Origin of the sequence: Microbacterium sp. (assembly GCF_026393345.1) — a bacterium.
Classification (GTDB): domain Bacteria; phylum Actinomycetota; class Actinomycetes; order Actinomycetales; family Microbacteriaceae; genus Microbacterium.
In genome coordinates this window covers 1-57,671 of sequence record NZ_JAPLAI010000052.1, presented here as the reverse complement: position 1 = coordinate 57,671, position 57,671 = coordinate 1, and the positions used below count along the sequence as shown (strand labels likewise).

Genomic DNA, 57,671 nt, shown 5'->3' with positions numbered 1-57,671 from the left:
GGAGCGGGGCTGCGGGCGCCGTCACCGCGTGCCACGGTCGGCCCCCTCCGCCACCGCATCCGCCCACGCGTCCGCGATCGTCGTGCCGTCCGTCACGGCCTGCGCGCGCCAGCCGTGCGCCTGCGTGAGTGTGCCGGAAGCGCCCTCGACCGCCAGGAGCACCGGCAGGGTGGTGTGGGATGCGGCGGGGGCGAGCGCGACCGCATCCGCCTCGGTGAGGTGCCCCGTGACGATCACGACGGGGCCCCGCAGGTCGCCGCTGAGTCCCAGTGCGGACGGCGAGAGGGTGCCCGCCGCGTGGGCGCGGACGTCTGCGAGGGAGGTCTGCATGGCGTGCAGGCCGGCCTCGTCGCCCCCGTCGACCGGTTCGCACAGCAGCGCGCCGGTGGAATCCATGACCTCGACGGTGAATCCGTCACGTACCAGCCGGGTCACCACCGACACACATGCCGTCACCGCCGTCTCGAACGCGTCATCCGCCCCGGGGGTCGTCGCGGCGGCGGGGGAGAAGCGCTCCACCGCACGATCGAGCACCACGCGGGCATCGGGGGACGTCTCCCGCTCCTCCTGGCGCACCATCAGCTCGTCCCGGTGCGCGCTGGCCCGCCAGTGGATGCGGCGCATCGAATCCCCGGGCGCCCACGGGCGTGCGACGAGGTCGTCGTACCCCTGCCCGTATCGGTTGCTCGGCGTAGGCTGCGCGCCCCCGGACCGGCCCATCACCGCGCCAGTGGACACGAGCTCGTGCGGGGCGGGGGTGACCACGACCCGGGTCAGGTCGCCGAGCTCCACCGTCCGCCGCGCGATGCCGAACGGGTCGGCGACCGTCACGGTGAACGGGCCGAGCCAGCGCACGCCCCGGGTCGTCGCCCGCAGCCGGTACGACAGCAGGGTCGCCCGTTCGCCGCTCGACCAGGCCGCCGTTACCGCCGGGAACAGTCCCCCCGCGGTCCCTGCGAGCCCCGCCGGTATGCCGTCGTGCCACGTACCCGCCGGACTCCCCGCCGTCGACAGCATCCGCACCCGCACCTGTACCGTGACCTCGTCCCCCGTCGGCGGGGCCTCTGGCGCCACGATCCGCGCCACCTCGGCCCGCCGCCGTGCCCCGTGCACCCACACGAGACACCCGGCCACGAGCGCGAGCAGCAGCATCCCGAACCACTGCAGCTCGACGAGCCCCACCTGGTTCGCCGTGCCGAAGCACGCGAGCGCGAGGACGACCGCGCCGGTGCCGCGGAGCGTCAGCGGCCACCACCGTCTCATGGTCGCCCTCGCATCGTGTCAGCCGCGCGGCGCCAGCGGCACCCGGGTGGTGGCCACGACCCGTTCCAGCAGCGCGGCGATGTGCTGGGCGGGATCGGCGCCCCGGGCAGCGCTCACCCGGGAGGGGATCAGGCGGTGCGCGAACACCGGCACGACGAGCGCCGCGATGTCGTCGGGAATGACGAAGCCGCGGCCGTCGAGCGCTGCCTGCACCTTCGCCGCCCGCACCAGCTGCAGCGTCGCGCGGGGGCTCGCGCCCAGCCGCAGCTCGGGGTGAGACCGGGTCGCCTGCGCCAGCGCGACGGCGTACTCCTCGACCGCTGGGGCGACGTGGATGGCCCGCGCCCACGCCACGAGATCCAGCACGCCGGTGGCGTCGACCACCGGCTCCAGGCGCGCGAGCGGATTGTCGACCTCGCGCTGACGCAGCATGAGCACCTCGGCGGCCGCATCCGGGTATCCCATGGAGATGCGCATCATGAAGCGGTCCCGCTGCGCCTCCGGCAGCGCGTACGTGCCCTCCATGTCGAGCGGGTTCTGCGTCGCCACCACGAGGAACGGCTCGGCGAGGCGGTGGGAGTGGCCGTCGACCGTGACCTGCCTCTCCTCCATCGCCTCCAGCAGCGCCGACTGCGTCTTAGGGGAGGAACGGTTGATCTCGTCCGCGATGACGATGTGCGCGAACACCGCACCCGGCTTGAACTCGAACTCGCGCGCCACCGGGTCGAACACCGACACGCCGGTGACGTCGCCCGGCAGCAGGTCGGGCGTGAACTGGATGCGGCGCACCGTCGCGTCGACGGATGCCGCCAGCGCCCGCGCCAGCATGGTCTTGCCGACGCCCGGGACATCCTCGATCAGCAAATGCCCCTCGGCGAGGAGGGCGATCAGGGCGGCGCGGACCGCATCCGGCTTGCCGTCGATGACCTTCTCGACCGAGGCGGTGATGGCACCCGTGACCGCCGCGAACCGGTCGGCGGTCATGCCCGCCGGCGGCGCGGCCTTCTGCTCGGTGTCGGGCATCGGACCTCCGCGGGATCGAGGACAGGTGCTGTGATCGTAACCCCCGCGGGCGGGGCTGGGACGGGTCCGGCGGATCGGGGGCCCGCGGGGCTGCGTTAGACTTGTGGCGGCTCTCCGCGTGGCGACATCCAGGCCAACTCCCCCAGGACGGAAACGTAGCAAGGGTAACCAGGCTCTGTCGGGTGCGCGGAGGGTCTTTTCTTTGCCCGGAGGCCGATTGCGCGCAGGGTATTCCCGGCTCCGTGGCCTCGCTCGGATGCGGGGGCGCGCCTAGGGTGGAGGCGTGGCGCACAGCATCCTGATCACCTCCGCCGAAGGCCACTCCGGGAAGTCCACGGTTGCTCTCGGCGTGCTCGACGCCCTCAGTCACGCCACCGCGCGGGTCGGGGTGTTCCGCACGATCGCCCGGTCCACGCTCGAGCGCGACTACGTGCTCGAGATGCTCCTCGACCATGACGGCGTCGACCTGGATTACGAGGAGTGCATCGGCGTCGACTACGACGACATGCACGCCGACCCGGATGCGGCCATGGCGCGGATTGTGGAACGGTACAAGGCCGTAGAGGCGCAGTGCGACGCGGTCGTCGTCCTCGGCAGCGACTTCACCGATGTCGGAAGCCCGGCCGAGTTCGGCTTCAACGCCCGCATCGCCGCGAATCTCGGCGTCCCGGTACTGCTCGTCGTCGGCGGCCGGTCGCAGCAGGGGGAGAGCGACCAGCTCGGCATGAGCGACCCACGCACCTCCGACGAGGTCGCACAGGTCGCCGCGCTCGCCCTGGTGGAGCTGCGTGCCGAGCGGGCGGAGCTGTTCGCCGTCGTCGCCAACCGGGTCGAACCCGAGCTGCTGGACGAGACGATCGCGGCCGTCCGCGGCAGCGTCGGCGAGGACGTGCCGGTGTGGGCGCTCCCCGAGGATCGCTTCCTCGTCGCTCCGTCCGTCCGGGGCGTCATGCGCTCCGTCGCGGGGACGCTGCTCAAGGGCGACCCGGACCTGCTCACCCGCGAGGTGCTCGGCGTCGTCGTCGCCGGCATGTCGATGGTGAACGTGCTGCCGCGACTCACCGAGAGCGCCGTGGTCGTCATCCCCGCCGACCGCACCGAGGTGCTGCTTGCCGCTCTCCTCGCCCACGCCTCCGGCACGTTCCCGTCGCTCGCGGCGGTGGTGCTGAACGGTCCGTTCCCGCTCCCTGAGCCGATCGACCGGCTCATCGACGGCCTCGACTCGTCGCTGCCGATCGTCACGACCGAGCTCGGCACCTACGACACCGCGGTGCGGATCATCAACACGCGCGGGCGCCTGGCCGCCGACTCGCAGCGCCGCTACGACACCGCCCTGTCGCTGTTCGAGCAGCACATCGACGGCACCGAGCTCACCCGGCTCCTCGGCCTTGCCCGGCCGAGCGTCGTGACCCCGCTGATGTTCGAGTACGGCCTCATCGAGCGGGCTCGGTCGGAGCGCAAGCACATCGTGCTGCCGGAGGGAGATGACGACCGCATCCTCCGCGCCGCCGCGACCGTCCTCGCCCGCGGCATCGCCGACCTCACCATCCTCGGCGAGGAGATCGAGGTGCGTGCGCGGGCGATCGAACTCGGCATCGACATCCGCGCGGCGAAGGTCGTCAGCCCCTTCGACGCGCTGTGGGGCCACCGCTTCGCCGAGGAGTACGCCGAGCTGCGCAAGCACCGGGGCGTGACGCCGGCGCAGGCCGCCGACACGATCTCCGACGTCTCCTACTTCGGCACGATGATGGTGCACGCGGGACTCGCGGACGGCATGGTCTCGGGCGCCGCGCACACCACGGCGCACACGATCCGTCCCGCATTCGAGATCATCAAAACGAAGCCCGGGGTGTCGGTCGTCTCGAGCGTCTTCCTCATGGCGCTCGCCGACCGGGTGCTCGTCTACGGCGACTGCGCCGTGATCCCCGACCCCACCGCCACCCAGCTCGCTGACATCGCGATCTCCTCCGCGGCGACGGCGGCGCAGTTCGGCATCGAGCCGCGAGTTGCGATGCTGTCGTACTCCACCGGGGAGTCCGGATCCGGCGCCGACGTCGACAAGGTGCGGGAGGCGACCGCCCTGGTGCGGGAGCGCGCACCCGAGCTGCCGGTGGAAGGCCCCATCCAGTACGACGCGGCTGCCGACGCCGCCGTCGCGCGAGCGAAGATGCCGGGCTCCGACGTCGCCGGACGCGCCACCGTGTTCGTCTTCCCCGACCTCAATACCGGCAACAACACGTACAAGGCGGTGCAGCGCTCCGCCGGCGCGGTCGCGATCGGCCCGGTGCTGCAGGGACTCAACAAGCCCATCAACGACCTGTCCCGCGGCGCGCTCGTCGACGACATCGTCAACACCATCGCGATCACCGCCATCCAGGCGCAGGGGGAGACGTCGGCATGAGCGTCGTCCTGGTGATCAACAGCGGCTCCTCGTCGTTCAAGTACCGGCTGCTGGACATGGCGCACGAACAGGTGCTCGCCTCGGGCCTGGTGGAACGGATCGGCGAGGACCAGGGTCGCACCTCCCACACCGTGGCGGCGGCCGCGTTCGCGAGCCCGGATGCGGTCACCCCCACGGTCCTGGATGCCACCAGCACCCGCGACCTGCCGATCCCCGACCACGCGGCCGGGTTCCAGGGGATGCTCGACGCGTTCGAGCTGCACGGCCCGTCCCTCACCGACCACGCGCCGGTCGCCGTCGGCCACCGCGTCGTGCACGGCGGCGCCCGCTTCCTCGAGCCGACGGTCATCAACCGCCTGGTCGAGATCAACATCGACGAGCTGTCGGCGCTCGCGCCGCTGCACAACCCCGGCGCGCTGCAGGGCATCCGCGCGGCGCGGGAGGCCTTCCCCGGCGTCCCGCACGTGGCCGTGTTCGACACCGCGTTCCACCAGACCATGCCGGCCGGGGCCTACACCTACGCGATCGACCGCACCGTGACCGAGCCGCTCCGCATCCGGAAGTACGGCTTCCACGGCACCTCGCACAAGTACGTCAGCGAGGCCGCCGCCGCGTTCCTCGGCCGCCCGCTGACGGAGCTGAAGCAGATCGTGTTCCACCTCGGCAACGGCGCCTCCGTCGCGGCGATCGACGGCGGCCGCTCCGTGGACACCTCGATGGGACTCACGCCGCTCGAAGGGCTCGTGATGGGCACCCGCTCGGGCGACATCGACCCGGCCGTCGTGTTCCAGCTCGCCCGCCGGGCCGACATGTCCATCGGTGAGATCGACACGTTGCTGAACAAGAAGTCCGGCATCCTGGGGCTCGCCGGCGTCTCCGACATGCGCGATCTGTCCGCACGCGTCGACGCGGGCGACCCGTTCGCACAGCTGGCCATGGACGTGTACGTGCACCGGTTGCGCGCCTATGCCGGCTCCTACCTCGCTCAGCTCGACGGCGCCGACGTCATCTCGTTTACCGCCGGGGTGGGGGAGAACTCGCCGGAGGTGCGCGAAGCGGCTGTCGCGACGCTCGGCTTCGCGGGCGTGAGCATCGATCCCGACCGCAACGCCGCGCACGCCGGCGGCATCCGTGTCATCTCCACCGACTCGTCGAGGATCACCGTGCTGGTGGTGCCGACCGACGAGGAACTGGAGATCGCGCGCCAGACGCTGCAGGCCGCCGACGTCTGATCCGTCATCGGCGCGTAACCCGCGCCCGCTACGCTTTCCCGACCCGCCTCTGGAGGTTCTGTGACCGCCCTGCCCGACCTGACGACGTTCGATGCCGTGCTCTTCGACCTGGACGGTGTGCTGACGCCCACCGCCGAGGTCCATATGCACGCGTGGCAGACGATGTTCGAGGAGCTGTTCGAGGCGTGGGGGATCGAACCGCCCTACACCGAGGCCGACTACTTCGAGTACCTCGACGGCAAGAAGCGGTACGACGGCGTGGCGAGCCTACTGCGCAGCCGCGACGTCGAGGTGCCGTGGGGGAGCCCCGACGACGACCCCGCCGAGAACACGGTGTGCGGCATCGGCAACCGGAAGAACGAAGTGTTCGCCCGTGTGCTGCGAGCCGAGGGCATCGGCCCCTACGAGGGATCGCTGCGGCTCGTCGACCGGCTCGTCGCGGCCGGCGTGCCGGTCGCCGTCGTCTCCAGCTCGAAGAACGCCGAAGAGGTGCTGGACGCGGCCGGCATCCGCGATCGCTTCGCCGTCGTCATGGACGGCGTCATCGCCGAGCGCGACGGACTCGCCTCCAAGCCCGCGCCGGACGTCTTCGTGGAGGCCGCCAGGATGCTGGGCGTCGACCCCGCGCGCAGCGCCGCCGTCGAGGACGCGCTGAGCGGTGTGCGTTCCGCGGTCGCGGGCGGATTCGGGCTGGTCGTGGGGGTGGATCGCGGCGTCGGCGCGGACGCGTTGCGTGAGGCCGGTGCTCACGTTGTCGTCGACGACCTCTCCGCTTTCGTAGACTGATTCGTCGGCCTGCCCGAACACGGCCCACCTGGAAAAAGAAAGCACTGCTGATGATGGATCGCGACCGTTTCCCCGTCGACCCGTGGCGGCTGGTCGAGACGTCGTTCTCGTTGGAGGACGCGGGGGTCACCGAGACGATCTTCTCGGTGGGCAACGGCTACCTGGGCCTACGCGGCAACCACCCGGAAGGGCGGTTCGGTCACGAGCAGGGCACCTTCATCAACGGTTTCCACGAGACGTTCCCCATCCGTCATGCGGAGCAGGCGTACGGGTTCGCCGAGGTCGGCCAGACCATCGTGAACGCTCCCGATGCGAAGGTCATGCGGGTCTACGTCGACGACGAGCCGTTGTCGTTCGACGTGGCCGACATCCTCGAGTACGAGCGCGCCCTCGACATGCGCGAGGGCGTGCTGCGCCGTCACCTGCTGTGGCGCACCCCGTCGGGCAAGCGCGTGCGCATCGACTACGAGCGCATGGTGTCGTTTGAGGAGAAGCACCTGGCGGTCATGAGCGTCGAGGTGACGGTGCTCGACGCCGACGCCCCGGTGACCGTGAACTGCCAGCTGGTGAACCGGCAGGACGGCGAGGACGTCTACGGCGGGTCGCCGACCGCGCCGAAGAAGGGCGCGTTCGACCCGCGGAAGGCGGAGCGCATCGCCGAGCGCGTGCTGCAGCCGCAGGAATACTGGCAGGACGGGTACCGCTCGGTGCTCAGCTACCGGGTCACCCAGTCCGGCATGACGCTGGCGGTCGCCGCCGACCACACCATCGAGACCGAGAATGAGTACAACGCCCGGTCGCTGGTCGAGCCCGACATCGCCAAGAACGTGTTCCGGGTGCACGCCAAGGCGGGCGTCCCGGTCAAGGTGACCAAGACCGTCAGCTACCACACCTCCCGCGGCGTCCCCACGCGCGAGCTCATCGACCGGTGCCGGCGCACCCTCGACCGCGCCGCCGAGGTCGGCATCGACATGCTCCACGAGCGCCAGCATGCCTGGCTCGACGCGTTTTGGGACCGTTCGGATGTGCGCATCGGCGGCCACGACGACCTGCAGCAGGCGACCCGCTGGTGCCTGTTCCAGCTTGCGCAGGCCACGGCGCGCGCTGACGGGATGGGTGTGCCCGCGAAGGGGCTCAGCGGTTCCGGGTACAGCGGCCACTACTTCTGGGACACCGAGGTGTACGTGCTGCCGTTCCTGGCATACACGTCGCCGCTGTGGGCACGCAACGCCCTCCGGATGCGGGTGCTCATGCTCCCGGCCGCCCGCAAGCGCGCCTTCCAGCTGAACGAGGCTGGCGCCCTGTTCCCGTGGCGCACCATCAACGGCGAGGAGGCGTCGGCGTACTACGCCGCCGGCACCGCGCAGTACCACATCAACGCCGACGTCAGCTTCGCGCTGGCGAAGTATGTCCGCGCGACCGGCGACATCGACTTCCTCTACCGCGAGGCGGTGGACATCGCGGTCGAGACCGCACGCCTGTGGGCCACCCTCGGTTTCTGGCGCGAGGAGATCGACGGCGAGGACAGCTTCCACATCCACGGTGTGACCGGGCCTGACGAATACACCACCGTCGTCAACGACAACCTGTTCACGAATGTGATGGCCCGTTTCAACCTCCGTTTCGCGGCCCGCACGGTGCGCGAGATGGCGGAGACCGCGCCCGAGGCGTACCGGCAGATGTCGGACCGGTTGAACCTCGACCCCGGTGAGGCGGAGGGATGGGAGCGGGCAGCCGAAGCCATGCACATCCCGTTCAGCCCGGCGCTCGGCATCCACCCCCAGGACGAGGTGTTCCTCGAGCGGGAGATGTGGGACCTGGAGAACACGCCGGAAGAGCAGCGCCCGCTGCTGTTGCACTTCCACCCGCTGGTGATCTACCGGTACCAGGTACTGAAGCAGGCCGATGTGGTGCTCGCGCTGTTCCTGCAGGGCAACCACTTCACCGATGAGGAGAAACTGGCCGACTTCGAGTACTACGACCCGCTCACCACGGGCGATTCCACGCTGTCCGGGGTCGTGCAGTCGATCCTCGCGGCGGAGGTGGGGTACCAGGATCTGGCGCTGGAGTACTTCCTCGACGGCATCTTCGTCGACCTCGCCGACCTGCACCACAACGCCGCGGATGGCGTGCACGTGGCCTCTGCGGGCGGCGTGTGGACCTCGCTCGTCGGCGGCTTCGGCGGCATGCGGGACCACTACGGCGAGCTCACCTTCGACCCGCGCCTGCCTGCCGCGTGGCCCGAGCTGTCGTACCCGCTGGCCTGGCACGGCACGGTGCTGCGCATCACCCTGCGGCGCGACGAGATGATCGTCCGCGCCGACGAGGGCGGCGCCGAGGTGCCGTTCCTCGTTCGCGGGGTGCGGTACGCCGTCGCCGGCGGCGAAGAGGTCGTCATCCCGCTCGCGACGCAGGGTCCGGTGCGTCCGGGACGCCCGACGCTGCGGATGTTCGCGGACGCGCGGCGCGAGGACGGCACGCTGCTGTCCGCATCCGTCCCGATCATGACGACGACGATCCCGGTGGTCACCGGCTCCCTTCCGGCCCTCGACCCGGCGGCACCGCTCGACGTCTGACCCGTCTGCCTCGTCCCGCTGACCGCTCGGTGTGAGGAGGGGCGGGCGGGAGCGGCGGCCTGCCGGGATGTCGGCGGCACGCCGTAGGCTGGGTGCGTGACCACCGCTCTGTATCGCCGCTACCGTCCTGAGGCGTTCGGCGAGATGATCGGTCAGTCCCAGGTGACCGATCCGCTGATGACGGCGCTGCGCGCCGACCGGGTCGGGCACGCCTACCTGTTCTCAGGGCCTCGCGGATGCGGCAAGACCACGTCAGCCCGCATCCTCGCCCGCTGCCTGAACTGCGCCCAGGGGCCCACCGACACCCCCTGCGGGGAGTGCGACAGCTGCGTGGAGCTCGGTCGCGGCGGCGGCGGTTCGCTCGACGTCGTCGAGATCGACGCAGCGAGCCACAACGGCGTCGACGACGCCCGTGACCTGCGCGAGCGGGCGATCTTCGCCCCGGCCCGCGACCGGTTCAAGATCTTCATCCTCGATGAGGCGCACATGGTCACCCCGCAGGGGTTCAACGCGCTGCTGAAGCTCGTCGAGGAGCCGCCGGAGCACGTGAAGTTCATCTTCGCCACCACCGAGCCCGACAAGGTCATCGGCACGATCCGCTCGCGCACCCACCACTACCCGTTCCGGCTGGTGCCACCGGCTGCGATGCTCGAATACGTGCAGCAGCTGTGCGAGAGCGAGGGCGTCTCGGTCGAGGCAGGCGTGCTGCCGCTCGTCGTGCGCGCCGGCGGCGGTTCGCCCCGCGACACGCTGTCGCTGCTGGATCAGCTGATCGCCGGGTCCGAGGGGCCGACCGTCGCTTACGAACGTGCCGTCGCCCTCCTCGGGTACACGCACGGGGAGCTGCTCGACACGATCGTCGAGGCGCTGGGTGACCGCGATTCCGGTGCGGCGTTCGCGGCCATCGACCGGGTCGTGCAGACCGGGCAGGACCCGCGCCGGTTCATCGAAGACCTGCTCGAGCGCCTGCGCGATCTCATTATCGTCGCAGCCACGGGCCCTGCCGCGAGCGCGGTGCTGCGCGGTATCCCGGGCGACGAGCTCGAGCGGATGGCGCGGCAGACCACCATCTTCGGCGCCGACCGGCTGTCGCAGACCGCCGACATCGTTATCGCCGCCCTCGACGAGATGACCGGGGCAACCTCGCCCCGTCTTCAGCTCGAACTCATGGTGGCGCGGGTGCTCTCGCAGACTACGAGCGCGGCGGCCGCCGGTGCACCGGGTGCCGGTGCGGCAGCCGCGCCCGCGCCGCCCGCATCCGTTGCCTCGGCGCCTGCGCCCGCCGCCCCCACGCCTGTCGCCCCCGCTCCTCCTGCTGCTGCTCCCGCGGCTCCGGTCGCCGCGCCCGCCGGCCCGGCGCCGGCCGCCGCCCCTGCGCCCGCCGTCTCGCCCGCGACGTCCGCATCCCCGGTCGAGGCGCCCGCAGCCGACGAAGCCGCACCTCCCGTGCGCCCGGTCGGACCGGTCACGGTGCAGCACATGCGCGACGCCTGGCCGGAGGTGCTGGCGGGTCTCGAGAAGATCAGTCGCACGTCGTGGCTCGTCGCCACCGGTGCCCGGGTGATCGCGCTCGACGGCGACATTCTCACCCTGGCGTTCCAGAGCGCCGCCGATGTCACCGCGTTCAAGAAGCGCGCCGCCGGTCAGGGTCCGAGCGAAGACCTGCGTCAGGCGATCCAGGGGGTGCTCGGCATCCGGGTGAAGTACATCGCGCGCCACGAGGGCGATGACACCCCGCCGGCCCCTCCCGCGGCGCCCGCACCGCCGAGCGGCGGAGCCACCGTATCCGTGCCGCCCGCCGCCCCCACCGCATCCGGGTCGGCGAACGCGGGCGCCGCTGAGCGCCCCGCGGCCGGGACGCGTCTTGCGGCGTCTTCCGCGCCCGTCACCGAGTGGGCGGTCGCACCGATCCCGGTGTCCGAGCCGGTGGAGCCTGCCCAGTTCGCCGTCGACGACGAGCCGGAGGATGCAGCGGAGGTCCGCGAACGCGTCGCCACCGTGCCGCCGGTGCGGGAAGGCGCGGTCCTGCCCACCTCCGAGGTGGCGCCGTCGATCGAGCCCGACGAGGACGACGACCTCGACATCGTCGACCCGCCCACCGCGTCCGCCCCCGTCCCGCCGGTGAACGCCCGCCCGGTGCGCCCGGCGCCCGGTGGTGTGCAGCGCTACGGTGAGGCGGTCGTCCGGCAGTTGCTCGATGCGCGCTTCGTGCGTGAGGAGCCCTACGAGGCACCGACGAGGTTCAACTGATGTACGACGGCATCGTCCAGGAACTGATCGACGAATTCGGCCGCCTCCCCGGCATCGGGCCGAAGTCCGCGCAGCGGATCGCGTTCCACATCCTGCAGACCCCGAACTTCGACGTGCTGCGGTTGTCGCAGCTGCTCGGCGAGGTGCGCGAGAAAGTGCGCTTCTGCGAGGTGTGTGGCAACGTGTCCGAGCAGGACCGATGCAGCATCTGCCGCGACCCCCGTCGTGACCCCGCCGTCATCTGCGTGGTCGAGGATGCCAAGGATGTCGCCGCGATCGAACGCACCCGGGAGTTCCGCGGCCTGTACCACGTGCTGGGCGGCGTGATCAGCCCCATCGCCGGCGTCGGACCCGACGACCTGCGGGTCACCCAGCTCATGCAGCGACTCGCCGATGGCACCGTGCAGGAGGTCATCCTCGCCACGAACCCGAACCTCGAGGGCGAGGCGACCGCGACCTACCTCAGCCGGCTGCTGACGACGCTCGAGATCCGCGTCAGCCGTCTGGCCTCCGGTCTGCCCGTGGGAGGCGACCTGGAATACGCGGACGAGGTCACCCTCGGGCGGGCGTTCGAGGGCCGACGGACCCTCTGACCGTGGCTGCCGGGGGAGCGCGCATCGGAGCGCGCGGGTGGATCCTGTACGCCGCCATGGCGGTGCTGTGGGGCGTGCCGTACCTGTTCATCAAGCAGGCCGTGGAGTCGTACTCGCCCGCATCCGTCGTCGCCGGTCGCACGCTCGTCGGCGCACTCGTGCTGCTGCCGTTCGCGCTGCGCCAGCGGGCGCTGCGGCCGGCATTCGCGAAGATCGGGTGGGTGCTCGCGTTCGGTGCGGTCGAGATGGCGGGCCCGTTCATCCTGCTGAGCCACGCGGAGCAGACCCTGCCCTCCGGTCTCACCGGCCTGCTCGTCGCGACGGTGCCGCTGTTCGCCGCGCTCATCGCCTTCGGCGGTGGGGATCGGTCGGTGTTCCGCCCGTCGCGCGCCATCGGGCTCGGCGTCGGGTTCGTCGGCGTCGCGCTCATCGTGCTCGGGCCGGGGCTGGCGGTGGACGGCGACGGCATCCTCGCGGTCCTCGAGGTGCTGCTGGTGGCAGTCCTCTACGCGACCGCGCCGTTCATCGTCGCGCGCAAGCTCCAGAACGTGCCGACTCTCGGCACCGTCACGGTGTCGCTCGCCGCGGTCGGTGTCTTCTACCTGCCGATCGGTCTGCTCACCCAGCACCGGGTGCCCACGGTGTCCAGCACCCTCGCTCTCGCCGCCCTCGGAGTGCTGTGCACAGCCGTCGCGTTCGTCGTGTTCTTCGCGCTCATCGCTCACGTCGGGCCCGCCCGTGCGCCGCTGTTCACCTACGTCAACCCGGTGGTCGCGATCCTCCTCGGGGCTCTCATCCTCGGCGAACCCCTCACCCTCGGTCTCGTGATCGGCTTCCCGCTCGTCATCCTCGGATGCTGGCTTGCCGCGACGGGCGGCATCCTGCGCCCGCGCCGTTCCGACCGCCCCGACGGTGAGCTGCTGCCCATCGCCCCCGGCTGACCCGCGCCACCCGCCCGCCCGCATCCATGTCCCTCTTTCTGCAGAACATGTCCCACTTTCTGTCGGTATGAGGGCGCCATAACGGCAGAAAGTGGGACATGGTCGAGGGGCCGGATGCGGGAGAGGCGCGGCTCCGGCCGACCCATCCCTCCCGACCCAGCGCCCGGCCGCCCTGGGGGCCGGTCACATGTCCGTGACGGCATCGACGGCTCCGTAAGATGGATCGGTGGGCGCGGCATTCGCGCGCCTGTACCCCGGGGAGTTCCACTGTGGCGTTGATCGTGCAGAAGTACGGCGGATCGTCGGTTGCCGACGCGGAGAGCATCAAGCGCGTCGCCAAGCGCATCGTCGACACCCGTCGTGCCGGCCACGACGTGGTGGTGGCCGTGAGCGCCATGGGCGACACGACCGACGAACTTCTCGACCTCGCCGGCCAGGTCGCGCCGATCCCCGCCCCGCGCGAGCTCGACATGCTGCTGTCCTCCGGGGAGCGCATCTCGATGGCGCTGCTGGCCATGGCCATCCACCCCATGGGCTTCGAGGCACGCTCGTTCACCGGCAGCCAGGCCGGCATGATCACGGATGCCACGCACGGCGCCGCACGCATCGTCGATGTCACCCCGGTTCGTCTGCGCGAAGCGCTCGACGAGGGCGCCATCGTCATCGTCGCCGGCTTCCAGGGCTTCAACCGCGACACCCGCGACATCACCACCCTCGGCCGCGGCGGATCCGACACCACGGCCGTCGCTCTCGCCGCCGCACTCGAGGCGGACGTCTGCGAGATCTACAGCGACGTCGACGGTGTTTTCACCGCCGACCCCCGCGTCGTCCCGCGCGCCCGCAAGCTCGACCGCATCTCCAGCGAGGAGATGCTGGAGCTCGCGGCGAACGGTGCGAAGGTCCTCTACATCCGCGCCGTCGAATACGCTCGGCGTCACGGCGTCCTCATCCACGCCCGCTCCACGTTCAGCTCCGCCGAGGGCACGTGGGTCGGCACCGGTCGACACCCCCACCACGTCCCCGAGGGAGAGCACATGGAAGAGCCGATCGTCGCCGGGGTCGCCACCGACCTGGGCCAGGCCAAGATCACCGTCGTCGGCGTCCCCGACGTGCCCGGTAAGGCCGCCGAGATCTTCAAGATCGTCGCCAAGTCCGGCGCGAACGTCGACATGATCGTCCAGAACGTGTCCGCCGCCGGGACCGCGCGCACCGACATCTCGTTCACACTCCCGAAGACCGATGCGACGACCGCGCTCAAAGCACTCGCGGGCGAGCAGATCGAGGTCGGCTTCGAGAGCCTGGTGCACGACGACCAGATCGGCAAGCTCTCCGTCGTCGGTGCCGGCATGCGCACCCATTCCGGGGTGTCTGCGACCCTCTTCGAAGCGCTCAGCACCACCGGCATCAACATCGAGATGATCTCGACCAGTGAGATCCGCATCTCGGTGGTGCTCCGCGCAGCGGACATTGCCGAGGCCGCCCGCGTCGTCCACACCGCCTACGGGCTCGACGGCGACGCCGACGCCACGATCTACGCCGGCACCGGACGCTGACCCGCCGTATCCGACGCTCGACTGGCGGATGGAGAAACCCGGCCGGGATGGATGTGGTGGCAGGACGCCGCCGGAACCTGGCAGGAACGCATCCGCCGCCGCACGTCACGCGGCCCGAGGTGGCCGGCGCATCGCGATAGAATCGGGCAACCCCGCGCCGATCCGTGATGGATGCGGCCTGCCCCCGCACCATCGAGGAACCGCTATGACTCGCATCTCCGATTCCGGACTCTCCGTCGCCGTCGTGGGCGCCACCGGCCAGGTCGGCACGGTCATGCGCGAGATTCTCGCCGAGCGGTCGTTCCCGATCCGCGAACTGCGCCTGTTCGGCACCGCCCGCTCCGCTGGGCGTGCCATTGAGTTCGGTGGCCAGACCGTCCTCGTCGAGGACGTCGCCACCGCCGACCCCGCCGGCATCGACATCGCCCTCTTCTCCGCCGGGGCCACCGGCAGCCGGGCGCACGCGCCCCGCTTCGCCGAGGCCGGTGCCGTGGTCATCGATAACTCCAGTGCCTGGCGCAATGACCCCGAGGTCCCGCTCGTGGTCAGCGAGGTCAACCCGCACGCGATCGACGACCGCCCCAAGGGCATCATCGCCAACCCCAACTGCACCACCATGGCCGCCATGCCGGTGCTGAAGCCGCTGGATGCCGAGGCGGGCCTCGAGCGCCTCATCGTCAGCACCTACCAGGCCGTCTCCGGCTCTGGTCTCGCCGGCGCCCAGGAACTCCTCGGCCAGGTCGAGGGCGTGCTCGCGCAGGGCGACACGCTCCGTCTCGTGCACGACGGTTCTGCGATCGACTTCCCGCAGCCGGAGAAGTACATCGCCCCTATCGCGTTCGACGTCATCCCGTTCGCCGGCAGTCTCGTCGACGACGGCGACGACGAGACCGACGAGGAGAAGAAGCTCCGCAACGAGAGCCGTAAGATCCTCGAGCTGCCCGAGCTCCGCGTCGCTGGCACCTGCGTACGCGTGCCGGTCTTCACTGGCCACTCGCTGTCCATCCACGTCGAGTTCGCTCGCGACATCACCCCCGACCGTGCCCGCAAAATCCTCGCCGCCGCGCCCGGCGTCGAGCTGGAAGAGGCACCCACCCCGCTGCAGGCCGCGGGGAAGGACCCCAGCTTCGTCGGCCGCATCCGTCGCGACCAGTCCGCGCCCGAAGGTAAGGGTCTCGTGCTGTTCATCTCCAACGACAACCTGCGCAAGGGGGCGGCGCTGAACGCGGTGCAGATCGCGGAGCTCGTCGCGGCCAAGCTCGGCGTCACCGCCTGACCGGAACCGCCCGCGCGGTTATGCCCAGCGGCAAGAAGCCCGGTTGTTTGCAGGCGCGGACCCGCTCCGCGGCGCAGGTCCTTCCTGCGTGCGAACTAAGATTGACGGGTGAGTGAAACCTACGATGTCGTTCTGATCGGCGGCGGGGTCATGAGCGCCACGCTCGGCACCTTCCTGCAGCAGCTTCAGCCGGACTGGAAGATCGCCGTCTTCGAGCGCCTCGGAGAGGTCGCCGAGGAGAGCTCGAACGCCTGGAACAACGCCGGCACCGGTCACTCGGCGCTGTGCGAGCTGAACTACATGCCGGACCCCACCGACCCGGCCAAGGCCATTGCCATCAACGAACAGTTCCAGCAGAGCCGCCAGTTCTGGACGTCGCTGGTCGAGGCGGGCGTCCTCGACGAGCCGCAGACCTTCATCAACTCCGCGCCGCACATGACGTTCGTCCGCGGTGAGAAGGATGTCGCCTACCTCAAGCACCGCTACGAGACGCTGAAGCAGCAGCCGCTGTTCGAAACGATCGAGTACTCCGAGGACTCCCGGGTCATTAACCAGTGGGCACCGCTGCTCATGGACAAGCGGCGCAAGGCCGACGAGCCCTTCGCCGCGACCCGCGTCGTCGGCGGCACCGACGTGGACTTCGGAGCGCTCACCCGCCAGCTCTTCGCCGCGCTCGACAAGAGCGGCGCGGACCTGCTGCGCGACACCGAGGTCCGGGACCTCGCCAAGCAGAAGGACGGCACCTGGCGCGTCGACTTCCGTCGCCGTATCGGCGGCGCCCCGGGCCACATCAACGCCCGCTTCGTCTTCGTCGGTGCCGGCGGCTGGGCCATCAAGCTGCTGCAGAAGGCTGGTATCCCCGAGATCAAGGGCTTCGGCGTCTTCCCTCTCGGCGGTCAATGGTTGAAGACCAGCGACCCCGCCATCGTCGCCCGCCACAAGGCGAAGGTGTACTCGCAGGCCGCGATCGGTGCGCCGCCCATGTCGGTGCCCCACCTTGACACGCGCGTCGTCAACGGCGAGGCCTCGTTGCTGTTCGGTCCGTTCGCCACGTTCAGCCCCAAGTTCCTCAAGAAGGGGAGCCCCGCGGACATCGTCGCGCAGGTGCGCCCATCGAACATCGGCAGCATGCTGAAGGTCGCCGCCACCAACGTGGACCTGGTCAAGTACCTCATCAGCGAGCTGCTGAAGTCGCACAAGCGCAAGGTCGACAGCCTCCGCGAGTTCATGCCCACCGCCGAGGCCGGGGACTGGGAGCTGCTTCAGGCCGGTCAACGCGCCCAGGTCATGAAGGGGGGCAAGCTGCAGTTCGGCACCGAGGTCGTCGCGGCCGCCGACGGCACGATCGCGGGCCTCCTGGGCGCCTCGCCCGGTGCGTCCACCGCGGTGTCGATCATGCTGGGCCTGCTGAAGGACTGCTTCCCCGAGCGGATCGAGGGCTGGGCGCCGAAGCTCACCGAACTCATTCCCAGCTACGGGACGACGCTCAACGACAAGCCCGAGCGCGCCCGCGAGGTGCTCGCTCGCACAGCGGACGCGCTGCACATCTCGGTCTGAGCCTGTGGCCAAGCTCTACTTCCGCTACGGCGCGATGAACTCGGGTAAGTCGACGTCGCTGCTGCAGGCGGCGTACAACTACGAGGAGCGGGGCCAGCACGTCCTCCTCGCGAAGCCCGAGATCGACACCAAGGGAGCCGAGCACATCTCGAGCCGCCTCGGCGTGAGCCGGGAAGTCGACTTCCTCATTCCGCCGGCTGCGGGACTGCGTGAGCTGTTCGCGCGCAACCGGCAGTCCGTCCGGGATGCGGCAGCCGACGACACGACGGACGTCGCCTGCCTTCTCATCGATGAGGCGCAGTTCCTCACCCGCGAACAGGTAGACGACCTGCTGCGGATCGTGGTGCTGGACGGCGTCCCGGTGCTCGCCTACGGGATCCGCACCGACTTCCGCACCCGGGCGTTCCCCGGCTCGGAGCGGCTGATGGAGCTCGCGCACAGTCTCGAAGAGCTCAAGACCATCTGCCGCTGCGGCCGGAAGGCGCTGTTCAACGCGCGGCTGGTGGGTGGCCGGTTCGTCTTCGACGGCGACCAGATCGCCATCGACGAGCTCAGCGCCGACACCGTCACCTACGAGTCGATGTGCGCCGACTGCTATCTGCGCGAGTCCGGCGGCCGGCTCGGCTGAGCCTCAGGCGGTGGCGTCCTGCGCTACCCGGCGCGGGGGGAGCGGCACCAGCATCGACGTGCGGCGCCGGTACTCCGCGTACGCCGGGTACTTGGCGGCGGAGATCGACTCGGTGAAGATCGTCGACCCGATGAACAGCACGGTCAGCAGCACCGCACCCACGATGGAGGCGTTCAGCACGCCGCCCCAGAGGCCCGCGCCGGATGCGGCGACCGCCCCGAGCGCGTAGATCATCCACCACTGCGCCTGCTCGAAGAAGAAGTTCGGATGCCGGCTGAAGCGGAACAGCCCTGTCGTGACGAAGCCGGGTTCCAGGTGCCCACCCGCGCGCTGTTTGGCCTGATGGAAAGCCCACTGCTGCTGGTCGGCCACGAACTCGCCCACGAGGAACGCGAGGAACAGGACGGTGAACACCGCGTCCCAGACCCCGAACGGCGTGGGATGCTGCAGTGCGACGAGCGTCGGCAGCGTGATGAGCACGAGCAGCAGGTTCTGGTAGATGACGATGAAGAACACGTTGAAGGCCTGGAACTGCCCCGGCGTCATCCGCGCGCGCAGGATCGCCCACCGGTAGTCCTCCATACCGGTGTAGCCGCCCTTGCGGGCGAAGTTGAACGTCAGCCGGGCGCCCCACAGCGTGACGAGGACAGCCATCACGATCAGGCGGGTGGCATCCACCCCGGCGGCGATGCCGACGCCGGCGAAGACCCAGACGTACGCGACCGGCACGATCGACCAGATCCGGTCGACCCAGGACGTGTCCTTCGTGATGATCGAGAGCAGCCAGCAGGCGACGCAGGTCGCGACGGCGATCGCGATCACGATGGAGAGAGCAACGAGATCCATGCTCGTCACTGTAGCGGCGCTAGCGGACAGGCAGGGTGGGGATGAGCGTGTCGAGGTAGTCGGCGGTGTCTTCCCACCCGTCGACCGCGTGGCAGGCGACGCCCAGGGCGAGCACGGGGTAGTCGTTGCCGTCCGGGTCGAGGCGGTCGCCGACGAAGAGCATGTCGTCCAGGCTCAGCCCGGTCTGCTCGGCGAGACGCTGCATGCCATAGGCCTTGTCGATCCCGCGGTGGGTGATGTCGACGCTCGTGGAGCCGCCGGATCGGACCTCGAGGTCCGGGATGCGGGCGGCGACGGCCTCACGGAGGGCATTCTTCTTCTCACCGGTGGGGTCCCAGGCGATCTTGGCGTCGAGGGGGGCCTGCTGGCCGAGGGCGGAGAAGGTGATCTGGGAGCCCCGGTCCTCGAGGATCGGCCCCCAGGTCTGCTCGGCCCAGAGGCCCAGCCGCCGCGCCTCTTCTTCGACGGCCGTGAGGGCGCGGGTCTTCTCATCGTCGGAGAGGGCATGGGCGTAGACCGTGCGGATGCCGTCCGGATCGATCCGGTAGTACTGGGTGCCGCAGGTGGGAAGCAGATGCAGATGCGACAGCAACTCCGCCGAGGCATCGGGGAGACGGTCGACGACCTGGCTGGTGAACTGGGCGAGTTGTCCACCGGAGATGATGGCGACCTCGACCCGCGCCGCGAGATCGAGCAGCAGCCGCGCCATGCGCGGATCCACCGGTTGCTTCGACGGGGCGAGTGTGTCATCCAGATCGAAGGCGACGAGCTTCGGTGAAGCGGTCATGCGGGCTCCCGTGTGCTGAAGGCGTGGGCCGATACATCCGAATATGCGAAAGGCTCCGCCCTCAGGCGGAGCCTCATCGCGTCGGGGTGACAGGATTTGAACCTGCGGCCTCTTCGTCCCGAACGAAGCGCGCTACCAAGCTGCGCCACACCCCGTGAAACAACCCTCCGAGTCTAGCCGGTTCTGGCCCCAGTGCCGAATCGAGACGGCCGCCGTGTGTCGCGGCGCGCGTCGCGACGGGTCAGCGTGGGGAGGGAACCGAGCGCCGGGTGCGGCAGGGCCGTCTCCGTGTGCGTCTGCGTGTGTGTCCGCGGTCGCGTTCCCCGCCGTCGGCGGGCCGCGGCGACGAGGATCCCGCCGATCAGGAGCGTGGTGAGGCCGCCGGCCGCGCCCAGGCGAACGACGGTCGCCGAATCCGGGCCCGTGACGGCGAGCACCTCGACCCGCGTCGTCTCGCCCGCCTCGCCGCATCCGCCTCGGTGGACGACGACCCACTCGGCGTCGGGCGTCGCGCGGTAGCGGAGTTCGGCGATCCACAGCTTGACGCCCGTCGACGCCGAACGGACGTCGGGGGAGCGATACGCCCCGGATGCGGTCACCGGGACCCCGGCGGTGCGGATCTCCAGGTTCTCGTCGGTGCACACCGGGGATGCGCCCTCTTCGACATGGAAGACGGAGAACACCAGCTCGGCGTCGACGCCCTCGCCGAGGCCCGAGACGGCCGCGTTGTCGCCGTAGGCGGATTCGACGCCGGCGTGCTCGTCGGCGGTGGTGACGACCGACGGCTGCTCGACGACGGTGGTCTCGTTCGGCTGGCCGCAGGCCCCCTGTGCGAGGAGACGCCGTTCGCCGTCGGCGGGTGTGTGCCAGAGGTACTCGATCCAGAAGTACGTGCCCGGTTCGTGCAGTCGCACCGCGGGCGAGGGGGTGTCGCCCGCGGCAGTCACGCCTACCGGGGAGGTGGTCGTGACGAGCGACTCCGGCGTGCAGGAGGCAGCCGGCTCGCCGCCCGCGGACCGGTACACCTCGAAGGTGAGCTCGGTCAGCCCGGTGACGGGGAGGGGGCCGGTGACGGTGGCGGTGTCGGTCGTCTCGCCGCCGAGCCCGACCGTGGCCTGTGCCTGCGTCGTCACGGTGGGCTGCGGGGCCTGCGTGGTTTCGCTCGGCACCCCGCAGGCGCCCTCGTGGACGAGCACGCCGTCGGCGTCGCTGGCCCGCTCGCGCCACACGTAGGTGCCGAAGTCGGGCACCACGGGCGCCGTGAACGCGGTGGAGCCGGGGGCGGTGATCCGCACCGGTGCGGCGCTCCACACCCGGTTCTCCGCGGTGCAGGCATCCGCGGCCGCGCTCTGGTCGGGGACGCGGTACACCTCCGTGGTGATGTCCAGGCCACGGGTGGGAACCGCACCCTCGACCACCACGACGTCGCTCATCGTCGCGCCGAGCGCCACCGTCGGCTCTGCTGCGGACGAGACCGCGGTCACGAGGGTCACCTGACTGACCTCGCCGAACCGTTCCACCCAGGTGTAGCCCTCGTCCAGGGTCTCCTGCGTCGCCGCGGACTGGGCGGCACGGTCGATCCGCCACACCGCGGTGTAGAAGCCCGGCCCGGGCAGCGGCCAGGGGGATTCCACCCGGTACGGCACCGTGGGTCCGCTCGCCGCATCCGTGGTCAGGGTGAGGGTGCCGACGTCCTCGGCATCGGCCGGCACGCGGTCGGCCAGCACGGGCTCTGTGGTGGTGCGGTACACCGTCGCGGTCGCGGTGATCGGCAGATACCCGCCGTCGGTGGTGCGGGCCCAGGCGCCGCGGGCGCTCGCGAAGGTCACGTCGTCGACATAGGCGCCGCCCGGGGTGTACCGCGAGACGACCTGTGTGGTCACCTGCGGGGCGAACACGGTGTCCCGCGGGGCCGAGTCGTGACCTTCGATGGGGAACTCCAGCGAGCCGCCCGGTCCGGCAGTGTCCTGCCCGCCCGGCGTGACGAAGTGGTGCACGGCGGGCAGGAGACCGGCGCGCAGCGTGCCGGACCCGCTGACCGTGTACGACGTCTCACCCGGCGGCGGCGACCCGACGATGTCGTACACCGCGCCGGTGGTCGCATCGTCGCGGCTGGCCGAACCGGTGTCGGCGAAGACCGCGTTCACGAGGCTGACGGTGCCGCGCGCGCCGGGCACGTCGGCATTCACCGTCACCGTGCCGTGCGAGGGGTCATCCGCCTGCGTCGTGAACACCAGCGATCCCGAGCCGGATGCTGCCCCCGCCGGCATCCCCATCGCCTCGGTGTAATAGGCCGCGGCGAGGTTCTGCACCGCCTGATCGTGCTCCGGCGCCAGCGCCGAGAACGTCCAGTGGATAGCGCCCTGCAGCGTGTCACCGGGGTAGCCGAAGTGGTGCAGTGTCTCGTTCCAGTTCGCGATCGCCTTCACCGCCCAGCCGACGCTCGCGGCCTGCACCGGGTCGTCGGTCTGTCCGTATGTGGACACCAGCATGTTGATCGCGGTGAGCCGCTGCGGGTCGATCCCGGCGGCATCGAACGACACGCCCCGATCCTGGCTCTCTCCCGTCGGCAGCGGCCGGCCAGGGAAGATGCAGTAGGTGTGCACGCCGCCGACGATCATCGAGCCGTGCCAGCCGTAGGCGGACGTCGGCGCCCAGGTGCCGAATCCCACGCCGGGGGATGCGGCGCGGGCGGGCTGAGTGAGCACGATGCCGCCGACGATCACGGCGGCCAGGACCAGGAGGCTGATGAGGGCACGTTTCATGCGCCCGAGCCTGCGGGAGCGGCCTCACCGGCCCACGAAATCGGGCGAACCGGTGGACAGTGGGGGCGACTGCGGGAGCTGGGGAGGAGAGGATGCGGCGGGTCAGCGCGCCGGGACGAGCAGCAGCAGCGACGCCTCCGGGCGGCAGCCGAAACGCACCGGGGCGTAGATCGAATGCCCGATGCCGGCGCTCACGTTCAGCGGCACACGTCGGCCTTCATGCTCCCAAGTGCTGAGGCCGCGGGCCTGGTCGAGCGGGATGTCGCAGTTGGCGACGAGGGCTTTCGGCGACAGCGGCACCCGGACCTGGCCGCCGTGTGTGTGCCCGGCGAACAGCACGTCTGCGCCGAGATCGGTGAACCGGTCGAGCACGCGCACATAGGGAGCGTGGGTGACGCCCACGACGAGGTCGGCGGTGCCGGCGGTGCGCTGTGCCTCGCGGAGCGGCGGGAGGGCGCCCAGGTCATCCCAGTGGCGGTGCGCATCGTCGACGCCGAACGCCTCGATCCGGAGGCCTCCCGCATCCAGGGTCGCTGCCGCATTGTCGAGGTCGTGCCAGCCGAGGTCGTCGGTGAGGAACCGGTCGAGCGCGCCGGTGTCGAGCGCGGTCTCCTCCCGGCGGATCTTCGACGGGCCCTGGAAGTAGCGGAACGGGTTGCGCGGCGACGGGGCGGACACGTCGTTCGAGCCGTGGACGTACAGCCCCGGCACTCCGGCGAAGGGGGAGAGGGCGCGCCGGATGCCGTCGAGGCCCCCGGCGTGGCCGAGGTTGTCGCCGGTGTTGACGACGAGGTCTGGCTGCAGGTCGGCGAGGGAGGCGATCCACTCCTGCTTGCCGCGCTGCCACGGCGCCATGTGGGCGTCGGAGAGGTGGAGCACCCGCAATGGCGTGGCGCCCTCGGGCAGGATCGCCAGGGTGTGCCGGCGGATCGTGTAGAGGTGACGCTCGATTCCGATGCCCCAGACGGCGGCGCCCACGCCGATCGCCCCCAGCGCACCGAGTGCACCGAGGGCGACCGTTGACGGACGTGTCGAGGTCAAGCCTCAGCAGTCCTTCTTGGCGTAGTTGATGCGCACCTGCGTGGTCGCCTTGTTGGTCATCGTCCCCGCGGCGGGATCGGTGCCGAGCGCCTTGGTGTCATTGCCGTTCAAGGTGGCATCGGGCGTGCAGGTGCCGAGTGCCACGTTCGAGAAGCCTGCGCCATTCAGCTGCGACTGTGCGCTTTGCACGGTGCCGCTGACCGCGGGGACCGTCCCGCCCTGCCCGTTGCTGGGATGCAGCGTCACGGTGGTGTCGCTGACCACCTTGCCGGCGCCGGGATCCTGGGCGGCGACGAGGTTCGTCGCCAGGTCGGAGTCCACCGGGTCGCCGACGGTGACCGTGAACCCGGCGCCCTCGAGCGTCTGCTGCGCCTGGTCGAGCGGCAGACCGACCACGCTCGGCAGGTCGACGTAGACGACCTTCGTCAGGTTGGTGTCCGGGTTCGGGAACCCGCCGCCCGGGTAGAGCTCGTTCGCGGTGCGCTGGATGTTGCGCGCGATGCCGTATCGCAGGTTCGACAGGGCCGTCCCGTTGGCGTAGTTCTTCGACAGCGCCGCGGCGCCGTTGGAGTTGCCCACCCAGACCGCCGTCGTGACAGCCGTCGACGACTCGATCATCCAGGTCTGCGACTGTTCGTGCGTACCCGTCTTACCGATCAGCTGCGTGCCGTCGCCGGGGTTCGCCTGGCTGCCGGTGCCGCCGCTGGACATGACACCCTTCAGGGCGTAGGCCGCCGTCGCCGCCACGGCCGGGTCGATGACCTGCGTGCAGGCTCGCGCCGGGACCTTCTCCGGCAGGTCGTTGCCGTCGGCATCCGTCACCCGGTCGATGGCCTGGGGCTGGCAGTAGATACCGTTGTTGGCCACGGTCGCGAAGGCGCCGGCCATGGCGATGGGGGAGACCGCATCCGAGCCGATCACCTCGTTCGCGTACTGCATCGTGATGTCCTCACCGGTGGCGAGGGTCACGCCCATCTTCTTGACATCCTTGGCGATGCCGCAGAGGTCGAGCTTCTCCGCCATGGCGAGATAGCCGGAGTTCAGCGACTGCGCCGTGAACTGCATCACGGTGCCGCGGAAACCGCCCTGGCCGTTGAAGTTGCCGATCTTCTCGTTGGCGACGTTCACCCAGTCGCCCGTACACGAGTTCTTCATCCGCTTGAAGACGCGGTTGACACCGTTGAGCGACTCGTTGACGGAGTGACCGGATTCCAGCCAATTCACGAGGGTGAAGATCTTGAACGTCGAGCCGGCGTTGAAGCCGCGGGATCCGCCGTAGGCGAGATCGCCGGCGTAGACCAGCGATGAGTAGTTCGGGTCGCCGACGGCCGCGGCACTCTCGCTGAACAAGGTGTTCTGCGTGATCGACAGGATGCGGCCGGTCGTCGTCTCGATATTCGTGCTCGCCGCACCGAAGTCCATTCCGGCGACCGAGGTCGGCGCGTACTCGGCCATGGTGCCCGCGGCGGAGTTCTGCAGGTTCACGTCGAGCGTGGTGGTGATCTTGAGGCCACCACGACGCAGCGCCACCTGGCGCTCGTCCGGGGTCGCGCCGAAGGCCGCGTCGTTCTTGATGACCGACACCACGTACTGGCAGAAGTACGGGGCGGAGCTGGCCGCGCAGCCCTGGGAGGCCGGGGTGATGTTCGGGGTGATCGGCTCGGCGACCGCGGCGTCGTGCTGCTCCTGGGTGATCTTGCCGTCGTCGAGCAGGCGGCCGAGCACGTAGGTCTGGCGCTTCTTGGTGAGGGCGTACCCGTCGTCGGCCCCGTTCGCAGCCGTGCCGTCCTCATAGGTGGTGGTGCCACCGGGGAGGTCGATGCGGTACGTGTTCGGGTTCTGCACGATGCCGGCGAGCACGGCGGCCTGCGAGAGACTCAGGTCGGTGGCGGGGACGCCGAAGTAGTAGCGCGCGGCGGCGTCGACGCCGTACGTCGTGCCGCCGAAGTTCGCGATGTTGAGGTAGCCGAGCAGGATGTCGTTCTTCGAGTACTGCTGCTCCAGCGAGATCGCGTAGCGCATCTCCTGGAGCTTGCGCTCGATACCCTCGGTGCCGCTGGACTCGGTCGCCTTGATGAAGCAGTCCTGGCGGTCCTCGTCGGTGGTGGCGTTCCACTCGCACTGCTGGATCAGGATGTTCTTGACGTACTGCTGGCTGATCGATGACCCGCCCTGGGTGCTGCCGCCGCCCTTGACGTTCGACAGCACGGCGCGCGTCGTGCCGATGAGGTCGACGCCGCCGTGCTCATAGAACCGCGGGTCCTCGCTGGAGAGGATGGCGTCGTACATGACCGGCGCGACCTGATCGAACCCGACGGGCGACCGGTTCTGGTCGTAGAACGTCGCGAGCGGCGTCGCCCCATCCGAGTAGTAGAGCGTCGTCGGCTGCATCAGCTCGTCGATCTCGAGGACGCTCGGCAGATCGTCGAACATCTTGATGGCGCTGGAGGCCGCGGCGCCGGTGACGGCGATGGCCGGAGTGACAGTGGCGGTGATCAACACGCCGGCGACGGCACTGAGACCCACAAGGCCGAGGAGGCCCGAGAGCACACCGCTGGCTGTCCGTTTCTTATCGGGCATAGGGTTGATGGTAGGCCAGGATGCTGGGGGAAGCCTCGACATCGCTCCGCGTCCGTGCGCCCGATTTTCCGCCGGACCACGCACGGGAGCCGCAATGACCACCTGGGAATACCTGACCACTCCGCTGTTGATCCACAACACCGCGGCCATTCTGAACAACTGGGGCAAGCAGGGCTGGGAGCTCGTGCAGGTCGTGACGAACCCGGAGGGCGGCCTCGTCGCCTACCTGAAGCGCCCCGTCGGCGGCGGCACCGAGAACGCGGGCCTCGGGGCTGCGGCCACCGCCGCACGCCAGTTCGAGGGCGGTGCCGCATGAGCACGGTCAGCGAACGTCTCGCCGAGCTCGGCATCGAGCTCCCCGCCGTGGTCCCGCCGGTGGCCGCCTACGTGCCCGCGAAGGTGCACGGCGACCTCGTCTACACGGCGGGTCAGCTGCCGATGGTTTCCGGTTCGCTGCCTCAGACCGGCAAGGTCGGTGACGGCCACGGTCTCGTCCCCGCCGCCGATGCGCAGGCCCTCGCCCGGCAGAGCGCGCTGAACGCCGTCGCCGCCGCCGCGGCCGCGGCCGGTGGCGTGGACCGCCTCGCCGGAGTACTGAAGGTCACCGGCTTCGTCGCCTCGGTGCCGGAGTTCACCGGTCAGCCCGGCGTCATCAACGGGGCCAGCGAGGTACTCGGCGAGATCTTCGGTGATGCCGGCCGGCACGCCCGCTCCGCCGTCGGTGTCCCGGTGCTGCCGCTCGACAGCCCCGTCGAGGTCGAGGTCGTCTTCACCCTCGCCTGATCGGCGCGGGCTGCCGCGGACCCTGCGGCCGCCGCATCCGTCTGGGCACCCGCATCCGTCCGGGTACCGGATCCCTCTGGGCGCCGCATCCGTCTCCCGCATGTCCCGCTTTCTGCAGAACATGTCCCACTTTCTGCCGTTATCGATGACTCATAACGGCAGAAAGTGGGACATGGATGCGGGTGCGCCGCGCCGCCGCTACTTCACCTGCGCGGAGATGACGCTCATCACCATCGTGTCGGCGAGCGTGGTGGTGTCTCCCACTTCACGGCCCTCGGCGACGTCGCGGAGCAGCCGCCGCATGATCTTGCCGGAGCGCGTCTTCGGCAGCTCGCCGACGATGTACACGTCGCGGGGGCGCGCGATCGGTCCGATCTGCTCGCCCACCCACCCCCGGAGCGAGCTGACGAGGCCCTCGGGGGAGTGCTGCTTGAGGTAGTTCTCCTTGATGATCACGAACGCGACGACCGCCTGCCCGGTCGTCTCGTCCGACGCACCGACGACCGCGGCCTCAGCTACCGCCTCATTTGCGACCAGGGCCGATTCGATCTCGGCGGTGGACAGCCGGTGCCCCGACACATTCATGACGTCGTCGACCCGGCCGAGCAGCCAGATGTCGCCATCCTCATCGAGGCGCGCACCGTCGCCGGCGAAGTAGTAGCCGCGGTCGGCGAACTTCTCCCAGTACGTCTCCACGAACCGTTCCGGATCGCCCCAGATGCCGCGCAGCATGCTCGGCCAGGGCTCGGTGACCACCAGCAGGCCGCCGTTGCCGTTGCCGACGTGCGTGCCGGACTCGTCCACCACATCGATCGTGATGCCGGGCTGTGGCACCTGCGCCGACCCGGGCTTGGTCTCGGTGACTCCGGGAAGGGCCGAGATCATGATGGCGCCGGTCTCGGTCTGCCACCAGGTGTCGACGATGGGGGTGCGGTCGGCGCCGATCACCGAGCGGTACCAGACCCACGCCTCGGGGTTGATGGGCTCGCCCACCGATCCGAGCACCCGGAGCGACGTGAGATCGAACTGCGCCGGCACCTGACGGCCGATCTTCATGAACGAGCGGATCGCGGTCGGCGCGGTGTAGAAGATGGTCACGCCGTACTTCTGGATGATCTCCCACCAGCGTCCCGGATGCGGGCTGTCCGGCGTCCCCTCGTACAGCACCTGCGTTGCACCGTTCGCGAGCGGCCCGTACGCGACATAGCTGTGGCCGGTGATCCAGCCCACATCCGCGGTGCACCAGTACACGTCGGATTCCGGATGCAGATCGAACACGTTCCGGTGCGTGGCGGCAACCTGCGTGAGGTAACCGCCGGAGGTGTGGAGGATGCCCTTCGGCTTCCCGGTGGTTCCGGAGGTGTAGAGGATGAACAGAGGGTTCTCGGCGGGGAAGGCCTCCGCCTCGTGTTCGGCGGATGCGGCCGGCACCGCGTCGTGCCACCAGATGTCGCGACCCTCGGTCCAGTCCACGTCGTTCCCGCCGCGCCGCACCACCAGCACGTGCTCGACGGTCTCCTGCACTCCGGAGCCGTTCCGGTCGGCCAGCGCCAGGTCGACGGCGGGCTTCAACGCCGACACCTTGCCCTTGCGGTACCCGCCGTCAGCGGTGATGACGAGCTTCGCGCCGGCATCGTCGATGCGGGAGCGCAGGCTGTCCGCGGAGAACCCGCCGAACACGACCGAGTGGATGGCGCCGAGACGGGCGACGGCGAGCATCGCGGCGATCGCCTCCGGGATCATCGGCAGATAGATGGCGACCCGGTCACCGGCGACGATGCCGAGGCCGGTGAGCACGTTGGCGAGCCGCTTCACCTCGTCGGTGAGCTCCGCGTAGGTGATCCGGCGCTCATCGCCCGGCTCGCCCTCCCACAGGAGCGCGACACGGTCGCCGTTGCCTGCGGCGACGTGACGGTCGAGGCAGTTGTACGCCACGTTGAGGGTGCCGTCGGCGAACCACTGCGCGAACGGCGGGTTGGTCCAGTCCAGCACCTGGGTGAAGGGCGTCTGCCAGTCCAGCAGCTCACGCGCCTGGCGGCCCCAGAAGGCTTCGCGGTCGGCGCCGGCCTCGGCGTAGAGCTCGCCGGACGCCACGGCGTTCTCGGCGAACTCCGCGCTCGGCGCGAAGCGCCGGGTCTCGTTCAGCAGGTGGTCGATCTGGCTGGTCATGTGCATCCTTTACAACGTCCGGGCATCGTCACCCGGAGACTGCGCGGCACGCTCCGCGCTCCGTCACTGTATCGGCGGTCCGGTGGGGCTACTACCTCCGATAGTCGGTGATCGATCCGACTGCCGCGCCGTGTTTCCGGCTCGCGACGCACGCGGAGCGACGGGGCTTTTGCGTGCCGCGGAGCGGCGCGTAAGCTCATCGTGTCCCGGCTTTCTGATCGGGACTCGTGGTGCCTCGCGTCCCCCAACTGCGAGGAACCGCGAGGGCGGCATCCCGATCCCCCATCTGGGATGCCGCCCATTTCCGTCTTCGGCGCACTCGTCCGCTCCTCCCCAGGGACTCGCCCGTGCCGCCGCGTGCACAGTTCTTCCCGGTGCCGCGACGGGTCGGATGCGGCTGCCTAGCGTGGCCGTCATGACCGAGCTGTTCGTCGCCCGACCCCGCGGGGAGACCGTTCGCGGGGGCGCGCGCCAGCCGCATCCCGCGTGGGGCCCGCTTGCCGCGTTGATCGCCGATCCGGACGTGACAGATGTGTTCGTCAACGGCGCCGCCGGGGCATTCGCCGACCGGGGGAATGGGGCACTGCCCGTCGCCGACTGGCAGGCCGACGAACGCTTCGTCCGCGACCTCGCTGTGACTCTCATCGCCCTCGGCGGACGGCATCTCGATGACGGCACACCATGCGTGGACGTCCGTGTCGGCATCCCGCGCGCGATCGACGTGGATCTCGAGGGTCTGCAGCGGCGCGGCATGTTCGACGAGGCAGGGCGGGCACGGCTCGAGCGCCTCATCCGCGACCGCACGAACGTCCTGCTCACGGGCGCCGGAGGCTCCGGGAAGACGACGCTCCTCGCCGCGCTGCTGGCCCGGGCTGATGCCACCGACCGTATCGTGACGATCGAGGACGTGGCGGAGCTGCGCATCGACCACCCGCATCACGTGCGGTTGGAGGCCCGGCAGCCGAACCTCGAGGGAGCCGGTGGCATCGGCATGGCCCGGCTGGTACGGGAGGCGCTCCGGATGCGGCCAGACCGACTCGTCGTGGGGGAGTGCCGGGGCGACGAAGTGCGCGAACTGCTGTCGGCACTGAACACGGGCCATGACGGCGGCGCGGGCACCCTGCACGCCAACAGCCTGGACGACGTCCCCGCGCGGCTCGAGGCGCTCGGCGCACTCGCCGGTCTCGACGACCGGGCGCTGGCGCGGCAGGTTGCGAGCGCCATCGGCGCCGTCGTGCACCTGGCCCGGACGCACGACGGCACCCGGCACGTCGCCGGGATCGGCCGGCCCCGCATCGTCGACGACCGGCTCACGATCGAGGAGGAGCGATGAGGAACCCGATCGCGCCGGTGCGCCGCCGTCGTCCCGCTGCGCCGGAGCGTCCGCGGGCAGAACTCGTGCTGCGGCTGGCGGTACTGCTGCAGGCGGGGCTCGCGCCGACCCCCGCCTGGCGTTACCTTGCCGCGACCGACGACGCGGACGCGAGAGCGGTGATCGACGCCATCGACACCGGCCGCGAAGACGCCCTGCCCGCCGCGATCCGTGCCCGCGGTCCCACCTGGGAGCCGCTTGCGTCCGCCTGGGCGCTCGCGATCACCGTGGGAGCCCCGCTCGCCGACACGCTGCGTGCCATGGCCGCAGCGCTCCGCGAGACCGACGACTCTCGCGACGAGGTGCGCATCGCCCTCGCCGAGCCTGCGGCGACCGCACGGCTGATGAGCTGGCTGCCGCTGGTCGCGGTGGGCCTCGGGTTCCTGCTCGGTTTCGATCCGATCGGGGTGATGCTCGCCACGCCCGTGGGTATCACCTGCGGCGTCGCGGGGATCGCCCTCATGCTCGGCGCCCGCGCCTGGACCGCGCGGCTCGTTCGTGGAGCTCAGCCGGAGGAGGGCGTCGCCGGTCTCGTCCCGGAGCTCCTTGCGATCGCGCTCACCGGAGGCGTGTCGCTCGACCGGGCGCGGACGCTCGTCGCCCAGAACGCGGGAGCGGCGGCGGATGCGGAGACCGAGCGCCTGCTGACACTGTCCCGCGACGCGGGGGTTCCCGCCGCGGAGCTGCTGCGCGCGGCCGCCGCGATGGCCCGGCACCACGCCCGCGTCGCGGGGAGGATGCGTGCCGCATCCCTCTCCTCCCGGCTCCTGCTGCCCCTCGGCGTCTGCGTGCTGCCGGCGTTCCTCGCGCTCGGCGTCGCCCCCATGCTGCTCGGCATCATCGGGTCCACCTCGCTGTCCCTATGACATCCCGACCGTGCCCGCCACACCGTGCCCCATCACCCTCTGGAGGAACTCATGAAGGACCGACCCGACGCCGCGCCCTGACCCTGTTCGCCGACGACACCGGCGCCGCGACCGCGGAGTACGCCATCGCCACGATGGCGGCCGTCGCCTTTGCCGGCATGCTCGTCATGATCATGCGCAGCGACGAGGTCCGCGGCATCCTCGAAGACCTCGTCCGTCGCGCGCTCACGGTGGCATGACCGGGCGGTGGGGCGATCGCGGCTCGGTCACGGCCGAGTTCGCGGTCGCCCTTCCCGCCGTCGTCCTCGTGATCGCACTCGGAGCTGCGGCGCTGTCCGCCGGGGCGCGGCAGGTGCGGCTCCAGGATGCGGCCGCCGACGCCGCCCGCCTCCTCGCCCGTGGCGACGACGACGGGCGCGCGCAGGCGGTGATCGGTGCGGCCGTAACCGACGCGGCGATGTCCGTCGACCACCCGGGCGACCTCGTCTGCGTCACGGCCACCGCCCCCGCAGGGCTCCCCGGGATCACCGTCCGGGTGCGTTCCTGTGCCCTGGCGGGCGGATTGTGATGGCCGGCACCGTCACCGCGATCGGCGTCATGGCCACCGCCGCACTCCTCACCGTCGGACTCGCCACGGCGGGGGCTGCGGCGGTGACCGGACAGCGGCTGGCGGCGGCCGCGGATGCGGCGGCGCTCGCCGCCGCGGATGCCGCATCCGGAGCCGTTCCCGGGGTGCCCTGCACCCGCGCCGCAGAGGTCGCCGAAGCCGGCGGTGCGTCGCTCACCGACTGCGTCGTGGACGGCCTCGTGGCCACCGTCACCGTGTCGACGAGGATGCTGCATTGGCAGGCCGAGGCGGCCGCTCGCGCGGGCCCGCCGCCGTCACCGTGAGGATCTGCTCCCAGCCGAGGGCCTCTTCCGGGTGTGTATGGTGTGCAACGAACGAAAGGACCGACCGTTGGCACAGGGCGAGAAGACGAAGACCCGGCACGGCAAGAAGCTCGTGATCGTCGAGTCGCCGACCAAGATGACCTCCATCCAGGGGTATCTCGGAGACGACTACGAAGTCCTCAGCTCGGTGGGGCACATCCGTGACCTCGCCAGCAAGAAGGACATCCCGGCGGACAAGAAGGCCGCGTACGGCAAGTACTCGATCGACGTCGACAACGGCTTCGACCCGTACTACGTCGTCAACGACCGCAAGACGAAGACGGTCGCGGAACTCAAACGCGCCCTGAAGACGGCCGACGAAGTCCTGCTCGCCACCGATGAGGACCGTGAGGGCGAGGCCATCGCATGGCACCTCCTCGAGGTGCTCAAGCCCAAAGTGCCGGTCAAGCGGATGGTGTTCCACGAGATCACCAAGGACGCGATCCGCCAGGCGGCGGAAAACACCCGCGAACTCGACCTCGCGCTCGTCGACGCGCAGGAGACCCGCCGCGTGCTCGACCGCCTCTACGGCTGGGACGTCTCGCCGGTGCTGTGGCGCAAGGTCGGCAGCGGCCGCGAAGGCGCCGCGCTGAGCGCCGGTCGCGTGCAGTCCGCCGCCACCCGCATGGTCGTGGAGCGTGAGCGCGAGCGCATGGCGTTCGTCTCCGCCTCGTACTGGGACCTCCAGGCGCTCGCCGCGCACGCCGACCGCGCCGCCGAATCGTTCGCCATCCGCCTCGCCCGTGTCGACGGCGCCCCGCTCGCCCGCGGCACCGACTTCGACGACCGCGGTGAGCTGAAGAAGGCCGTCATCGTGCTCTCCGAGTCCGATGCCCGCGCCCTCGCCGCCGCCGTGGAGCGCGTGGCGACCGCATCCGTCTCGGCCCTCGAATCCAAGCCCGGAACCCGCAGCCCCAAGGCCGCCTTCACCACCTCCACCCTGCAGCAGGAGGCCGGTCGCAAGCTCTCGATGAGCGCGAAGCACACGATGAGCGTGGCCCAGCGTCTCTACGAGAAGGGGTACATCCCTTATATGCGTACCGACTCGACCTCGCTGTCGAGTCAGGCCATCCGCGCGGCGCGCGAGCAGGCCGTGGCGCTGTACGGCGACCGCGCAGTCCCCGCGAACCCCCGCGTGTACGCCAGCAAGAGCAAGAACGCGCAGGAGGCCCACGAGGCGATCCGTCCCTCCGGCGAGACCTTCCGCACCCCCGCCGAGGTGTCCGGTCAGCTCGACCGCGACGAGCAGCGGCTGTACGACCTCATCTGGAAGCGCACCGTCGCCAGCCAGATGTCCGACGCGAAGTACGAGACGACCACGGTCACCCTCGCGGTCGAGGCCGACGGCAAGCACCTCGAATTCACCGCATCCGGCACCGTCTACACCTTCAAGGGCTTCCTCGAGGCATACGAAGAGGGCCGTGACGAGAAGCGCTCCGACGCCGACAGGGCCGACGACCAGTCGCTGCCGACCCTGAAGGTCGGCGACCAGCTCACCACGCGCGAGGTGGAGCCGAAGGGCCACTCCACCTCGCCGAAGCCCCGCTACACCGAGGCGAGTCTGGTCAAGGCGCTGGAGGAGAAGGGCATCGGCCGCCCCTCCACCTTCGCCGCCATCATCGACGTGATCCTCGACCGCGGCTACGTCACTAAGCGCGGTCAGGCGCTCGTGCCCAGCTGGCTGGCATTCAGCGTCGTCCGGCTGCTGGAGGAGCACTTCTCCGACCTCGTCGACTACGACTTCACCGCCGCGCTCGAGGACGACCTCGACGCCATCGCTCGCGGCGAGCAAGGTCGCGAGCAGTGGCTGCGCGAGTTTTACTTCGGTTCCGAGAACCACGTGGGCCTGCGGAACATCGTCGACAACCTCGGCGACATCGACGCGCGGGAGCTCAACTCCACCCGCATCGGCGACGTCGCGACGCTCCGGTTCGGCAAGTACGGGCCGTACCTCGAGGTCGTCGACCCGACCGACCCGGAGAAGCGCCGCATCGTCAACGTTCCCGAGGACCTCGCCCCGGACGAGCTGACGCCCGCCCGCGCGCAGGAGCTCATCGACGCACCCGTCGCCGGTGACCGCGTGCTCGGCGAGAACCCGGCCAATGGCAAGCTCGTCGTCGTCAAGGACGGCCGCTTCGGCCCCTACATCGAAGAGACCGACCCGGTCGACCCCGATGCGGTCGACGAGAGCACCGGCGAGGTCGACGACAAGCCGAAGAAGAAGACGGCGAAGAAGGATGCGGCGCCCAAGCCCCGCACCGCGTCCCTCTTTAAGAGCATGTCCGTCGACACGATCGACCTCGACACCGCGCTCAAACTGCTCGATCTGCCGCGTGTGGTGGGAACCGACCCGGCCACCGGCGAGGAGATCACGGCACAGAACGGCCGGTACGGTCCCTACCTGAAGAAGGGCACCGACTCGCGCTCGCTCGACACCGAGCAGCAGATCTTCGACATCACGCTCGAAGAAGCGCTGGCCAAGTACGCCGAGCCGAAGTACGGCGCACGCCGTGCCTCCAGCGCGCTGAAGGAGTTCGACGCGGATCCGGTCAGCGGCAAGCCGATCAAGATCAAGGACGGCCGATTCGGCGCGTACGTCACCGATGGGGAGACGAACGCGACGATCCCGCGCGGCGAGACGGTCGACGATGTCGACTTCGAGCGCGCGAAGGTGCTGCTGGCCGACAAGCGTGCGAAGGGGCCGGCCCCGAAGAAGACCACGCGCAAGGCTCCGGCGCGCAAGCCCGCGGCGAAGAAGAAGTGACCGAGGCCGTCGCGTCGTCGGTGCCCCGCGGAGTGTGGATCACCCTCGAGGGCGGCGACGGCTCCGGCAAGACGACGCAGGCGGCGCTGCTCGAGCAGTGGCTGCACGCACAGGGCCGCACCGTGGTGCGCACCCGGGAACCCGGCGGCACCGAGGTCGGCGTCCTGGTGCGCGACATCGTGCTGCACCACCGGGGTGACGTCGCACCGCGCGCCGAGGCGCTGCTCTACGCCGCCGACCGCGCCCATCATGTGGCAACGCTCGTGCGGCCCGCGCTCGAGCGCGGCGACATCGTGCTGCAGGACCGGTACCTCGACTCCTCCGTCGCCTACCAGGGCGCCGGGCGCGTGCTGGATGCGGGGGAGGTGCGTGAGCTGTCGCTCTGGGCTACCGAGGGGGCGCTGCCGGACCTGACCGTGCTGCTCGACCTCGACCCGGCGACGGCGCGGACCCGGCTGGACGCGGCGGACAAACCGTTCGACCGGCTGGAGGCCGAGGCCGCGGAGTTCCACGCTCGGGTGCGCGCGGCGTTCCTGGAGCTCGCCGCCGCGGAACCCGACCGCTTCGTCGTGCTCGACGCGTCGCTCCCGGTCGACGACCTCGCCGCGGCGATCCGCGCCCGCGTCGCCGCCCTGCTCTGACGCGCCCAGCCTTCCGCGCTCGCCCAACCCCGCCACGACCGCCCACTCGCGCGGGGGTCGGGGGTCGCGGTTAGGCTGGTGCGCATGACCTCCACGGCGATCGACACCGATGTGCCGTGGGGCGAGGTATGGGGTCAGGCGGATGCCGTCCAGACGCTGCAGGCCGCCGCATCCGACACCCGCGCCTCAAGCCACGCCCTATGCCTTCGCGGCCGCGCTGATCGCCGAGCCGGGCGATCAGGCCGCCATGCGGCAGGTGATCGCGCACACGCATCCGGATCTGACCGCCCTGCGCACGGAGCAGGTCGTCATCCGCATCGAGGAGGCCCGTCAGCTCGTCGAGCGCGCTTACTACTCGCCGTCGGTCGGCCGTTATCGCGTGATCGTCGTCGAGGATGCGGATCGTATGGCCGAGCGCACCTCCAACGTGCTGCTGAAGGCGCTCGAAGAGCCGCCGGAGCGGACCGTGTGGATCCTCTGCGCCCCGAGCGACGCCGATCTGCTGCCGACCATCCGCTCGCGCGTGCGGACGGTGCGACTGCGCGAGCCCGAGGTCGACGACGTCGCCCGGCTGATCTCGCTGCGCACCGGCGCCGAACCTGCCATCGCCCGGCAGGCTGCCCGGCACGCGCAACGCCACATCGGCATGGCCCGGCGTCTCGCGACCGATGAGGCTGCCCGTGCCCGACGCGACAGCACCCTGCGCGCCGTGCTGTCCGTTCGCGGTGTCGGCGACGCCGTCGAGGTCGCCGGCCGGATCGTGCAGGCGGCGACCGAGGACGCGAAGACCCTCACCGCCGAGCGGGACGAGGGCGAACGAGCAGACCTGCTGCGGATGGTGGGAGTGGCCGAGGGGGCAGCGGTGCCGCCCGCCGTGCGCTCGCAGCTGAACGCGCTCGCCGACGAGCAGAAACGGCGCGCGACGCGCAGCCTCCGCGACGGCATCGACCGCGTCCTCACCGATCTGCAGTCCCTGTTCCGCGACGTCGTCATGCTGCAGTTCGGCCGTGCCGATGGCCTCATCAACGAAGAACTCGCCGCCGAGCTGACCGCGCTCGCCGAGACCTGGCCCACGACCCGCACCATCGCGGTGCTCGATCAGCTTGCGCTCACCCGCCGGAACCTCGAGCGCAACGTCGCTCCGGTGCTCGCGGTCGAGAGCCTGATGATCACGGTCGCCTCCGGAAGGACGCTATGACCTCCCCCCGTCGTCGCACCGCTCGGCTCCTGGCGGTGGTGGCCGGAGTGGCCGCCGCATCCATCGCCCTCACCGGCTGCCTGTTCTCGCCCATCCCGGACCGCACGCAGTCTTCTGCGACGAGTCGCCCGGCGGACACCGACGGCATCGCTGAAGACCTGCTGCCGTTCTACGAACAGGACCTGGAGTGGTCCGACTGCGGTGGGTTCGACTGCACCATGGTCACGGCGCCGCTCGACTGGGAGGACCCGGAGCTCGGCGAGATCGAGCTGTCGGTCATCCGCCAGCGCGCCACCGACGGCGACGCGATCGGCTCGCTGCTGACGAACCCCGGGGGCCCCGGCGCGAGCGGGGTGGATCTCATCCGCCAGTCGCTCGACTTTGCCGTCGGCGAGGTGCTGCCCGCCTCCTACGACATCATCGGCTTCGACCCGCGCGGAGTCGGCGAGTCCACGGCGGTGCGCTGCTACGACGCGGCCCAGATGGATGCGTACCTCTTCGACATTCCGCCGGGCACCCGGGGCTCAGCCGAGTGGAACGCGGATCTCGTCGCGGGGGAGCAGGCGTTCGCACAGGCGTGTCAGGCAAACTCCGGCGGCATCCTCGAGTATGTGACCACGACGCAGTCCGCCCGGGATCTCGATCTGCTGCGGGGTGTCCTCGGCGACGCGAAGCTGAACTACCTCGGTTACTCCTACGGCACGTTCCTCGGTGCGACCTACGCCAAGCTCTTCCCGGAGCGGGTGGGCCGGCTCGTCCTCGACGGTGCGCTCGACCCGTCGGTGTCCGAGAGCGATGTCTCGACGACGCAGGCGATCGGCTTCGAGAACGCCCTCCGTACGTATATGGCCAGCTGCCTCGCCGACAGCGGTTGCCCGTTCGCCGGCAGCGTCGACGACGCCATGGCCGACCTCGGCACTTTGCTCGCGCGCGTCGACCGGTCCCCGATCCGCAACACCGACGGCCGGATGCTGGGAGCCGACGCGCTGCTGACGGCCATCGTCGCCGCGCTCTACTCCGAGAGCAGCTGGTCCTACCTGACCGCGGCGCTGGCCGGAGCGGCCCAGGGCGACGCGGTCACCGCCTTCGAGCTCGCCGACTTCTACTACAACCGCTCCGACGGCGTGTACCTCGACAACTCCACCGAGGCGTTCACGGCGTACAACTGCATGGACTACCCGACCGAGACTCCCGAGGAGCAGGCGGCAGCGTCGGCGATCCTCGCCGCGCAGGCGCCCATTGTGGCGCCGTACTGGGAGTCGGATGTCGACGGCTGCGCCTCCTGGCCGTTCCCCCCGACCGGCGTGCGCGAGACCATCACCGCGGACGGCGCGGCTCCGATCGTCGTGATCGGCACCACGGGCGACCCTGCGACGCCCTACGACTGGGCGGTCTCGCTTGCGGATCAGCTGAGTTCCGGCGTCCTCATCACCCGCGTCGGCGAAGGTCACACCGGCTACAACAAGGGCAACACCTGCGTCGACAGCGCCGTGGAGGCGTACCTGCTCGATGGCACCGTGCCGGAGGACGGCCTGCGCTGCGAGTAGAGGCCCCCGCGTTCGCGGGCGTGCGAACGAGCATGTAAGATCGGTGATCGTGCAACGCGCCAGCGAAGCGCGCCGCCTTAGCTCAGACGGCAGAGCGATTCACTCGTAATGAATAGGTCAAGGGTTCGATTCCCTTAGGCGGCTCCACACGACGGAGGGTCCCGGATGGGGCCCTTTCGTCGTTTCCGGGACGGCGTCCCGGGGGACGAGGCGCTCCGTCGCATCAACCACGCCGCGCGCGCTGGGGCGGCAGCTCGTGTGGCTTCAGCGTCCGCGTTCCCGCCGTAACTGCCACGTGAAGGATGCTGCCCTCACGCCGCGCCGAGCAGCGCCCCGGCTGCGAGAGCCAGGGCGAGGCCCACCCACTGCACCGGCGCGATGCGTTCGCGCAGCACCAGGGCGGCGAGGAGGATCGTGCCGGCCGGGTACAGCGCGGTGAGCGCCGATACGATCGACAGGTCGCCGATCCGCAGCGCCGCGAGGAGCAGTGCGTTCGCGGTCGTGTCGAGGATGCCGCATCCGATCGCCAGCATCCATCCGCGTCGATCCCAGGAGCCCGCGCCCGTACCGGCTCCCGCGCCCGTACCGGAACCCGCGCTCGTGCCTGCGCTCGACGACCGCCGCCGCAGGACGACCACAGCGATGATCAGCAGCACGATGACGAGGTTCACCGCGCGCCCGGTCACCAGCGGCGTGAACCCGCTCGCCTCCCCGGTCTGGTCGAGGCAGATGAGCAGTCCGCCCACCGCGACGCCGGCGCCGATCGCCATGACCACTCCGCGCAGCGACGGCCGGACGGCGCCGCGTTCGGGTACGAACCCGACCAGCACCACCGCGACGACGGCGACACCGAGGCCGGCGTAGCCGAAGGGTGCAAGGGTCTCGCCGCCCACCGTCAGCCCCCAGGTCATCGGGGCGATCGCGGACACGACGGCCGTGAGCGGCGACAGGATGCTCATCGGCCCGATCGCGAGGCACGCGTACAGCAGGAGCAGCGCGATGACCCCGAAGACTCCCGACAGTGCACCCCACACGAGGTCGCTCGTCACCCACGCGAATCCGACGATCGGCGTCAGCACGAAAAGCACGATGAGACCGGATGCCACGGCCACGGCGGTCGCGATGAGCGAGGTGAGCCGACGCGCGGCGAGGCCTCCGAGGAAGTCGGCCGACCCGTAGACGAGTGCCCCGACGAGGGCGACGATGACGGCGAGCATGGTCGCCCCAGACTAGGCGGTTCGCCAAACGCAATTTAGCTAGATAAGCTATCTACATGACAAACCTGCGATCCACCGACCGGAAGCCCACCCGATGGCTCCGCGTCGGCATCCCCGTGCTGCTGGTGCTGATCTGGCTCGTGGGTGGATCGATCGGTGGACCGTACTTCGGCAAGGTCAGCGAGGTGTCGACGAACGACTCCTCCGCCTACCTTCCCTCCAGCGCCGACGCGACCCAGGTGCAGGACCGCCTGGCCGACTTCACCGGGGGTGAGACCATCCCCGCCATCGTCGTGATCGCGGGCGACGGCGAGCTCACCGACGCCGAGATCGCCGACCTGCAGGGCGTCACCGATGCGATCGGCGAGGTCGACGGCGTCTCCGGCGACGTGTCGCCGCCCGTGCTGTCCGAAGACGGCAGGGCGGTGCAGATCTTCGTGCCGCTGGATTCGACCGGCAACATCGACGACATCGTGGGGGAGGTTCGCGACGTGGTTGCGGACGACCTGCCCACGGGTCTTGACAGCTGGGTGACCGGTCCCGCCGGGTTCACCGCCGACCTCGTCGCCGGCTTCCTCGGCATCGACGGTCTGCTGCTGGTGGTGGCCCTCCTCGCAGTCTTCGTCATCCTCGTCATCGTCTACCGCTCGCCGCTCCTGCCGGTCCTCGTGCTCCTCACGTCGCTGTTCGCGCTGTGCGTGGCGCTGCTGACGGTGTGGTGGCTGGCCAAGGCCGGGGTGGTGGTGCTCAACGGCCAAGTACAGGGCATCCTCTTCATCCTCGTCATCGGCGCCGCGACCGACTATGCGCTGTTGTACGTCGCCCGGTTCCGAGAATCCATCGGACGAGGCGACACCCGGTGGAACGCGACGACATCCGCGTGGCGCGGGGCGTTCGAGCCGATCCTCGCCTCCGGCGGCACCGTGATCGCGGGTCTGCTGTGCCTGCTGCTCTCCGACCTCGCGACCAACCGCGCGCTCGGTCCGATCGCCTCGATCGGCATCGTGTTCGCCGTGCTGTCCGCCCTCACCTTCCTGCCGGCGCTGCTCGCGATCTTCGGCCGGGCCGCGTTCTGGCCGTTCATCCCGAAGGATGGCGGCACCCGCATCCCCGAAGACCTCACGAAGAAGCAGAAGGGCTTCTGGGCCCGCCAGGCCGGCTTCGTCGCCCGTCACGCCCGTCCGGTCTGGATCATCAGCACCGTCGTGCTCCTCATCGCCGGCGCCGGGGTGCTGCAGCTCAAGGCCGACGGTGTGCCCTCCAGCGACCTCGTGCTCGGCGCATCCGATGCCCGTGACGGTCAGGACGTGCTCGCCGAGCACTTCCCAGGGGGCTCGGGCAGCCCGGTGTACGTCATCGTCCCCGAGGACAAAATCGCGGATGCGGCGACCGTGCTCGCCGCCGACGACGGCATCGACAGCGTCGCCGTCACCTCCGAGGACTCGCCGACCGGTCAGGCCGGGGTGACCGTCGAGGACGGCGAAGCCGTGCTCACCACGGTCGGTCCTCCCGGAGCCGCCGCGCCCACCGCCACCGTCTCGGACGGCGACGTGCTGCTGGTCGCGACGCTGACCGATGAGGCCGATTCCGTGGCCGCCGAGGACACCGTCCGCGGTCTCCGCGTCGATCTCGACGAGGAACTCGGTGAAGACGTCGCCCTGGTGGGCGGGGTCACCGCGACCGACGTCGACACCAACGACACATCGATCCGGGACCGGACGCTGATCATCCCGCTGGTGCTGCTGGTGATCCTCGTCATCCTGATGCTGCTGCTGCGCTCGATCCTCGCCCCGGTGCTGCTCGTGCTCAGCGTCATCGTGTCCTTCGCCGCGGCCCTGGGGGTCAGCGCGCTGGTGTTCAACCACGTGTTCGGCTTCCCCGGCGCGGACCCGGCGGTTCCGCTTTACGGCTTCGTGTTCCTCGTGGCCCTCGGTATCGACTACAACATCTTCCTCATGACGCGGGTGCGGGAGGAATCCCTTGTTCACGGCACGCGCCGAGGCATCCTGCGGGGTCTGTTCGCCACTGGTGGGGTGATTACGTCGGCCGGTCTCGTACTGGCATCGACGTTCGCCGCGCTCGGCGTCATCCCGATCCTGTTCCTCGCGCAGCTGGCGTTCATCGTCGCCTTCGGTGTGCTGCTGGACACGTTCATCGTCCGCTCACTGCTGGTGCCGGCGCTGGCGTACGACATCGGCAAGAAGATCTGGTGGCCCTCGAAGCTCTCCCGGGTGCCGGACGACGTGGATGCGGATACTTCTGCACCGGAACCGATGAGTCGAGCGGAGTATCGGCGTACCCTCGAATCGTGACCAGGGCACTGTTTCTCGTCGACATCCAGAACGACTTCACCGAGCATGGCGCACTCGGCGTCGAAGGTGGTGATGCGGTCGCGCACCGCGTCACCGCCTTCCTCGAGTCCCATGCCGGCGACTACGAGATCATCGTCGCCTCCCGCGACTGGCATGACGGCGACGGCGACAACGGCGGCCACTTCGCCGCGGAGCCCGATTTCATCGACACGTGGCCGGTGCACTGCGTTGCCGGCACGGTCGGCGCGGAGTACGACGACGGCTTCGACGTCGGCCGGGTCACCCACCATCTGAAGAAGGGGCAGGGCAATCCCGCCTACTCGCTGTTCGAAGGGGTCTCCGATGACGGCGTCACCGCGACGCAGCTGCTGGAGCAGCACGGCATCCTCGACATCGACATCGCGGGGATCGCGACCGACTACTGCGTCCGTGCCTCGGCACTCGACGCCATCGCCGCGGGGCGGCACGTGCGGGTGTTGACCGACCTCATCGCCGGCGTTCACCCGGACTCGAGCGAGAGGGCCCTTGCCGAGATCGCGCACGCCGGGGGCGAGCTGATCTCCGCAGACTAGGCGCTCATTCGATCCAGAGCACCACTCCCGTCATCCCGGTGAGGACGGCGGCGACGCCGGCCCGGATCGCATCGGCGCCGCGTTCCGGGGTGAACGACTCCGGGTCGAATTGTGTCGCCGACCCGAGGCCGGAACCGCGGAACCCGGCGCCCGTCCACTCGACGGCGGTGACGTTGGCGGTCGGTTCCGCAAGTTCCGCGCCGAGCACGAGGAACGGCACCTCCAGATGATTCGGCGTCACCGTGGCGAGCGGGTCGATCAGATCCTCGCCGACGGTGACGATCAGTTCCGGGTTCAGCTCCATCGCCTGGACGATGCCGCGGATCGCGTCGCCGTCCGCATCCACTCGACGCAGGTCCACCGACTCGGCGGCGGCCCACGCGGTCACGGCCGCGGCCAGCGTCGCGGTGGTCTCGTCGGCCCCGCGGGTGAGGAGCACCACGCGGTACCCGGGGGAGGGCGACACGCCTTCCCATGAGCCGGACGCCGGCGTCACGGTGGCCTCGGGAGACGGTGACGCGGACGGCGCGAATCCGGTGGCCGGCATGCCGACCGCTGTGGTGTCGGGGCGGGGGGTGGTCCAGTCGGCGGCGCCGCACCCCGACAGGAGCAGGACGGCGGCGGTCAGGGTCGTCGCGAGCGCGGCGCGGTGATGCACAGGGGGGTCCTCGTCGGGTGGGCAACGGTGGTGACTCCAGGATGCGGCCGGAATGTGCCGCATCCGGGCTCCCCGGGGCCGAGTTCCCGCATTGTTCGCCCGATCAGTGCCCAGCGTTCACCGGCGCGGTCGGACACCTGCGCGGAAGCCGCCGATCAGCAGATGTTCCCTTTTGCGACGCCGCACGGGTCACCGAGTGTTCACGCCCGGGCAAGGTGACACCTCGATCGTGGACGTCGGGCACCCTCCGTGTGCGCCCACCCCACTCCCTTCCCCACAGAAACGGAAGACACATGCTCCTGGTAGCACCCTCTCGGCCCACCGGCCGCGCGGCACTGTGGTTGTCGGCTGCGGCCGTCACGGCGGCCCTGGCCGTCGGTGGCGTCATCGCCGTCGCACCGACCGCAGCGCACGCCGCCGACACCGCGTCTTACACCGGCATCGTCCTCGGCGTCGGTTCCGACGAGACCCAGCGCACGCTCAGCTGGTACACCTCCACCGACAGCGCGCAGGTCGTGCAGGTCGCCCCGACCGCGTCGCTCGTGAACGGCGCGTTCGGCGCATCCGTGACCACGTTCTCGGCGACCGGTACCGCGAACATCGCCACGAGCGGCGGGTACAACCGCCACGCGGTCGTCTCCGGGCTCCAGGAGAACACGCAGTACTCCTACCGCGTCGGTGCGGCCGACAACTGGTCGTCCACGTACTCCTTCACCACGCAGTCGTTCGAGGGAGACTTCGACTTCCTGTTCTTCGGCGACCCCCAGATCGGCGCCTCCGGGAACGTCGCGAAGGACGGCGCGGGCTGGGCCGACACCCTCGGCGTGGCGCTCACCGCCAACCCGAACGCCGAGCTTCTCGTCTCCGGCGGCGACCAGGTCGAAACGGCCAACACCGAGACCCAGTGGGACGCGTTCCTCGCCCCCGACCAGCTGCGCCAGTACCCGTGGGCGGCGACGATCGGCAACCACGACGTCGGCGGCAAGGCTTACGAGCAGCACTTCTACACGCCGAACACCGACTATTCGGATGCGTACTACGCCAAGGCCGCGCAGAAGTCGACCACCTCGGGCGGTGACTACTGGTACATCTACAAGGACGTGCTGTTCATCGATCTGAACAGCAACAGCTACAACTCGGCCACCGGCGGCGGGGACGCGGCCCACGTGCAGTACGTCACGGATGTGGTGAACCAGCACGGCGCCGCCGCCAAGTACACGGTGCTCGTCTACCACCACTCGATCTACTCCGCCGCGGACCACGCGAAGGACAGTGACAACAAGGTGCGCCGGGTGGACTTCCCGACGACCTTCTCGAACCTCGGTGTCGACCTCGTCCTGCAGGGCCACGACCACGTGTACACCCGCAGCTACGAGATCAAGGACGGCGCGAAGGCGAACGCCGACGAGCAGCCGGGCGCGAACGATGTGTTCGTCGGCGAGGGCGGGGTCATCTACATGACCGCGAACTCCGCCTCGGGATCGAAGTACTACGACATCACCGCGCCGGACACCAGCGGCACCAGCGGTGCCGGAAACGGCGCCGACCCGCTGAACCCGCAGAACTACTGGTACGACTCGGTGGAGAACCAGGAGCACGTCCGCAGCTACGTCAAGGTGCAGGTCAAGGCCGACGAGCTGGTCGTCGAGGGCATCCGTTCCGGCACCTGCGACGCACCCAACGCGGCCGTGGAGCTCGGCAAGGTCGGCTGGTGCGGCACGGAGGGGTCGATGACCCCCGTCGCCGGCGTCGGCACGGTCATCGACAGCGTCACGATCCACCCGTTCCACGGTGACGGCGAGGAGATCCAGGTGGATGTTCCCGCGGCCGCCCCGGGCGAGTTCGGGTGGACCATCGACGGCCAGAACGGTCTCGTCGATCTCGGGACCGCGCAGGAGACCACCGAGGGCTCCTTCGAGGCCACGGGCGAGATCAACCCGATCAGCGTCTCCGACACCCGCTCCTCGCTGGCGCCCTGGTCGCTGACCGCGGTCGTGGGCGACTTCACCGACGGCGGGAAGACCTTCTCCGGCAGCTACCTGGGCTGGACCCCGAAGGTGCTCACCGCCGGTGCCGGTGCGGTCGCGGGCGCCCCGGTGGCGTCGGGCTTCGTCGGCGGCACGGGTCTCTCGGTCAGCCGCGTGCTCGGCTCCGGCGCGCAGGGTCACGAGAAGGGTCAGGCGCTCCTCGGCGCAGACCTCGATCTGAAGCTGCCGGCCGGTACCGATAAGGGCAGCTACCGCGCGACCCTGACCGTCACCGCGCTCGCCGGCTGACGACAGATCGCCACCACATCCGTGGGGGAGGGCCTCGCCCTCTCCCACGGATCGTCCCGTTTTCCGCCACGTCCGAAAGCCCTCTCGTGAACGCATCCCCCGCCTCCCGCCGCCCTCCCATCCGGGCGTTCTGGGTCACCGCCCTCGCCGCTCTCACCGTCGTCCTCCCCGCTCTGCCCGCGCACGCCGCCGGCGCCGACGACGTCACCTGGACCGTCCGTACCGCATCCAACGATCTCGGTTCCGAACGCACGAACTTCACCTACACGGTCGATCCGGGCGGTTCGCTCACCGACGCCCTCGTCATCGCCAATCACGGCGATGAACCGGTCGACCTCTCCGTCTACGCCGCCGACGGTTTCACCTCCGACGACGGGCAGCTCTCCCTGCTCGTGTCAGGGGAGCCGTCGCGAGCGATCGGCACCTGGATCACGCCCGAGACGCAGACCGTCACCGTCGCCGCAGGCGCGACCACCACGGTGCCCTTCACCGTCAGCATCCCGGACGATGCCACGCCCGGCGACTACGCCGGCGGAGTCGTGACCTCCCTCACCGTCCCGGATGCGGCTACCGGCGTCAGCGTCGACCGGCGTCTCGGCATCCGGGTGAACCTGCGGGTGGGCGGTGAGCTGGCACCGTCGCTCGCCATCGAGGACATGTCCGTGTCGTGGAACGGTGGCCTCAACCCGTTTGCGGGCGGCGACGCCACCGTGACCTACACGCTGCACAACACGGGCAACGCAGCGCTGTCCGCGCAGGCCGCGGGCCAGGTGGGCGGGTCGTTCGGTTGGTTCGCGATGGACGCTCCTGCGGGGGATGCGGTGCCGGAGCTCCTGCCCGGGGAGAGCTGGACCCGCACGGTGACGGTGCCCGGCGTCGCACCACTGTTCGTGCTGCTGGCCACTACCTCCGTAACCCCGGTCGTCGTCGACGCCTCCGGTTCCACCACACCGATCGCCGTGGTCACCGGGACCGCGCTCGGCGCGGCGATCCCGTGGACGCTCCTCGTCATCGTGTTGTTGCTGGCTGCCGCCGCGTTCCTGTACCTCCGCCGTCGTGGTCGTCGCCTCGCCGCCGAGAAGGAGCGCGAAGACGCTCGCGTCACCGAGGCTGTCGCACGGGCGCTGGAAGAGGAACGGGCGAAGACTGCGTCGGTCTCGGCCGGCTGACCGGGCGGCGCGGGTGGGGCCGGCGCTGCGCTGCCGTGCTGCCGTGCTCGCTCGTGTCAGGTCGTGGATGCGGTGGTGGCAGGTGGTGCAGAGCAGGATGCCGTTGTTCAGGTCGGTGGGTCCGGTGTCTCGGTGCCACCAGCGGAGGTGGTGGACGACGGTCATGCCGGGTGGGGCGCCACAGGAGGCGCAGCCGCCGTCGCGCTCTGTGAGGGCGAGTTTCTGGGCGGGGGTGAAGAGGCGTTTCGCTCTGCCCCAGTCGAGGATGTCGCTGGTGCCGCCGAGGACGCAGGGGATGATCTGGGCGTCGGCGGCGAGGCGGCGGGCGGTGGGGATGCTGACCGGGGCGGGGACACCGTCGATGGTCGCCGACCCGGTGCAGGTCTGCAGGTCTTCCAGGGTCATCCGGACGATCACGGTGGTGGTGGGGCGTTGCGGGATGGTGTCGCAGCCGAGCGCGTGTCGGCACAGGTCCGCGAGCGCATCCGCCCGCATCTGCGCCACCGTGCGGGTGTCCTCGATCACCGGGCCGGCATCACCACCCCGGGCGGCGTCCCGCCGGCGGCGGAGCATCCCGGTGACGAGTCCTTCGACGGCCGCGTTGATGGGTGCGGCGGTTTCCGGGTCGAGCCGTCCGGTGAGGACGATCATGCCGTCCCGGTCTTCGTGGATGGACAGGGTGCGGTTGCGGCGCCGTTCGGTGTCGCGGGGTTCGATACCGTCGGGGTCGAGGTGGGCTTCGGCGCGGAGGATGAGTTTCTGCAGCTGATCCAGGGTCAGTCCCGGTGCGCGGTCCACCAGCATCCGCTCCACCCGGTCCAACGCTGCCGGGTCGGCGCGCACCGCCCACCGGTCGCACGCGGCGACGATCACTCCCGCCGCGAGCGTCCCCATCGTGGTGGCGTTCACGGCGGCAGCGACGTGCGGGTACTTCGGCGGGGCCTGATGCCCGGTGAGCGTCATCCGCGGTGTGGTGGATTCCCCGATCCGCATCGCCCGGGCAGCTTCCCCGGTCGTGGTGCCGACCACGGTGGAGATCATCACCGCCGCCGACCGGAACCCGTTCTTCCGGGCCAGGGAATCCGCGCCCAGCTCGGTGCGGGACTGCCGGCCGATCTCCGCCGCCACCGGCGCGAGTGCCGCATCCGCCGCCCGCCGCAGGGTGCCGAGCGCCTCGCTCAACGCCACCAGCTCACCCGCACCGAGGCCCTCCGGCCGCCCGGTCGGGCACAACTCCCGGGCCCGGTCCAAGGCCCGGTGTGCGGTGGTGAACAGATCCTCCATGGGAACAACTGTACGAACCACCTCCGACATTGAATCGAAGAAATGTTCGCAGGGACGTGAGAGTCACCCACCGGACACAACGGCGGAGATCATGCCCGGAACGGGCCCGGGGAGCCCGAAACACGACCTATCCCGCACGATCTCCGCCGTTGTGCCGCCCCCCAACTGTCCGCGCCGCCAGCCCGTCCACCGGAGGAGCGAGCATCCGGCCTCCCGGCGAGCGCAAGCCCACCGGAGGCGCGAGCATCCGGCCCCAGGCCGAGCCGCTCACGTATCGGCGATCCTCACACCTGCACCCGCCGCGGATCGCGCGTGCCGAACCACAGGGCGGCGACCATGGCCACGAGCGCGAGATAGAACACCACCGGGAAGCGGGCGATGGTGTCGAACAGGGGCTGCAGCATTGACGGCTGATCCGTGCCGATGCCGACGATCCAGGCGACGGCGGCGATGATGGCGATCGTGCCGACGGCCACTCGGAACCCGGCGTACGCGCGAGCGTGCGACAACCAGATCAGCAGGGGGAGCACCAGAACGGCGGCGACGATCTGCGCCAGTTCCACACCGATGTTGAACCCCAGGATGGCCACGAGCTTCTCCCCGAAGCCGAGATTCAGGTCGAGGATCGTGGTCGCGAAGGCTGTGCCGTGGACGAGGCCGAATACCCCGGCGATGAGCAGTTCACCGCGGGGGAGGAGCGGCCGGATGGCGTGGACGGCGGCGACGATGATCGACACCGCCACGAGGATCTCGACCGGTTTGGTCGGGAACGACACCACCCCCAGCGACACCAGCGCCAGCGTGATCAGGTGTCCCGCGGTGAACGCGGTGATGATGAGCGCCGCGCGGCCGATCGTCCGCTTCACGGGGATCGGCTGGGTCCACCGCAACCCCCGCTTCGCGCGGAGCGCCACCGACGGTGCCACCACGAGCAGGGTCGCCAGGAACAGCAGGTGGTCGGTGCCCTCGGCGATGTGCAGCATCCCGAGCCGGATCACGGCGAGGAACCCGTTCACCGGCGACGGCGCGGTGCGGTCGATGGTGATCTCCGTCACGCCGCCCCCGAGGATGCCGACCACGCTCGGGTCCCCTTCCGTGAGCTGCCCGTCGTTCCAATCGCTGACGAGCGACACGTAGACCTGGTGGGACGGGACGACATCGACGATGAACTCGTCCTCGAGCGTGATGCTGCCCTCGATGGGCCGGCCGCCGTCCGCGAAGTGGATCGTGGTGACGATCGCGTCCTCGCCGTTGACGCGCTCGAAGACGGGCGCGCTCGTCACCGTCGGCGCGAGGCTCGACACGCTGTCGGTGACGGACACGCGATGGAGGATGAACGTCATCAGATTGTCGGCGATGGCATCGAGCGCAGCCTGATCGGTGCCGATGTCGTAGCCGGTCGCCGCGACGAACCCGGCGTTGTGGATTTGCATCTCCACGTCCACCGCATCCGAGCGCACCGTCACCAGGACGCCGGTGGTGCCAGCGGGGTGGGCGGATGCGGCCTGCGCCGGGACGATGACGAGGAACAGGGTGAACACGGCCGCGAGGGCGGCGAACAGCAGGCGGGGCAGGCGGGGCAGGACGGACAGCACGGCGCGACGCTAGTGGGCGCGAGAGAACGACAGGCGAACCGATGGCAACGAGATATCGCCGTGCCGCAGGCCGCCTCGATTCTCCTGGAATTGTGAATTGCGCAATGCGCCACGGATTCCCCGTTGATACCGCTATTCTGGAAAACATATCCGGTATCCACTCCGGAATTGATATCTATCCGAAGAACCGAAAGCAGGAATCCATGGCGAAGAAGGTCACCGTTCAACTCGTCGACGACCTGGACGGCACGCCCATCCCCGATGGGGAAGGCGCGACCGTGGTGTTCTCCGTCGATCGCAAGAGCTATGAGATCGACCTTTCCGACGACAACCAGGAAAAGCTCCGCGATGCGCTGGCGCCGTTCATCGACGCCGGCCGTGTCGTCTCGTCCGCGGCGCCGCGGGCTCGGGCCGCATCCCGCCCCACCGCGTCCAACGGGCACGATCTGACCGCCGTGCGCGCCTGGGCGCGCGAGAACGGATTCACCGTGTCGGACCGCGGTCGCGTTCCCGGCACCGTGCTCGAGGCATACGACGCCGCGAACTGACAATCGGGCTTCTCGCTCGGACGGAGAAGGGAATGGCGCTCAGTCGCCGTTCCCTTTTCCGTTGTTCGACTTCCCTTTGTCCTTGCCGCTATTGCCATCGTTCCCGTTATTGTTCCGGACTTTCTCGTCATCCGGCGAATCGGTGACGACGGGATCTTCCCCGGCCGGCTCTTCCACGAGCGGTGTCTCGGAGATGTCGGGGACGGGTATGAGCGCGGTCAGGTCGGCGCGGACGAGGTCGAGCGCCGCCTGGATGCGGGCCGCCATATCCGCGGTGATCGTTCCAGCGTCGAGTGCTTCGGTGAGCTGCTGTTGCAGGGCATCGACCTCGGCGAGCGCCGACGTGGTGTCTCCGGCGGCCGCCGCATCCGCGATGGCGACGACACCTGTCTGCAGTGCGTCCGTCGGCGTGGCGTCGGTGCCACCGCAGGCGGTGAGGGCGAGCGCGAGGACACCGGCGCCGAGCGCCGCACCCACGCCCCGCCGCATCCGGCTCGCGAGATTCACGGTGTCACCTCGTCCATCAGGTCGTGCAGATGGGTGTTCAGGGGTTCGACGACGGCGGGCAGGGTCGGCGCGGGGTCGGGGGAGCCCGCGGTCGACAGGGCGAACCAGCTGATTCCGGCGGCCACCAGGACCGCCGCGCCGATACCACCCAGCAGCATCCGGCGGCGGACCGGTGTACGGCGGCGCGCGGCGGAGGTCGCCGCATCCGGATGCAGCACGGCAGTGGGTTCGTCCAGGGGAACGGTGCGGGCGGAGGTGGGGAGCGGCGGTGCCGTCGGCATCGTGGCGAGGACGGCGTCGAGGTCTCGCTCCGCATGGGGCAGGGCGGATGCGGCGACGGCGACGTCGAGCGCGCTCGGCCGGCCGGAGGGGTCGGTCACGGTCATCGCGGTGAGGAGTTCTTGCCACGAAGGCGGCAGCGAGGAGGGGATCTCGGGCGGACTGACCAGACGGGCGACGATCGCCTCGGGGCCTGACGTCTGCGGATACGCACGCCGGCCGGTGAGCGCCTCGATGAGGACGAGTCCCAGGGCGTAGATGTCGGCGGCGGGGGTGATCGGCTCGCCGCGCACTTGCTCAGGGGCGAGGTACGCCGCGGTGCCGATGAGGGTCCCCGGGGTGGTGAGCCGGGTGGTGTCGATCAGATACGCGATCCCGAAATCAGCGAGTTTCACCCGGAATGCGCGATCGGGGAGGGTCGAGGGGGTGGTCAACACGTTCGACGGCTTGATATCGCGGTGTACGACTCCTGCCGTGTGCACGGTGTGCAGCGCCTCAGCGAGATCTGCTGCCGCCGCGGCGACCTCGCGGGCCGGCAGGGGACCTGCGGTGATGTGCTCCCGCAGAGTCTCGCCGGCAATGAACTCCATCACGAGGAAGCTTGGGCCGTCGGGCGAGAGGACGGCGTCGTGCAGGGTCACGAGCGAGGGGTGGTTCAGGCTCGCCAGCAGCTGTGTCTCGGAGCGGGCGCGGGCGGCCTCGGTCACCTCGCCGCCGTCACGGAGGATCTTCACGGCGACCTGTCGACCGAGCACGGTGTCTGTCGCGCGGAAGACGCGTGCCATCCCGCCCTGCCCGACGAGAGCCTCGAGCCGGTACCGGCCCGCCACGAGATCGCCGACATCAGCGGCATCGGTCGTGAAAGGCTCGGTCATGGCACGTCCGGGGTCGGGGCAGAGCGGTCCCGGGGACGGGCCGCTGGCTCACTATGGCACCCCGGCGCGTCCTCGCGACTGCCCCTTGCGTGAGGGTGGTCTGTCGCTTAGAGAACGAGACGCCGCGGATGCGGGTCGTTCACGAGACGAGACGTCGCGGATACCGGCCGCTCAGGAGACCGAGACGAGTGTTCGCTGCCAGCCGCTGGACCCGTTCGGTGCGATCGGGGCGGATTCCTCGATCTGCAGGTTGCCCGCCTTGTCGATGGCGCGGACCGCGATGTAGTGCGTGCCGGAGGTCGCCTCCCACGGCAGGTACCACTGCACCCAGGTGTCGTCGTTGATCGGGGTAGACAGGGTCGCGCTCTGCCACGGTTCATCATCGATGCTCACCTCGACGCGGGCGATACCGACCGACTGCGCCCACGCCATCCCGGCGATCGGCACAGTGCCGGGGGCGATCGTCGTACCGATCTTCGGGGTATCGACGCGGGAGGAGAACTTGATCGGGGCTTCTGCGCTGTAGCCGCGCGGCGTCCAGTACGCCTCGTCCTTCGCGAACGTCGTCACGGTCAGCCCCGTCAGCCACTTGGTCGCCGAGACGTAGCCGTAGAGCCCCGGCACGACCATCCGCACCGGGAAGCCGTGCTCGAGCGGCAGCGGCTCGCCGTTCATGCCGACGGCGAGGATGGCATCCCGCCCATCCTCGAGCAACACCTCCAGCGGCGTGCTCGCCGTGTAGCCATCGACGCTCCGCGACAGCACCATGTCGGCGTCCGCATCCGTTCCGGCCAGCGCCAGCACGTCGCGAAGGGGGATGCCGAGCCACACGGCATTGCCGACGAGCCCGCCACCGACCTCGTTCGAGACGCACGTGAGGGTGACCGCGTATTCGTCGACACCCATCGCGAGCAGGTCGTCGAAGCTCAGCTCGACGCGGCGGTCGACCATCCCGTCGATCACCAGCCGCCAGCCGGCGGGGTCGATGCTCGGCACCGTCAGTGCGGTGTCGACGCGGTAGAAGTCGGCGTTGGGGGTCAGAAGCGGGGTGAGGCCCGGCACATCGAGTTCGGCGCCGGCCGGGATCGTGACGCGCGAGCGCGGGGCGGGAAGGCGGAGCGCCTTCCGGATCGCCTCGACCGAACTCGTGGCGACGGTGGCGAGCCGGGACCCGACGCCGACGACGATCGCGGACGCCGCAACGATGGCGGCGAGCCCGAAGAACGACCGGCGGTCGAGGCGCGCCTGCTGCGCGGGCTCCGGATGCGGCTTCTCTGCGTTCTCGACACGCTCCGGATGCGGCTGCTCGGCCGGCGTCGTGCCGCTCGGGGTGGTCGGTGCCGTCGCTGCCGCCCACCGTCGCAGCCGTCCGATCGTAAGGACGAGGCACACCACGCCAGCCACCGTGCCGAGGAGCGGCGGTAGCCAGGCGAGAGCGCTCGCCCCCGGGCGGGTGATGATCGCGGCGAGGGCGAGTGCGCCGCCCACCGACAGCAGCGCAGCACCGAGCCACACGCGGCGCAGCGCGAGGAGCCCCGCGACCGCGGCGGCGATCACCACCGCAAGGCCGAGGCCGATCAGCAGCGCCGGCTTATCGAAGGAGCCGAACGTGGTGATCGCGAGTTCTTTCAGCGGCCTCGGCACGATGTCGATGACGAACGAGCCGACCGCCAGCAGGGCGCTGGACTCGCGGGCGACGAGGGCCGCGACGCCTTCGGTGACGGCGAGGAGCGCCGCAGCGCTGATCACACCGGATGCGGCCGCCCAGACATGGCGTCGGGGCGGCCGCAGGGTGTCGGCGCGTGAGCGGGTCATGTCGGTTGTTCGGCACCGAGACCGGAACGGATGGGAAGAGCCATGGCATAGTGATCGCGTTCGTCGCGAGCGACCAGGCGAGCTTCGTCACCGGCGCGGTGATCGCCGCGGACGGCGGGCGCACCGCGATCTGACGCTCCGGCCGGTGCGGGGCGTCCGGGCCGCCGTGCGCGTCGCCGCCGGTTACTCCGGCCGGCGGCGACGGCGCACGATCGCGACGATGACCAGAACCACCCCGACCACCAGGACGATCGGGCCGATCGTCGCCCACACGGAAGAGCCGCTCATCACCGAGCCACGCAGGACGTCGAAACCCTGTAGCGTCCACACAAGGCCGATACAGCTCAACAGCACACCGACGACGAGCAACGGCCAGATCCGTCTCATGCGGTCACCCTAGACCCGAACCGTCCGCGGCGCGCGGCCTGCGGCATCGCGGACGCTTCCTGCAGCCTCAGCGTCGGATGTGGCGGCCGCACAACGGGGCATCCTCGGCCTCCTCCCCGTCTGTCACAGCCGGATGAGGTGTCGACGGCGTGTGAAGGTCGCGCAGCACGATCAGGCCAGGGCATGGCAGGGCGATGAGATCGCCGGGACGGATGTCCACGGGGAGCATGACCGCTGCGGCGCTCGTGTCGCCGGCGCCGAGGGCGGTCATAGCCCTGTGTGGAGCGATGGAGACCCGACCGATCACGCGAGCCTCTGCCCACACCGGAGTGGTGCGGGAGAAGGACGCATCGAGCCTGACAGCCGTCTGCGCAACAGCATCCCCCGCATCCACCGTCAGGACGGCGGTGACGATGACCGAGCAGTCGGCGGTCGAGGAGGGTCGACCCTTCGTCCCCGGGATCACGGCCGGCCCGGCGTGTACGCACGGCGTTCCGCATAGTTCCGCATAGCGGAGCATCGAGACGCCCGCCATGACGATGTCGCTGGTCGTGGGCTCGGTGGACTGCGGCCAGTGGTCGATGACGAGCGGCGCCGGGAGGGAGTACCGGAGGGTCGGGAGGATGTCGGTGAGTGTCATGCCGTCACCGCCGGGAACATGGGGGTGGTGGTCGGGGGGACGGCTGCGGCGCAGCGGCGTATGTGAGGCATGTCCCTGGTCTAGATCGAAAATCCTGTCTGGAAAAGATGCCTAACGGAACACGAATGACGGCGTGCCTGACTGGTCGACTCACGCCATCACGATCGGAATTCACGCGGTCGGGGATGCGGTCGAGCCTCCGGTATGCCTCCCTAACGGAACGCATGCGGGAGAAGGCCGAACCCTGACATGATCCGTGCGTCGCGCGGCGGCGATCCGTTCTTTACTGGAACGATGTCGGCGACGGTGAAGGATCGGCTCCAGGGCGCGCTGCTCGGAGACCACCCGTGGGGGCAGCTTCGGACGACGGGCGGAGCACACGGCGTTTGGGTCTGGAGCCTCACCGTGTATCCTCCCGGAACCACCACGCGAGAGCGATGGGCGCTGGCCGCCGACCGGTTCGCCCCGGCACTGGGGGCGGTCGTCGGGCTGTCGGCGTGTGCGTTCGTGGCGAACTCCGTGATCTGGCTCGCGGGCCTGAGCATCGTGCTCGGCGGGCTCCTGTTCACCTCCGCGTCCCATCGCTTCACCCGGCGACTGCGCCGCGGGGTGCGCACCCTGCACGTCTCCGTTGATGTCCGTTCCGACCCGCCGACCATCGCGGGCGATGTCGAGTTGCTCAACGCGATCTACCTCGAGCTGACCCGTCTGGACGGGGACAGTGCCCTGGAACCCGTCGCGTACGAGCAGCGATGGGGGTTCGCCTATGAGCGGATGCCGTCATCGGCTGCCGCCCGGGGGCCTCGTTTCGGCACCGTAAGCCGGGAGGGATGACCGGATGCCGATCATCGACAACGCCGTCTACGTGGCGGGCAAGCGCATTCGGAATCCTGACAGCCTCGACCAGACCTTCGAGTACATGCGGGATCAGCAGGGGATGGCGTGGATCGGCCTGCTGCGCCCCACCGAGGGAGAGGTCCGCCGGGTCGCGAGCGAGTTCTCGTTGCACCCGCTCGCCGTGGAAGACGCGTTGGCGGGCCATCAGCGGGCGAAGCTCGAGCGATACGGCGAGGTTCTGTTCGCCGTGCTGCGGCCGGTGCGGTACGTCGACTCGACCGAAACCGTCGAGTTCGGCGAACTGCACATCTTCGTCGGGCCGGATTTCGTCGTCACGATTCGACGGGCGGCGCTGCCGAACCTCGCGCGGGTGCGCCAACGACTGGAGCATCAACCCGATCTGCTGTCGCTGGGCCCCGAAGCTGTTCTGTACGCCATCGTGGATGAGGTGGTTGATGAGTACGCGCCCGTCATCGAAGGCATACAGGGGGAGATCGACCAGATCGAAGACGAGCTGTACACCACCGGTGACGCGCACCTCTCGCGGCGCATCTACGTCCTGTCCCGTGAAATCATCCAGTTTCAGCGCGCCCTGGAACCGCTGCAGAGCATGCTCGCCGCGCTCCAGCAGGGGTCGGGAAAGCACCCGGTGGACATCGAACTGCAGCGTTTGCTGCGCGACGTGCATGACCATGCCCTGCGCACCACGGAAAAGCTCACGGCGCAGCGCGCCATCCTGCAGAACGCGCTCACCCTGAACGCGACTCTCGTGACGCTTCGACACACAGAGGCCGCTCTCGCACAGAACGAACAGGTGAAAAGGATCTCCGCCTGGGCGGCGATCCTCTTCGCCCCCACCCTCGTCGGCACGGTCTACGGGATGAACTTCACGTTCATGCCCGAACTCCAATGGACGTGGGGCTACCCTTTTGCGCTCTCGCTCATGGCGGGCACATCCCTGCTCCTGTGGCGGGCATTCCGCTGGCGCAAGTGGCTCTGAACGGACGTGGAAGAGCCCCCTGCCGCGGCCGGCGCGCGACGGTCGCGATGTCGGAGCCCGTGCGCCTGAGCGCTAGCTGACGTGGATGGTGGGACGTCGCTTCGCGTCCGGCTCGGCCTCTCGCAGGACCTCGCGAGTGACCGGTGCGACCTCGCCGGAACCCACGAACAGGAACTTCAGCATGTTCGAGACGGGATTGCCTTCGGTCCACTCGAAGTACGCGCTGGGAATGACGCCGGTCTGGTCGCGGATCTGCAACAGGACTGGCGCGAGCGTGTTGGGAATGTTCGCGCTGTTGACCATCAAGACGCGGAAGCCGTGCTTGACCACCCCTTCGACGACGAGTTCCTCTTCGAAGTCGGATGAATCGGTCGGATAGACCTCGAGGAAGATGGGACTGCTGCACGAGTAGGTGACATCTGATCTGGCTTGCCCGAGGAGGTGGGCCTGGAAGGATGGCATCGTGCCCAAGCCCTACCCGTCCGAGTTCCGTGACGACGTCGTGCGCGGCGCGAGGAGCCGTGAGGCCGGAGTGACGATCGAGCAGATCGCGAAAGACTTCGGCGTTCACCCGATGACATTGCAGAAGTGGCTCCGCCGCGCGGACCTCGACGAGGGCATTAAGCCCGGCCAGACCCGGACCGAGGCTGCGGAGATCCGTGAGCTGCGGAAGCGGAACCGGTTGCTGGAGCAGGAGAACGAGGTCCTCCGGCGGGCCGCGGCATATCTGTCGCAGGCGAACCTGCCGGGAAAAGATGGTACCCGCTCGTGACAGAGCTCGCCGAAGCAGGGATCCCTGTGACGGTGACGTGTCGGGTGCTCAAGCTCTCCCGCCAGCCCTACTACCGATGGCTGGCCAACCCCATCACCGATAGCGAGGTGGCCGAGGCGTATCGTGCGAACGCGTTGTTCGACGCGCATAAGGATGACCCCGAGTTCGGGCATCGGCTCCTCGCCGACGAGGCCCGTGACGCGGGCGAGGGCATGTCGGATCGAACCGCGTGGCGGATCGCCTCAGCAAACGGCTGGTGGTCCGCGTTCGGGAAGAAGCGGGGACGTAACGGCAAGAAGCCGGGCCCGCCGGTCCACGACGACCTGTGCGCGGTCGTCGACGAGGACGGCCGGACCCGGCACGTGTTCGCCGCCGAAGCCCCGAACCAACTGTGGCTCGTGGACATCACGGAGCACCGGACCGCTTGAGTTCCAGCCATCGTCGCAACACTCCGATCGAGGAGTGAGTGTGATGGCTATACGAGCAAGGGGTCGAGAGAACGCGCAGTACAAGGCGAAGGAGCGGGATGAGTTCTTCCGCCGCCTTGATCGCGGTGGCAC

Annotated in this window: 48 protein-coding genes, 2 tRNA genes, 1 other RNA gene and 3 pseudogenes (1 of these 54 running past the window's edge); 34 read left to right on the top strand and 20 right to left on the bottom strand. The window is 69.9% G+C overall.

The genetic code is table 11. From position 1 onward, the window contains the following. The 3 genes in view from NT132_RS10235 to NT132_RS10225 are tightly spaced (at most 18 nt apart) and all read right to left on the bottom strand, a layout consistent with a single transcriptional unit that may run on beyond the window. Nucleotides 1–35, bottom strand: the start of a protein-coding gene (locus tag NT132_RS10235) for a transglutaminase domain-containing protein (RefSeq protein WP_297788094.1). 2,179 nt of this gene lie to the left of the window's left edge; the window shows 35 of its 2,214 coding nt (coding positions 1–35); it begins with the start codon at nucleotides 33–35; its stop codon lies beyond the left edge, outside the window. Then, nucleotides 22–1,263 (bottom strand): DUF58 domain-containing protein, encoded by a 1,242-nt coding sequence (locus tag NT132_RS10230; protein ID WP_297788092.1) that lies wholly within the window; start codon nucleotides 1,261–1,263, stop codon nucleotides 22–24. The genes NT132_RS10235 and NT132_RS10230 overlap by 14 nt, the downstream gene beginning before the upstream one ends. A gap of 18 nt (nucleotides 1,264–1,281) precedes the next feature. Continuing rightward, nucleotides 1,282–2,247, bottom strand: coding sequence for a MoxR family ATPase (locus NT132_RS10225; RefSeq protein WP_297788341.1), 966 nt, complete (start codon nucleotides 2,245–2,247; stop codon nucleotides 1,282–1,284). Nucleotides 2,248–2,391: 144 nt separating this feature from the next. Between NT132_RS10225 and ffs the strand changes: the two genes are divergently transcribed. The 12 genes from ffs to NT132_RS10165 all read left to right on the top strand — a co-directional run bounded on the left by ffs (nucleotide 2,392) and on the right by NT132_RS10165 (nucleotide 18,079). After that, nucleotides 2,392–2,488: signal recognition particle sRNA small type (ffs, locus tag NT132_RS10220), an RNA gene on the top strand. Between the two features lie 81 nt (nucleotides 2,489–2,569). After that, nucleotides 2,570–4,687, top strand: coding sequence for a phosphate acetyltransferase (gene pta, locus NT132_RS10215; protein WP_297788090.1), 2,118 nt, complete (start codon nucleotides 2,570–2,572; stop codon nucleotides 4,685–4,687). Further along, nucleotides 4,684–5,919 carry an acetate kinase gene (locus NT132_RS10210; RefSeq protein ID WP_297788088.1) on the top strand — a complete coding sequence of 412 codons (1,236 nt, stop codon included), beginning with the start codon at nucleotides 4,684–4,686 and terminating at the stop codon, nucleotides 5,917–5,919. The genes pta and NT132_RS10210 overlap by 4 nt, the downstream gene beginning before the upstream one ends. Before the next feature lie 60 nt (nucleotides 5,920–5,979). Then, nucleotides 5,980–6,705, top strand: coding sequence for an HAD-IA family hydrolase (locus NT132_RS10205; RefSeq protein WP_297788086.1), 726 nt, complete (start codon nucleotides 5,980–5,982; stop codon nucleotides 6,703–6,705). A 50-nt stretch (nucleotides 6,706–6,755) separates the two neighbouring features. Then, on the top strand, nucleotides 6,756–9,281 hold the full coding sequence (locus tag NT132_RS10200) for a glycosyl hydrolase family 65 protein (protein WP_297788085.1): 2,526 nt from the start codon (nucleotides 6,756–6,758) through the stop codon (nucleotides 9,279–9,281). Between the two features lie 96 nt (nucleotides 9,282–9,377). Continuing rightward, nucleotides 9,378–11,531: a DNA polymerase III subunit gamma and tau gene (locus NT132_RS10195; RefSeq protein WP_297788084.1), complete on the top strand. Its 2,154-nt coding sequence runs from the start codon at nucleotides 9,378–9,380 to the stop codon at nucleotides 11,529–11,531. Continuing rightward, a complete protein-coding gene (recR, locus tag NT132_RS10190) occupies nucleotides 11,531–12,124 on the top strand; it encodes a recombination mediator RecR (protein WP_297788081.1) in 594 nt (197 codons plus the stop codon). Before NT132_RS10195 ends, recR begins: the two co-directional genes overlap by 1 nt. Before the next feature lie 2 nt (nucleotides 12,125–12,126). Next, the gene (locus tag NT132_RS10185) at nucleotides 12,127–13,065 is read left to right on the top strand and encodes an EamA family transporter (protein ID WP_297788079.1); all 939 of its coding nucleotides are present in this window, start codon (nucleotides 12,127–12,129) and stop codon (nucleotides 13,063–13,065) included. Nucleotides 13,066–13,334: 269 nt separating this feature from the next. Beyond that, nucleotides 13,335–14,618 (top strand): aspartate kinase, encoded by a 1,284-nt coding sequence (locus NT132_RS10180; RefSeq protein ID WP_297788077.1) that lies wholly within the window; start codon nucleotides 13,335–13,337, stop codon nucleotides 14,616–14,618. A 205-nt stretch (nucleotides 14,619–14,823) separates the two neighbouring features. Continuing rightward, nucleotides 14,824–15,894, top strand: a complete 1,071-nt coding sequence (locus NT132_RS10175; RefSeq protein WP_297788075.1) for an aspartate-semialdehyde dehydrogenase — start codon at nucleotides 14,824–14,826, stop codon at nucleotides 15,892–15,894. A 108-nt stretch (nucleotides 15,895–16,002) separates the two neighbouring features. Continuing rightward, nucleotides 16,003–17,451 (top strand): malate dehydrogenase (quinone), encoded by a 1,449-nt coding sequence (mqo, locus tag NT132_RS10170; protein ID WP_297788069.1) that lies wholly within the window; start codon nucleotides 16,003–16,005, stop codon nucleotides 17,449–17,451. 4 nt (nucleotides 17,452–17,455) lie between these two features. Further along, complete coding sequence (locus tag NT132_RS10165) at nucleotides 17,456–18,079, top strand: thymidine kinase (RefSeq protein ID WP_297788067.1); 624 nt, start codon at nucleotides 17,456–17,458, stop codon at nucleotides 18,077–18,079. Between the two features lie 3 nt (nucleotides 18,080–18,082). On the opposite strand, the gene NT132_RS10160 is transcribed toward NT132_RS10165, so the two are convergent. From NT132_RS10160 to NT132_RS10135, 6 genes are all read right to left on the bottom strand, one after another. Continuing rightward, on the bottom strand, nucleotides 18,083–18,925 hold the full coding sequence (locus tag NT132_RS10160) for a DUF1295 domain-containing protein (protein WP_297788062.1): 843 nt from the start codon (nucleotides 18,923–18,925) through the stop codon (nucleotides 18,083–18,085). Nucleotides 18,926–18,944: 19 nt separating this feature from the next. Further along, nucleotides 18,945–19,712: an HAD-IIB family hydrolase gene (locus tag NT132_RS10155; protein WP_297788058.1), complete on the bottom strand. Its 768-nt coding sequence runs from the start codon at nucleotides 19,710–19,712 to the stop codon at nucleotides 18,945–18,947. 81 nt (nucleotides 19,713–19,793) lie between these two features. Then, a tRNA-Pro gene (locus NT132_RS10150) sits at nucleotides 19,794–19,867 on the bottom strand. 18 nt (nucleotides 19,868–19,885) lie between these two features. Beyond that, complete coding sequence (locus tag NT132_RS10145; protein WP_297788054.1) at nucleotides 19,886–22,477, bottom strand: hypothetical protein; 2,592 nt, start codon at nucleotides 22,475–22,477, stop codon at nucleotides 19,886–19,888. 102 nt (nucleotides 22,478–22,579) lie between these two features. Continuing rightward, nucleotides 22,580–23,518 carry a metallophosphoesterase gene (locus NT132_RS10140; RefSeq protein ID WP_297788048.1) on the bottom strand — a complete coding sequence of 313 codons (939 nt, stop codon included), beginning with the start codon at nucleotides 23,516–23,518 and terminating at the stop codon, nucleotides 22,580–22,582. Between the two features lie 3 nt (nucleotides 23,519–23,521). Beyond that, entirely contained in the window at nucleotides 23,522–26,098 is a 2,577-nt protein-coding gene (locus NT132_RS10135; protein WP_297788046.1) for a transglycosylase domain-containing protein, read from the bottom strand. A 94-nt stretch (nucleotides 26,099–26,192) separates the two neighbouring features. On the opposite strand from NT132_RS10135, the gene NT132_RS10130 reads away from it, so the two are divergent. Both NT132_RS10130 and NT132_RS10125 read left to right on the top strand, forming a co-directional pair. After that, on the top strand, nucleotides 26,193–26,414 hold the full coding sequence (locus NT132_RS10130) for a hypothetical protein (protein WP_297788044.1): 222 nt from the start codon (nucleotides 26,193–26,195) through the stop codon (nucleotides 26,412–26,414). Then, the gene (locus tag NT132_RS10125; protein WP_297788042.1) at nucleotides 26,411–26,881 is read left to right on the top strand and encodes a RidA family protein; all 471 of its coding nucleotides are present in this window, start codon (nucleotides 26,411–26,413) and stop codon (nucleotides 26,879–26,881) included. Before NT132_RS10130 ends, NT132_RS10125 begins: the two co-directional genes overlap by 4 nt. A gap of 198 nt (nucleotides 26,882–27,079) precedes the next feature. On the opposite strand, the gene acs is transcribed toward NT132_RS10125, so the two are convergent. Beyond that, nucleotides 27,080–29,050: an acetate--CoA ligase gene (gene acs, locus NT132_RS10120; protein WP_297788040.1), complete on the bottom strand. Its 1,971-nt coding sequence runs from the start codon at nucleotides 29,048–29,050 to the stop codon at nucleotides 27,080–27,082. Nucleotides 29,051–29,465: 415 nt separating this feature from the next. Between acs and NT132_RS10115 the strand changes: the two genes are divergently transcribed. From NT132_RS10115 to NT132_RS10070, 10 genes and pseudogenes are all read left to right on the top strand, one after another. Beyond that, nucleotides 29,466–30,383: an ATPase, T2SS/T4P/T4SS family gene (locus NT132_RS10115; protein ID WP_297788037.1), complete on the top strand. Its 918-nt coding sequence runs from the start codon at nucleotides 29,466–29,468 to the stop codon at nucleotides 30,381–30,383. After that, nucleotides 30,380–31,288 carry a type II secretion system F family protein gene (locus tag NT132_RS10110; protein WP_297788035.1) on the top strand — a complete coding sequence of 303 codons (909 nt, stop codon included), beginning with the start codon at nucleotides 30,380–30,382 and terminating at the stop codon, nucleotides 31,286–31,288. The genes NT132_RS10115 and NT132_RS10110 overlap by 4 nt, the downstream gene beginning before the upstream one ends. Continuing rightward, nucleotides 31,285–31,527, top strand: a complete 243-nt coding sequence (locus NT132_RS10105) for a DUF4244 domain-containing protein (protein WP_297788031.1) — start codon at nucleotides 31,285–31,287, stop codon at nucleotides 31,525–31,527. Before NT132_RS10110 ends, NT132_RS10105 begins: the two co-directional genes overlap by 4 nt. After that, nucleotides 31,524–31,856 (top strand): TadE family type IV pilus minor pilin, encoded by a 333-nt coding sequence (locus tag NT132_RS10100; protein WP_297788029.1) that lies wholly within the window; start codon nucleotides 31,524–31,526, stop codon nucleotides 31,854–31,856. Before NT132_RS10105 ends, NT132_RS10100 begins: the two co-directional genes overlap by 4 nt. Next, a complete protein-coding gene (locus NT132_RS10095) occupies nucleotides 31,856–32,179 on the top strand; it encodes an Rv3654c family TadE-like protein (RefSeq protein ID WP_297788026.1) in 324 nt (107 codons plus the stop codon). The genes NT132_RS10100 and NT132_RS10095 overlap by 1 nt, the downstream gene beginning before the upstream one ends. Nucleotides 32,180–32,315: 136 nt before the next feature. Then, on the top strand, nucleotides 32,316–34,982 hold the full coding sequence (gene topA, locus NT132_RS10090; protein ID WP_297788334.1) for a type I DNA topoisomerase: 2,667 nt from the start codon (nucleotides 32,316–32,318) through the stop codon (nucleotides 34,980–34,982). Between the two features lie 20 nt (nucleotides 34,983–35,002). After that, the gene (gene tmk / locus NT132_RS10085; RefSeq protein ID WP_297788331.1) at nucleotides 35,003–35,623 is read left to right on the top strand and encodes a dTMP kinase; all 621 of its coding nucleotides are present in this window, start codon (nucleotides 35,003–35,005) and stop codon (nucleotides 35,621–35,623) included. Between the two features lie 84 nt (nucleotides 35,624–35,707). Beyond that, a pseudogene (locus NT132_RS10080) lies at nucleotides 35,708–36,821 on the top strand (DNA polymerase III subunit delta'). Next, nucleotides 36,818–38,368, top strand: a complete 1,551-nt coding sequence (locus NT132_RS10075) for an alpha/beta hydrolase (RefSeq protein WP_297788023.1) — start codon at nucleotides 36,818–36,820, stop codon at nucleotides 38,366–38,368. The pseudogene NT132_RS10080 and the gene NT132_RS10075 overlap by 4 nt, the downstream one beginning before the upstream one ends. A gap of 71 nt (nucleotides 38,369–38,439) precedes the next feature. Beyond that, nucleotides 38,440–38,515, top strand: a tRNA-Thr gene (locus tag NT132_RS10070). Between the two features lie 164 nt (nucleotides 38,516–38,679). Here NT132_RS10070 and NT132_RS10065 read toward each other — a convergent pair. Continuing rightward, nucleotides 38,680–39,585 (bottom strand): EamA family transporter, encoded by a 906-nt coding sequence (locus NT132_RS10065; protein ID WP_297788017.1) that lies wholly within the window; start codon nucleotides 39,583–39,585, stop codon nucleotides 38,680–38,682. Nucleotides 39,586–39,641: 56 nt separating this feature from the next. Here NT132_RS10065 and NT132_RS10060 point away from each other — a divergent pair, with 56 nt between their 5' ends. Both NT132_RS10060 and NT132_RS10055 read left to right on the top strand, forming a co-directional pair. Further along, the gene (locus NT132_RS10060) at nucleotides 39,642–41,897 is read left to right on the top strand and encodes an efflux RND transporter permease subunit (RefSeq protein ID WP_297788012.1); all 2,256 of its coding nucleotides are present in this window, start codon (nucleotides 39,642–39,644) and stop codon (nucleotides 41,895–41,897) included. Continuing rightward, nucleotides 41,894–42,469, top strand: coding sequence for an isochorismatase family protein (locus NT132_RS10055; RefSeq protein ID WP_297788008.1), 576 nt, complete (start codon nucleotides 41,894–41,896; stop codon nucleotides 42,467–42,469). The genes NT132_RS10060 and NT132_RS10055 overlap by 4 nt, the downstream gene beginning before the upstream one ends. A gap of 4 nt (nucleotides 42,470–42,473) precedes the next feature. Here NT132_RS10055 and NT132_RS10050 read toward each other — a convergent pair whose 3' ends face one another. Beyond that, nucleotides 42,474–43,127: a hypothetical protein gene (locus NT132_RS10050; RefSeq protein WP_297788003.1), complete on the bottom strand. Its 654-nt coding sequence runs from the start codon at nucleotides 43,125–43,127 to the stop codon at nucleotides 42,474–42,476. Between the two features lie 293 nt (nucleotides 43,128–43,420). Here NT132_RS10050 and NT132_RS10045 point away from each other — a divergent pair, with 293 nt between their 5' ends. Both NT132_RS10045 and NT132_RS10040 read left to right on the top strand, forming a co-directional pair. Next, nucleotides 43,421–45,403: a metallophosphoesterase family protein gene (locus NT132_RS10045; RefSeq protein WP_297788001.1), complete on the top strand. Its 1,983-nt coding sequence runs from the start codon at nucleotides 43,421–43,423 to the stop codon at nucleotides 45,401–45,403. Between the two features lie 86 nt (nucleotides 45,404–45,489). Beyond that, nucleotides 45,490–46,572, top strand: a complete 1,083-nt coding sequence (locus NT132_RS10040) for a DUF916 domain-containing protein (RefSeq protein WP_297787999.1) — start codon at nucleotides 45,490–45,492, stop codon at nucleotides 46,570–46,572. A gap of 120 nt (nucleotides 46,573–46,692) precedes the next feature. Here NT132_RS10040 and NT132_RS14370 read toward each other — a convergent pair. Together NT132_RS14370 and NT132_RS10030 are read right to left on the bottom strand one after the other, a co-directional pair. Next, a pseudogene (locus tag NT132_RS14370) lies at nucleotides 46,693–47,856 on the bottom strand (DUF222 domain-containing protein); the annotation flags it as partial. A gap of 284 nt (nucleotides 47,857–48,140) precedes the next feature. After that, nucleotides 48,141–49,451: a HupE/UreJ family protein gene (locus NT132_RS10030; RefSeq protein ID WP_297787993.1), complete on the bottom strand. Its 1,311-nt coding sequence runs from the start codon at nucleotides 49,449–49,451 to the stop codon at nucleotides 48,141–48,143. Between the two features lie 203 nt (nucleotides 49,452–49,654). On the opposite strand from NT132_RS10030, the gene NT132_RS10025 reads away from it, so the two are divergent. Further along, nucleotides 49,655–49,999, top strand: a complete 345-nt coding sequence (locus tag NT132_RS10025; RefSeq protein ID WP_297787991.1) for an Lsr2 family protein — start codon at nucleotides 49,655–49,657, stop codon at nucleotides 49,997–49,999. 39 nt (nucleotides 50,000–50,038) lie between these two features. On the opposite strand, the gene NT132_RS10020 is transcribed toward NT132_RS10025, so the two are convergent. The 3 genes from NT132_RS10020 to NT132_RS10010 all read right to left on the bottom strand — a co-directional run bounded on the left by NT132_RS10020 (nucleotide 50,039) and on the right by NT132_RS10010 (nucleotide 53,475). After that, nucleotides 50,039–50,506, bottom strand: a complete 468-nt coding sequence (locus NT132_RS10020) for a hypothetical protein (RefSeq protein WP_297787988.1) — start codon at nucleotides 50,504–50,506, stop codon at nucleotides 50,039–50,041. After that, entirely contained in the window at nucleotides 50,503–51,660 is a 1,158-nt protein-coding gene (locus tag NT132_RS10015) for a serine/threonine-protein kinase (RefSeq protein ID WP_297787986.1), read from the bottom strand. Before NT132_RS10015 ends, NT132_RS10020 begins: the two co-directional genes overlap by 4 nt. A gap of 171 nt (nucleotides 51,661–51,831) precedes the next feature. Next, on the bottom strand, nucleotides 51,832–53,475 hold the full coding sequence (locus tag NT132_RS10010; RefSeq protein ID WP_297787984.1) for a molybdopterin-dependent oxidoreductase: 1,644 nt from the start codon (nucleotides 53,473–53,475) through the stop codon (nucleotides 51,832–51,834). On the opposite strand from NT132_RS10010, the gene NT132_RS10005 reads away from it, so the two are divergent. Continuing rightward, on the top strand, nucleotides 53,463–53,609 hold the full coding sequence (locus NT132_RS10005; protein ID WP_297787982.1) for a hypothetical protein: 147 nt from the start codon (nucleotides 53,463–53,465) through the stop codon (nucleotides 53,607–53,609). The genes NT132_RS10010 and NT132_RS10005 overlap by 13 nt on opposite strands. A 49-nt stretch (nucleotides 53,610–53,658) precedes the next feature. On the opposite strand, the gene NT132_RS10000 is transcribed toward NT132_RS10005, so the two are convergent. Together NT132_RS10000 and NT132_RS09995 are read right to left on the bottom strand one after the other, a co-directional pair. Further along, complete coding sequence (locus tag NT132_RS10000; protein ID WP_297787980.1) at nucleotides 53,659–53,862, bottom strand: hypothetical protein; 204 nt, start codon at nucleotides 53,860–53,862, stop codon at nucleotides 53,659–53,661. A 67-nt stretch (nucleotides 53,863–53,929) separates the two neighbouring features. Further along, complete coding sequence (locus NT132_RS09995) at nucleotides 53,930–54,502, bottom strand: hypothetical protein (RefSeq protein WP_297787978.1); 573 nt, start codon at nucleotides 54,500–54,502, stop codon at nucleotides 53,930–53,932. Nucleotides 54,503–54,751: 249 nt separating this feature from the next. Between NT132_RS09995 and NT132_RS09990 the strand changes: the two genes are divergently transcribed. Together NT132_RS09990 and NT132_RS09985 are read left to right on the top strand one after the other, a co-directional pair. After that, on the top strand, nucleotides 54,752–55,336 hold the full coding sequence (locus NT132_RS09990; RefSeq protein ID WP_297787976.1) for a DUF6611 family protein: 585 nt from the start codon (nucleotides 54,752–54,754) through the stop codon (nucleotides 55,334–55,336). Between the two features lie 4 nt (nucleotides 55,337–55,340). After that, nucleotides 55,341–56,339 (top strand): magnesium and cobalt transport protein CorA, encoded by a 999-nt coding sequence (locus NT132_RS09985; RefSeq protein ID WP_297787974.1) that lies wholly within the window; start codon nucleotides 55,341–55,343, stop codon nucleotides 56,337–56,339. A gap of 72 nt (nucleotides 56,340–56,411) precedes the next feature. On the opposite strand, the pseudogene NT132_RS09980 reads toward NT132_RS09985, so the two are convergent. After that, nucleotides 56,412–56,732, bottom strand: a pseudogene (locus NT132_RS09980) (amino acid transporter); the annotation flags it as partial. Nucleotides 56,733–56,802: 70 nt separating this feature from the next. Between NT132_RS09980 and NT132_RS09975 the strand changes: the two are divergent. Continuing rightward, nucleotides 56,803–57,111, top strand: coding sequence for a transposase (locus NT132_RS09975; RefSeq protein WP_297787972.1), 309 nt, complete (start codon nucleotides 56,803–56,805; stop codon nucleotides 57,109–57,111). A 26-nt stretch (nucleotides 57,112–57,137) separates the two neighbouring features. Further along, entirely contained in the window at nucleotides 57,138–57,539 is a 402-nt protein-coding gene (locus NT132_RS09970) for a hypothetical protein (RefSeq protein WP_297787970.1), read from the top strand. Nucleotides 57,540–57,671 lie beyond the last annotated feature (132 nt).

Excerpts from the sequence above, each read along its gene's own strand:
- NT132_RS10230 (WP_297788092.1), bottom strand. The coding sequence starts at position 1,263 with ATGAGACGGTGGTGGCCGCTGACGCTCCGCGGCACCGGCGCGGTCGTC.
- NT132_RS10225 (WP_297788341.1), bottom strand. The coding sequence starts at position 2,247 with ATGACCGCCGACCGGTTCGCGGCGGTCACGGGTGCCATCACCGCCTCG.
- NT132_RS10210 (WP_297788088.1), top strand. The coding sequence starts at position 4,684 with ATGAGCGTCGTCCTGGTGATCAACAGCGGCTCCTCGTCGTTCAAGTAC.
- NT132_RS10200 (WP_297788085.1), top strand. The coding sequence starts at position 6,756 with ATGATGGATCGCGACCGTTTCCCCGTCGACCCGTGGCGGCTGGTCGAG.
- recR (WP_297788081.1), top strand. The coding sequence starts at position 11,531 with ATGTACGACGGCATCGTCCAGGAACTGATCGACGAATTCGGCCGCCTC.
- NT132_RS10175 (WP_297788075.1), top strand. The coding sequence starts at position 14,824 with ATGACTCGCATCTCCGATTCCGGACTCTCCGTCGCCGTCGTGGGCGCC.
- NT132_RS10160 (WP_297788062.1), bottom strand. The coding sequence starts at position 18,925 with ATGGATCTCGTTGCTCTCTCCATCGTGATCGCGATCGCCGTCGCGACC.
- NT132_RS10155 (WP_297788058.1), bottom strand. The coding sequence starts at position 19,712 with ATGACCGCTTCACCGAAGCTCGTCGCCTTCGATCTGGATGACACACTC.
- NT132_RS10145 (WP_297788054.1), bottom strand. The coding sequence starts at position 22,477 with ATGAAACGTGCCCTCATCAGCCTCCTGGTCCTGGCCGCCGTGATCGTC.
- NT132_RS10135 (WP_297788046.1), bottom strand. The coding sequence starts at position 26,098 with ATGCCCGATAAGAAACGGACAGCCAGCGGTGTGCTCTCGGGCCTCCTC.
- NT132_RS10130 (WP_297788044.1), top strand. The coding sequence starts at position 26,193 with ATGACCACCTGGGAATACCTGACCACTCCGCTGTTGATCCACAACACC.
- NT132_RS10125 (WP_297788042.1), top strand. The coding sequence starts at position 26,411 with ATGAGCACGGTCAGCGAACGTCTCGCCGAGCTCGGCATCGAGCTCCCC.
- acs (WP_297788040.1), bottom strand. The coding sequence starts at position 29,050 with ATGACCAGCCAGATCGACCACCTGCTGAACGAGACCCGGCGCTTCGCG.
- NT132_RS10115 (WP_297788037.1), top strand. The coding sequence starts at position 29,466 with ATGACCGAGCTGTTCGTCGCCCGACCCCGCGGGGAGACCGTTCGCGGG.
- NT132_RS10110 (WP_297788035.1), top strand. The coding sequence starts at position 30,380 with ATGAGGAACCCGATCGCGCCGGTGCGCCGCCGTCGTCCCGCTGCGCCG.
- NT132_RS10105 (WP_297788031.1), top strand. The coding sequence starts at position 31,285 with ATGACATCCCGACCGTGCCCGCCACACCGTGCCCCATCACCCTCTGGA.
- NT132_RS10100 (WP_297788029.1), top strand. The coding sequence starts at position 31,524 with ATGACCGGGCGGTGGGGCGATCGCGGCTCGGTCACGGCCGAGTTCGCG.
- NT132_RS10095 (WP_297788026.1), top strand. The coding sequence starts at position 31,856 with ATGGCCGGCACCGTCACCGCGATCGGCGTCATGGCCACCGCCGCACTC.
- topA (WP_297788334.1), top strand. The coding sequence starts at position 32,316 with ATGACCTCCATCCAGGGGTATCTCGGAGACGACTACGAAGTCCTCAGC.
- NT132_RS10075 (WP_297788023.1), top strand. The coding sequence starts at position 36,818 with ATGACCTCCCCCCGTCGTCGCACCGCTCGGCTCCTGGCGGTGGTGGCC.
- NT132_RS10065 (WP_297788017.1), bottom strand. The coding sequence starts at position 39,585 with ATGCTCGCCGTCATCGTCGCCCTCGTCGGGGCACTCGTCTACGGGTCG.
- NT132_RS10060 (WP_297788012.1), top strand. The coding sequence starts at position 39,642 with ATGACAAACCTGCGATCCACCGACCGGAAGCCCACCCGATGGCTCCGC.
- NT132_RS10045 (WP_297788001.1), top strand. The coding sequence starts at position 43,421 with ATGCTCCTGGTAGCACCCTCTCGGCCCACCGGCCGCGCGGCACTGTGG.
- NT132_RS10025 (WP_297787991.1), top strand. The coding sequence starts at position 49,655 with ATGGCGAAGAAGGTCACCGTTCAACTCGTCGACGACCTGGACGGCACG.
- NT132_RS10015 (WP_297787986.1), bottom strand. The coding sequence starts at position 51,660 with ATGACCGAGCCTTTCACGACCGATGCCGCTGATGTCGGCGATCTCGTG.
- NT132_RS10010 (WP_297787984.1), bottom strand. The coding sequence starts at position 53,475 with ATGACCCGCTCACGCGCCGACACCCTGCGGCCGCCCCGACGCCATGTC.
- NT132_RS10000 (WP_297787980.1), bottom strand. The coding sequence starts at position 53,862 with ATGAGACGGATCTGGCCGTTGCTCGTCGTCGGTGTGCTGTTGAGCTGT.
- NT132_RS09995 (WP_297787978.1), bottom strand. The coding sequence starts at position 54,502 with ATGACACTCACCGACATCCTCCCGACCCTCCGGTACTCCCTCCCGGCG.
- NT132_RS09990 (WP_297787976.1), top strand. The coding sequence starts at position 54,752 with ATGATCCGTGCGTCGCGCGGCGGCGATCCGTTCTTTACTGGAACGATG.
- NT132_RS09985 (WP_297787974.1), top strand. The coding sequence starts at position 55,341 with ATGCCGATCATCGACAACGCCGTCTACGTGGCGGGCAAGCGCATTCGG.